General features: G+C 34.6%; 58 protein-coding genes and 1 tRNA gene (2 of these 59 cut by a window edge). 19 read left to right on the top strand and 40 right to left on the bottom strand.

Annotation, left to right across the window (positions count from 1 at the left end; translation table 11 throughout):
- From CLAN_RS02075 to rpmH, 20 genes are all read right to left on the bottom strand, one after another.
- On the bottom strand, positions 1-1,139 hold the 5' portion of the coding sequence (locus CLAN_RS02075; protein ID WP_100590466.1) for an FTR1 family iron permease. It extends 532 nt beyond the left edge of the window; the window shows 1,139 of its 1,671 coding nt (coding positions 1-1,139); the start codon lies at positions 1,137-1,139; its stop codon lies beyond the left edge, outside the window.
- 9 nt (positions 1,140-1,148) lie between these two features.
- Positions 1,149-2,312: a Dyp-type peroxidase gene (locus CLAN_RS02070; protein ID WP_100590465.1), complete on the bottom strand. Its 1,164-nt coding sequence runs from the start codon at positions 2,310-2,312 to the stop codon at positions 1,149-1,151.
- Between the two features lie 9 nt (positions 2,313-2,321).
- Entirely contained in the window at positions 2,322-3,134 is an 813-nt protein-coding gene (gene efeO / locus CLAN_RS02065) for an iron uptake system protein EfeO (RefSeq protein ID WP_096019953.1), read from the bottom strand.
- A 242-nt stretch (positions 3,135-3,376) separates the two neighbouring features.
- Positions 3,377-3,709, bottom strand: a complete 333-nt coding sequence (locus tag CLAN_RS02060; protein ID WP_096013580.1) for a cupin domain-containing protein — start codon at positions 3,707-3,709, stop codon at positions 3,377-3,379.
- 58 nt (positions 3,710-3,767) lie between these two features.
- Complete coding sequence (rplS, locus tag CLAN_RS02055) at positions 3,768-4,124, bottom strand: 50S ribosomal protein L19 (RefSeq protein ID WP_096013581.1); 357 nt, start codon at positions 4,122-4,124, stop codon at positions 3,768-3,770.
- Entirely contained in the window at positions 4,121-4,816 is a 696-nt protein-coding gene (gene trmD, locus CLAN_RS02050) for a tRNA (guanosine(37)-N1)-methyltransferase TrmD (protein WP_100590464.1), read from the bottom strand. The genes rplS and trmD overlap by 4 nt, the downstream gene beginning before the upstream one ends.
- A gap of 8 nt (positions 4,817-4,824) precedes the next feature.
- Positions 4,825-5,355 carry a ribosome maturation factor RimM gene (gene rimM, locus CLAN_RS02045; RefSeq protein WP_096014958.1) on the bottom strand — a complete coding sequence of 177 codons (531 nt, stop codon included), beginning with the start codon at positions 5,353-5,355 and terminating at the stop codon, positions 4,825-4,827.
- Positions 5,345-5,590, bottom strand: a complete 246-nt coding sequence (locus tag CLAN_RS02040) for a KH domain-containing protein (protein WP_096013584.1) — start codon at positions 5,588-5,590, stop codon at positions 5,345-5,347. Before CLAN_RS02040 ends, rimM begins: the two co-directional genes overlap by 11 nt.
- A complete protein-coding gene (gene rpsP / locus CLAN_RS02035; RefSeq protein WP_063998335.1) occupies positions 5,590-5,817 on the bottom strand; it encodes a 30S ribosomal protein S16 in 228 nt (75 codons plus the stop codon). The genes CLAN_RS02040 and rpsP overlap by 1 nt, the downstream gene beginning before the upstream one ends.
- 73 nt (positions 5,818-5,890) lie before the next feature.
- Positions 5,891-7,237: a signal recognition particle protein gene (gene ffh / locus CLAN_RS02030; RefSeq protein WP_096016964.1), complete on the bottom strand. Its 1,347-nt coding sequence runs from the start codon at positions 7,235-7,237 to the stop codon at positions 5,891-5,893.
- A 203-nt stretch (positions 7,238-7,440) separates the two neighbouring features.
- Entirely contained in the window at positions 7,441-7,845 is a 405-nt protein-coding gene (locus tag CLAN_RS02025; RefSeq protein ID WP_096013589.1) for an acyl-CoA thioesterase, read from the bottom strand.
- A 106-nt stretch (positions 7,846-7,951) separates the two neighbouring features.
- The gene (locus CLAN_RS02020) at positions 7,952-9,406 is read right to left on the bottom strand and encodes a methyl-accepting chemotaxis protein (RefSeq protein ID WP_415270426.1); all 1,455 of its coding nucleotides are present in this window, start codon (positions 9,404-9,406) and stop codon (positions 7,952-7,954) included.
- Between the two features lie 222 nt (positions 9,407-9,628).
- Complete coding sequence (gene purH, locus CLAN_RS02015) at positions 9,629-11,161, bottom strand: bifunctional phosphoribosylaminoimidazolecarboxamide formyltransferase/IMP cyclohydrolase (protein ID WP_096014962.1); 1,533 nt, start codon at positions 11,159-11,161, stop codon at positions 9,629-9,631.
- A 75-nt stretch (positions 11,162-11,236) separates the two neighbouring features.
- Entirely contained in the window at positions 11,237-13,432 is a 2,196-nt protein-coding gene (gene purL / locus CLAN_RS02010; protein WP_100590463.1) for a phosphoribosylformylglycinamidine synthase subunit PurL, read from the bottom strand.
- Positions 13,433-13,451: 19 nt separating this feature from the next.
- Positions 13,452-14,762 carry a tRNA uridine-5-carboxymethylaminomethyl(34) synthesis GTPase MnmE gene (gene mnmE, locus CLAN_RS02005; RefSeq protein WP_100590462.1) on the bottom strand — a complete coding sequence of 437 codons (1,311 nt, stop codon included), beginning with the start codon at positions 14,760-14,762 and terminating at the stop codon, positions 13,452-13,454.
- Entirely contained in the window at positions 14,759-15,634 is an 876-nt protein-coding gene (locus CLAN_RS02000; RefSeq protein WP_096013690.1) for a Jag N-terminal domain-containing protein, read from the bottom strand. The genes mnmE and CLAN_RS02000 overlap by 4 nt, the downstream gene beginning before the upstream one ends.
- On the bottom strand, positions 15,630-17,189 hold the full coding sequence (gene yidC / locus CLAN_RS01995) for a membrane protein insertase YidC (protein ID WP_100590461.1): 1,560 nt from the start codon (positions 17,187-17,189) through the stop codon (positions 15,630-15,632). Before yidC ends, CLAN_RS02000 begins: the two co-directional genes overlap by 5 nt.
- Positions 17,183-17,524, bottom strand: coding sequence for a membrane protein insertion efficiency factor YidD (gene yidD / locus CLAN_RS01990; RefSeq protein WP_096013595.1), 342 nt, complete (start codon positions 17,522-17,524; stop codon positions 17,183-17,185). The genes yidC and yidD overlap by 7 nt, the downstream gene beginning before the upstream one ends.
- A gap of 75 nt (positions 17,525-17,599) precedes the next feature.
- Positions 17,600-17,935 (bottom strand): ribonuclease P protein component, encoded by a 336-nt coding sequence (gene rnpA / locus CLAN_RS01985; protein ID WP_172618493.1) that lies wholly within the window; start codon positions 17,933-17,935, stop codon positions 17,600-17,602.
- Positions 17,936-17,943: 8 nt separating this feature from the next.
- Positions 17,944-18,078 carry a 50S ribosomal protein L34 gene (gene rpmH / locus CLAN_RS01980; protein WP_086224853.1) on the bottom strand — a complete coding sequence of 45 codons (135 nt, stop codon included), beginning with the start codon at positions 18,076-18,078 and terminating at the stop codon, positions 17,944-17,946.
- A 152-nt stretch (positions 18,079-18,230) separates the two neighbouring features.
- Here rpmH and CLAN_RS01975 point away from each other — a divergent pair, with 152 nt between their 5' ends.
- The 3 genes from CLAN_RS01975 to CLAN_RS01965 are packed head-to-tail and all read left to right on the top strand — an operon-like array spanning position 18,231 to position 22,074.
- Positions 18,231-18,887: a hypothetical protein gene (locus tag CLAN_RS01975; protein ID WP_100590460.1), complete on the top strand. Its 657-nt coding sequence runs from the start codon at positions 18,231-18,233 to the stop codon at positions 18,885-18,887.
- Positions 18,884-21,703, top strand: a complete 2,820-nt coding sequence (locus CLAN_RS01970) for a hybrid sensor histidine kinase/response regulator (RefSeq protein ID WP_096021734.1) — start codon at positions 18,884-18,886, stop codon at positions 21,701-21,703. Before CLAN_RS01975 ends, CLAN_RS01970 begins: the two co-directional genes overlap by 4 nt.
- Positions 21,700-22,074 carry a response regulator gene (locus CLAN_RS01965; protein WP_096013598.1) on the top strand — a complete coding sequence of 125 codons (375 nt, stop codon included), beginning with the start codon at positions 21,700-21,702 and terminating at the stop codon, positions 22,072-22,074. Before CLAN_RS01970 ends, CLAN_RS01965 begins: the two co-directional genes overlap by 4 nt.
- Positions 22,075-22,093: 19 nt before the next feature.
- On the opposite strand, the gene CLAN_RS01960 is transcribed toward CLAN_RS01965, so the two are convergent.
- Positions 22,094-22,501, bottom strand: a complete 408-nt coding sequence (locus CLAN_RS01960; RefSeq protein ID WP_096013599.1) for a hypothetical protein — start codon at positions 22,499-22,501, stop codon at positions 22,094-22,096.
- Positions 22,502-22,601: 100 nt separating this feature from the next.
- Between CLAN_RS01960 and CLAN_RS01955 the strand changes: the two genes are divergently transcribed.
- From CLAN_RS01955 to CLAN_RS01935, 5 genes are all read left to right on the top strand, one after another.
- A complete protein-coding gene (locus CLAN_RS01955) occupies positions 22,602-23,135 on the top strand; it encodes an ATP/GTP-binding protein (protein ID WP_096019944.1) in 534 nt (177 codons plus the stop codon).
- A gap of 94 nt (positions 23,136-23,229) precedes the next feature.
- A complete protein-coding gene (dut, locus tag CLAN_RS01950; protein WP_096016029.1) occupies positions 23,230-23,925 on the top strand; it encodes a dUTPase in 696 nt (231 codons plus the stop codon).
- Positions 23,922-24,638 (top strand): EI24 domain-containing protein, encoded by a 717-nt coding sequence (locus tag CLAN_RS01945; RefSeq protein WP_096019056.1) that lies wholly within the window; start codon positions 23,922-23,924, stop codon positions 24,636-24,638. Before dut ends, CLAN_RS01945 begins: the two co-directional genes overlap by 4 nt.
- A complete protein-coding gene (locus CLAN_RS01940; protein WP_100590459.1) occupies positions 24,638-26,392 on the top strand; it encodes a Na/Pi cotransporter family protein in 1,755 nt (584 codons plus the stop codon). Before CLAN_RS01945 ends, CLAN_RS01940 begins: the two co-directional genes overlap by 1 nt.
- A gap of 3 nt (positions 26,393-26,395) precedes the next feature.
- Positions 26,396-27,355, top strand: a complete 960-nt coding sequence (locus CLAN_RS01935; protein ID WP_096018156.1) for a cation diffusion facilitator family transporter — start codon at positions 26,396-26,398, stop codon at positions 27,353-27,355.
- Here CLAN_RS01935 and CLAN_RS01930 read toward each other — a convergent pair.
- Genes CLAN_RS01930 through CLAN_RS01920 form a run of 3 tightly spaced genes read right to left on the bottom strand, consistent with a single transcriptional unit; the run spans position 27,352 to position 30,451 of the window.
- A complete protein-coding gene (locus CLAN_RS01930) occupies positions 27,352-27,945 on the bottom strand; it encodes an NUDIX hydrolase (RefSeq protein ID WP_100590458.1) in 594 nt (197 codons plus the stop codon). The genes CLAN_RS01935 and CLAN_RS01930 overlap by 4 nt on opposite strands.
- On the bottom strand, positions 27,930-29,285 hold the full coding sequence (gene mgtE / locus CLAN_RS01925) for a magnesium transporter (RefSeq protein WP_100590457.1): 1,356 nt from the start codon (positions 29,283-29,285) through the stop codon (positions 27,930-27,932). The genes CLAN_RS01930 and mgtE overlap by 16 nt, the downstream gene beginning before the upstream one ends.
- A gap of 2 nt (positions 29,286-29,287) precedes the next feature.
- Complete coding sequence (locus CLAN_RS01920; protein ID WP_232045849.1) at positions 29,288-30,451, bottom strand: peptidoglycan DD-metalloendopeptidase family protein; 1,164 nt, start codon at positions 30,449-30,451, stop codon at positions 29,288-29,290.
- A gap of 122 nt (positions 30,452-30,573) precedes the next feature.
- On the opposite strand from CLAN_RS01920, the gene CLAN_RS01915 reads away from it, so the two are divergent.
- The 3 genes from CLAN_RS01915 to CLAN_RS01905 are packed head-to-tail and all read left to right on the top strand — an operon-like array spanning position 30,574 to position 33,482.
- A complete protein-coding gene (locus CLAN_RS01915) occupies positions 30,574-31,290 on the top strand; it encodes a plasminogen-binding N-terminal domain-containing protein (RefSeq protein ID WP_100590456.1) in 717 nt (238 codons plus the stop codon).
- A 9-nt stretch (positions 31,291-31,299) separates the two neighbouring features.
- Entirely contained in the window at positions 31,300-32,679 is a 1,380-nt protein-coding gene (locus tag CLAN_RS01910; RefSeq protein WP_100590455.1) for an FAD-linked oxidase C-terminal domain-containing protein, read from the top strand.
- A gap of 2 nt (positions 32,680-32,681) precedes the next feature.
- Entirely contained in the window at positions 32,682-33,482 is an 801-nt protein-coding gene (locus CLAN_RS01905) for a YihY family inner membrane protein (protein WP_232045848.1), read from the top strand.
- Here CLAN_RS01905 and flgH read toward each other — a convergent pair.
- Entirely contained in the window at positions 33,479-34,186 is a 708-nt protein-coding gene (gene flgH, locus CLAN_RS01900) for a flagellar basal body L-ring protein FlgH (protein WP_100590454.1), read from the bottom strand. The two genes, CLAN_RS01905 and flgH, sit on opposite strands and share 4 nt — an antisense overlap.
- 71 nt (positions 34,187-34,257) lie before the next feature.
- Here flgH and pta point away from each other — a divergent pair, with 71 nt between their 5' ends.
- Genes pta through CLAN_RS01885 form a run of 3 tightly spaced genes read left to right on the top strand, consistent with a single transcriptional unit; the run spans position 34,258 to position 38,134 of the window.
- A complete protein-coding gene (gene pta / locus CLAN_RS01895; RefSeq protein WP_100590453.1) occupies positions 34,258-35,631 on the top strand; it encodes a phosphate acetyltransferase in 1,374 nt (457 codons plus the stop codon).
- Positions 35,632-36,855, top strand: coding sequence for an acetate kinase (locus tag CLAN_RS01890; RefSeq protein ID WP_100590452.1), 1,224 nt, complete (start codon positions 35,632-35,634; stop codon positions 36,853-36,855).
- Positions 36,842-38,134 carry a DUF2920 family protein gene (locus CLAN_RS01885; RefSeq protein ID WP_100590451.1) on the top strand — a complete coding sequence of 431 codons (1,293 nt, stop codon included), beginning with the start codon at positions 36,842-36,844 and terminating at the stop codon, positions 38,132-38,134. The genes CLAN_RS01890 and CLAN_RS01885 overlap by 14 nt, the downstream gene beginning before the upstream one ends.
- A gap of 42 nt (positions 38,135-38,176) precedes the next feature.
- Here CLAN_RS01885 and uvrB read toward each other — a convergent pair whose 3' ends face one another.
- Complete coding sequence (uvrB, locus tag CLAN_RS01880; protein WP_100590450.1) at positions 38,177-40,153, bottom strand: excinuclease ABC subunit UvrB; 1,977 nt, start codon at positions 40,151-40,153, stop codon at positions 38,177-38,179.
- A gap of 159 nt (positions 40,154-40,312) precedes the next feature.
- Here uvrB and CLAN_RS01875 point away from each other — a divergent pair, with 159 nt between their 5' ends.
- Genes CLAN_RS01875 through CLAN_RS01860 form a run of 4 tightly spaced genes read left to right on the top strand, consistent with a single transcriptional unit; the run spans position 40,313 to position 42,948 of the window.
- The gene (locus CLAN_RS01875) at positions 40,313-40,546 is read left to right on the top strand and encodes a hypothetical protein (protein ID WP_096013615.1); all 234 of its coding nucleotides are present in this window, start codon (positions 40,313-40,315) and stop codon (positions 40,544-40,546) included.
- Positions 40,543-40,782: a hypothetical protein gene (locus CLAN_RS01870; protein WP_096013616.1), complete on the top strand. Its 240-nt coding sequence runs from the start codon at positions 40,543-40,545 to the stop codon at positions 40,780-40,782. Before CLAN_RS01875 ends, CLAN_RS01870 begins: the two co-directional genes overlap by 4 nt.
- Complete coding sequence (locus CLAN_RS01865) at positions 40,766-41,119, top strand: type II secretion system protein (protein WP_096016019.1); 354 nt, start codon at positions 40,766-40,768, stop codon at positions 41,117-41,119. Before CLAN_RS01870 ends, CLAN_RS01865 begins: the two co-directional genes overlap by 17 nt.
- Positions 41,116-42,948 (top strand): primosomal protein N', encoded by a 1,833-nt coding sequence (locus CLAN_RS01860; RefSeq protein ID WP_100590449.1) that lies wholly within the window; start codon positions 41,116-41,118, stop codon positions 42,946-42,948. The genes CLAN_RS01865 and CLAN_RS01860 overlap by 4 nt, the downstream gene beginning before the upstream one ends.
- Positions 42,949-43,158: 210 nt before the next feature.
- Here the strand turns inward: CLAN_RS01860 and CLAN_RS08380 are convergent, their stop codons facing one another.
- The 10 genes from CLAN_RS08380 to gyrA all read right to left on the bottom strand — a co-directional run bounded on the left by CLAN_RS08380 (position 43,159) and on the right by gyrA (position 52,991).
- On the bottom strand, positions 43,159-44,283 hold the full coding sequence (locus CLAN_RS08380) for an acyltransferase (protein WP_100590448.1): 1,125 nt from the start codon (positions 44,281-44,283) through the stop codon (positions 43,159-43,161).
- Positions 44,284-44,504: 221 nt separating this feature from the next.
- Positions 44,505-44,579, bottom strand: a tRNA-Asn gene (locus tag CLAN_RS01850).
- 77 nt (positions 44,580-44,656) lie between these two features.
- The gene (locus CLAN_RS01845; RefSeq protein ID WP_096013624.1) at positions 44,657-45,568 is read right to left on the bottom strand and encodes a radical SAM protein; all 912 of its coding nucleotides are present in this window, start codon (positions 45,566-45,568) and stop codon (positions 44,657-44,659) included.
- Complete coding sequence (gene hemE, locus CLAN_RS01840) at positions 45,568-46,599, bottom strand: uroporphyrinogen decarboxylase (RefSeq protein ID WP_096016935.1); 1,032 nt, start codon at positions 46,597-46,599, stop codon at positions 45,568-45,570. Before hemE ends, CLAN_RS01845 begins: the two co-directional genes overlap by 1 nt.
- Positions 46,600-46,614: 15 nt before the next feature.
- Positions 46,615-47,142, bottom strand: coding sequence for a YqhA family protein (locus tag CLAN_RS01835; RefSeq protein ID WP_096013626.1), 528 nt, complete (start codon positions 47,140-47,142; stop codon positions 46,615-46,617).
- A complete protein-coding gene (locus tag CLAN_RS01830) occupies positions 47,135-48,169 on the bottom strand; it encodes an aspartate-semialdehyde dehydrogenase (RefSeq protein WP_096015667.1) in 1,035 nt (344 codons plus the stop codon). The genes CLAN_RS01835 and CLAN_RS01830 overlap by 8 nt, the downstream gene beginning before the upstream one ends.
- Positions 48,170-48,234: 65 nt before the next feature.
- Entirely contained in the window at positions 48,235-49,383 is a 1,149-nt protein-coding gene (locus tag CLAN_RS01825; protein ID WP_100590447.1) for a sigma-54-dependent transcriptional regulator, read from the bottom strand.
- A gap of 3 nt (positions 49,384-49,386) precedes the next feature.
- Entirely contained in the window at positions 49,387-49,779 is a 393-nt protein-coding gene (locus CLAN_RS01820) for a hypothetical protein (protein ID WP_096016933.1), read from the bottom strand.
- Positions 49,755-50,246: an LPP20 family lipoprotein gene (locus tag CLAN_RS01815; RefSeq protein ID WP_096013630.1), complete on the bottom strand. Its 492-nt coding sequence runs from the start codon at positions 50,244-50,246 to the stop codon at positions 49,755-49,757. Before CLAN_RS01815 ends, CLAN_RS01820 begins: the two co-directional genes overlap by 25 nt.
- Positions 50,247-50,291: 45 nt before the next feature.
- Positions 50,292-52,991, bottom strand: a complete 2,700-nt coding sequence (gene gyrA / locus CLAN_RS01810; RefSeq protein ID WP_100590446.1) for a DNA gyrase subunit A — start codon at positions 52,989-52,991, stop codon at positions 50,292-50,294.
- A gap of 308 nt (positions 52,992-53,299) precedes the next feature.
- Between gyrA and CLAN_RS01805 the strand changes: the two genes are divergently transcribed.
- Entirely contained in the window at positions 53,300-53,497 is a 198-nt protein-coding gene (locus CLAN_RS01805; RefSeq protein WP_096013632.1) for a hypothetical protein, read from the top strand.
- Between the two features lie 167 nt (positions 53,498-53,664).
- Here the strand turns inward: CLAN_RS01805 and pglD are convergent, their stop codons facing one another.
- The 4 genes in view from pglD to CLAN_RS01785 are tightly spaced (at most 4 nt apart) and all read right to left on the bottom strand, a layout consistent with a single transcriptional unit that may run on beyond the window.
- Entirely contained in the window at positions 53,665-54,249 is a 585-nt protein-coding gene (gene pglD, locus CLAN_RS01800; protein ID WP_100590445.1) for a UDP-N-acetylbacillosamine N-acetyltransferase, read from the bottom strand.
- Complete coding sequence (pglC, locus tag CLAN_RS01795) at positions 54,236-54,841, bottom strand: undecaprenyl phosphate N,N'-diacetylbacillosamine 1-phosphate transferase (RefSeq protein ID WP_100590444.1); 606 nt, start codon at positions 54,839-54,841, stop codon at positions 54,236-54,238. The genes pglD and pglC overlap by 14 nt, the downstream gene beginning before the upstream one ends.
- A complete protein-coding gene (gene pglA / locus CLAN_RS01790; RefSeq protein WP_100590443.1) occupies positions 54,834-55,949 on the bottom strand; it encodes a N,N'-diacetylbacillosaminyl-diphospho-undecaprenol alpha-1,3-N-acetylgalactosaminyltransferase in 1,116 nt (371 codons plus the stop codon). The genes pglC and pglA overlap by 8 nt, the downstream gene beginning before the upstream one ends.
- Before the next feature lie 4 nt (positions 55,950-55,953).
- Positions 55,954-57,671, bottom strand: the 3' portion of a protein-coding gene (locus CLAN_RS01785; protein WP_096013636.1) for an STT3 domain-containing protein. 373 nt of this gene lie beyond the right edge of the window; 1,718 of the gene's 2,091 nt are visible here — the last part of the coding sequence; the start codon falls outside the window, past its right edge; its stop codon occupies positions 55,954-55,956.

The raw sequence follows: 57,671 nt of genomic DNA, 5'->3' as shown, positions 1-57,671 counted from the left end.
AATATCCCGACTACACCTTCTAAAATCTCTCTATTTGTCCCAGCAGTCGCTAAAGGAAATAGATAACTCAAAGCCACCGCACCCAATATACTAGCTACGATACCAACGCCAGCACCGCCTAATATATGAGCCTTGGCTCTTTTTAAACTACCGCTTTTAACAACAGCCAAAAGCGCTATTACTATAAGCAAAGCCTCAACGCCTTCTCTAATAAGCACGATAGCAACATCATAAGCATTATAATTAGCATTAAAATCTAATGAATTTATATCATCTATCAGTTTATTAAGCGTATTTATAGAGCTTTTAGAGTCTATATCAGCTGCGATTTGTGGCAATAAACTCTCAATCCTATTATACAAATTCGCATCTCTAGTCCTAATCTCACCTTCAAAAAGCGGCCAATTTGTTATAACGCTTAAAATATTACCCTTTGCCTTAGCATTATCAACACCGATTAACTCCTTTGTACTCTCAAGCAAGGCCAAATTTCTCTTAAGCTCCTCTAATGTATCACCATTAGCTTCTATCTGTTTAGTATTACCAGCTAGAAAATCATCTAAAAACTCCCCTATCTCTACAATTTGTATATCCATAGTGGCCGCATCTCTAGGCTCGCTTACCATCGCCATCCTATATAGTGCCATTGAAGTCTCTATCTTGCCATAATGCCAAGGACTTAAATCCCCCACTACTCGCTCATTTCTCTGCCAAGAATCATAAAATCTTTTAAAAATAGCTGGAATTTGCTCAAAATCTCTATCTTGAGTAACCTTTGTTAGTTGCTTATATAGTGGCATTACCTTCTGTTTGAATTTTACTCTTTTGGCTTCATAATCTATGGGGTTTTGCTCCTTTTCAAGGGCAATCAACGCACTAGATAAGCTCTCTAAATTCTCAACATTAGCTTCATTTAAAACATCTTTTAATCTCTGTTTGACATCATCTGATAAGGCTGTGTTGATATTAAGAGCGTTGAAATCTTTTTCGAATTTAATCATTATATCTTTTGCTAATTTGCTATCACCACTTTTAACCGCACTCAAAGCGTCTGAAATCCCTATAAAAAATGGACTCATACTCGCCTCTAAGCTTAAAGTAAAAAGCAAAGATAAAATCACAAAACAAGCTCTAAACATCAAAAATCCTTACCCCAAAATCGATCTACCAAGATAATCCCCATCGCCACTCACACCACCAAAACAGATAAAAAGCCCTGAACCTATATGCGTGATATACTCATTCATCCTATCTACATTTCCTAAAGCATTTTGTATCTTTATAAACTGCTCTGGAGTTTTTTGAAATGAGATAAACAAAAGCCCCGCATCAAACTGATTAGTCTTAGGCTCTACGCCACTAGCATAAGAGTATGAACGCCTAAGTATCTTAGTATCTGCACTTTTAGATAAAAACACATGAGAATCAGCTGGCAATGGAGTATTTGAGCCTATATCAGCTTCATCAAATTCAGCCTTACCACCATACGGCGCACCGCTATCTCTAAATCTACCAAAGGTATCATTTTGACCTTTTAGATGAGTCCTATCCCAAGTCTCTAAGTGCATTTGTATCTTTCTTACTGCCATATAGGTCCCACCATCAAATGCTCCACCTTTTATCCAAACTACCTTATCAAGCTCATCGCCCTTAGGATTAATTGTACCATCTTTAAAGCCAAAAAGATTGCGTGGGGTGTCGCTATTCATAAATGAGTTAAAGCCCATTTGTGACCACTTCATAGTAACTTGAAGTCTTGCTACACGCACTAGATTACGCACCGCATGAAAGGCCACTTGCGGATCATCGCTACATGCTTGTATGCATATATCTCCACCACTAAACTCAGCCCTAATCTGATCCCTTGGAAAATGCGGCAGATCTTTAAGCTCTTTTGGCTTTAGCTTATCTAAGCCAAGCTTATCAAAAAACGACGCACTCACACCAAAGGTTAAAGTAAGCCCATAACTCCCTAAAGAATCAGCCTCTCCAGTATCTAAAGTAGGGATAAATTTATTGCTACTATATTTGCTGACATTCTCTCCAGCTGTTAATTTCGCTGAATAGATAGTCCAAATTTTAAACATCTCTTTAATCTCTTCAATAGAGTTAGTATGTAAATCCAAAACCATAAAATATATATGCTTTTGAATATTAGTAGCGATACCTTGTTGGTGCTTTCCATAAAATGGATATATATCATTTTCATCTGATTTGATGCGTGGATTTAAGACTTGACTAGCACTAAGCGTGCTAGCTCCAAGTCCAAGCGCTAAAGTTCTCCCGATAAAACTACGGCGATTGAAATTCATATTAAGACCTTAATCTAAGATTACACCCATTTTTGACAATGGCTCACCTAGTTTATTGACCGCTTCTGCTAACTCTTTTATATCAGATTTTGATAATTTATCATAGCCTATGTATTCATATCCATCTTTGCTTTTATTGTGTTTTTCTAATAGATTATTTACATTAGCAAATTGAACTTCGATATCCTTTGCTAATTTAGGATCTTTTTTTACTAGATGAGATTTTAAAATTTCATAGATCTTCTGTGCCCCTTGAATATTGGCTTTAAAATCATAAAGATCGGTTTTAGAAAAGATATCTTCTTCGCCTGTTATCTTGCTAGTTGATACCTCATTTAGTAGATCCACTGCGCCAGTTAGCATTAACTCTGCATCCACTTTGACAGTTGGCACCTTAGCTCTTAGCTCTTTGATATCTGCTAGCAACTTATCTGCTGTTGCTTCGCTACCTTTTGTAGTGTTATCTACCCATAAAATTTTCTCAATTTTATGAAACCCAGTCCAATCACTCTCATTTTTGCCATCTTCTTCTAAATCAGCTAAACGAGCATCTATCTTAGGATCAAGCTCCCCGAAACTCTCTGCTATCGGCTCTGAACGCTCATAATACATTCTAGCTAATGGATAGAGTTTTTTGGCATTTTGAGTATCGCCAGATTTTAGATATCCTACAAATTGCTCAGTGCTATCTAAGAGTTTGTCTATTTGATCGATAACATAAGATCTATACTCATTTGCCTCTTTTGATAGATCAACTGCGCCATATAGACTACTTCCTAGCATCAAAGCTGATAAGCCAAGAGTGATTTTTTTAAATTGCATTTAAGCTCCTTTAATAAATATTTTATAAATATAAAGATTTTGATAAACATTTTCACAATCAATATTTTAATAAATAATATCTTAAATTTATCTTATAAGATAGATGAAAATTTAAAAAATATTTTAAAAGATTAATTGAGTTAAATTTAAAAAATTAGCACTATATTTATGAAATTTAAAAAGATATAATAAGATTAAAGTAGATTAAACTACTTTAGAAATGGATGAATTTAAAATATTTATTAATTATTGATAGCTCTAAATACTCTTGTGTGGCTATCAGATTTAGATAGACTAAGCCTGATTATAGAGTCTTTTAAGGCTTTTAGAGAGTGTGGCTTCAAAGCCGGTAAAGTCACCATGTCCAATTCACCCATTACCAAAATCTCCCCACTCATCTCAAATTCTATCTCTCCACGCAGGACTTGAACGATTATAGCACTTGGTGCTTTATGTTCTTTCATAATGGAGTCTTTAGACATTGTAATGCGAATCTCTTTGCTAAATTCAGTTTCACAAAGCATAGCACTTTTCACACCATCAAATATATCAAAGTTAAAGATAATTTTTTCCATAGTAATTCAATGTAATAAAAAGAATAACCCCCAAATAGGGGCTAAGTAGTATAAATAACTATTTTTTAAGCTCTTTAATTCTAGCAGCTTTACCGCGTCTATCTCGTAGATAAAATAGTTTAGAGCGTCTTACACGACCTTTGCGTAAAACTGTGATACTCTCTAAGCTATCACTATAAATAGGGAAAATTCTCTCTACACCTACGCTATTAGCACCGATTTTGCGAATTATAAAAGTCTCACCAGTACCGCTACCACGGCGAGCTATACAAACGCCTTCAAAATTTTGAATTCTGCTTTTGTCGCCTTCCTTGATGTGAATAGCAATTCTCAAAGTATCACCAGCACGAAAGTCAGGCACAGACTTAGTCGCAATTTGAGCATTTTCAAATGCTTCAATATATTTATTTCTCATCTTTTTTCCTTAAAGTTTTGGCGATTTAAGAGTTGATACAAATCAGGGCGAAAAAACCGAGTTTTGCAAAGCGCCATATGATTTTTTAGAGCGATGATTATACTATGATTACCCTTTAAAAAAGCTGAAGGGACAGACAAACCATCAAAAATATTTGGCTTTGTAAAGCTAGGAGCTTCTAAAATTCCACTCTCAAAACTCTCAATATCCAAAGAGTTAATATTACCCAAAACACCAGGAATATTGCGACTAATAGCATCACAAAGGCTCATAGCAGCCAACTCTCCACCGGTTAAAACAAAATCCCCAATACTAAAAACCTCATTTACCTTATTTTCAATCACACGCTCATCAATACCCTCATATCTACCACAAATAAATGTAATATTACTCAAATTCGCTAATCTTTTTGCATCATTTTGATTGAATTTTTTACCAACGGGCGTCAGATAGATGATATGCGTATCTCCAAGCTCATCAATAGCATCACAAAGCGGCTGCGCACTCATCAAAAGTCCAGCACCACCACCAATCATATAATCATCAACTTTTTTGTGTTTTTGCTTTGTGTAATTGCGAGGATTGATATAATTAATCTCTATAATACCTTTTTGAGTTGCTCTGCCAAGTATAGAATCACTAAAGTATGGTGATACTAAATTTGGAAATAGAGTTATAAAATTAAATTTCATATCTAAATTTAAGAATTAAGCAGTATATCCATAGAGTTTTTAACATCGATTTTTTTACTATTGGTATCAACTTTGATGATAAAATTATCTTGATAAGGGATATAAAACTGCTTTGCTAATTTTTGTGAAAGTATGCTTTTATCAGTTTTCACGCTCAATAAATATCCAGCACCAACCTCTAAAATATCATCTATTTTACCAAGCAAAACCCCACTCTCATAAATATCAGAATCTATAATATCAAAGTAAAAATACTCATCTTTTTTAAGCTTACAACTCTTTTTGGTATCTTCAATTGTCCGATATAAAGTTCTATTTACAAGCTCTTTTGCCTTTTCAATACTATCAAATCCGTCAAATATCACAAGAGAATTTGATGGCTCATAACTTTTAATAGAAAATATATTGCCAAATTTATCATAAAATTTAGCACCTTTTTTGTATTGTTCTATAAAATCGCTACGATTATGAAGTCTCAAAGAGCCCTTTAAACCCACAGTTTTGCCAAGCAAGCAAACCTCTACCAAATCACTCTTCAATAGCTTTTACCGTAATTCTATATGAAGTTGGATCTTTGGCTTTATAGCCTATAACTATAGTTTTGATAGCGTTTATCATTTTACCATCTTTGCCGATTAATTTGCCAGTATCAGCTTTGCTAGCATAAATGATAATCTCATCAAAATTTTCACCAAGATTTATCCGCTCAGTGCGAATAATCTCAGGCGAATCACTTATAAGCTTAGCATACTCTTTTAAAAATTCTTCTACCATTATTTTGTAATTTGAGCGACTCTATCGCTTAGTTTGGCACCTACGCTTTTCCAATATGCAAGTCTTTGGGCATCAAATTTAATCACTTCTGGTTCTACCATCGGATTATAATACCCAATGCTCTCAATCCAGCCACTATCTCTTCTTTTTCTGCTATCAGTTACCACAATGCGATAAAATGGTCTTTTTTTGCGTCCCATTCTTGTTAGTCTAACTACTGTTGCCATTATTTTCTCCTAATTATTTTTTTGATTAAGGCTTAATTATAGCTAAAATTTATAGCCATAAGTAAGCCCTAAATTATCTAGGGCGATTTGCGTTTGCCATCATAGATGCAAAACCTTTCATACTATCTTTATTAGAGAATTTCTTAGCTAGCTTGGCTGCACTACTAAATTGCTTTAAAAATCTATTAACAGTTATCTGATCCAATCCCGCACCAGCGGCTATTCTGCGTTTTCTAGCATTATTTAAAAGATCTGGATTTTCTCTCTCTTTTGGAGTCATTGAGCTAATCATAGCTTTGATATGTTTGATCTGATCAGAATTATCTAAATCTATATCTTTTAATTGATTAGCCATATTTCCAAGCCCCGGTATCATGCCTATTAGACTCTTCATACTTCCAAGCTTTTTAACACTCTCAAGTTGAGTGATAAAGTCATTGAAGTTAAATTCACCTTTTTTGATCTTTTTATTTAGCTTTTTAGCCTCTTTTTCATCAATTATTGTTGATGCTTTTTCAGCTAAGGTAGCAAGGTCGCCCTCGCCTAAAATTCTACCCACAATTCTATCAGGGATAAAACTCTCAAGATCGGCTACTTTCTCACCAACACCTACAAATCTAAGCGGAATTCCAACCTGATGAGCTATGCCTATCGCCACTCCGCCTTTTGTATCAGCATCAAATTTACTTAAAATTACTCCAGTGATTCCCAACGCTTCATTAAAGCTAGCAGCCGTGCGAACACCATCTTGACCACTCATCGCATCAGCTACATAGAATATTTCGTGCGGATTTAAGGCCGATTTAATCTCTTTTAACTCATTCATCAAAGCCTCATCAATCGCTAGTCGCCCAGCAGTATCGACTAAAAGCACATCATAAAGACCATCTTTGGCTTTTTTGAGTGCTTCTTTAGCTACATTTATAGGGTTGTTCTCTCCATCAATGCTAAATAGCTCAATATCATTAGCGCTACAAAGCTGTCTAAGCTGCTCAACCGCTGCTAATCGCTGTAAGTCAGCAGCAGCAACTAATACACGCTTTTTCCTTGATTTTAGATAATTTGCAAGTTTAATAGTAGTTGTGGTTTTACCGCCACCTTGCAAGCCGGCCATTAATACAATAGTTGGAGGATTAGAGGCAAAAACAAAGCCACTGCCTTTGTTTCCATCATTTGGAGCGGTTAATATATTGGTTAAATTTGATTTTATACTATCTAAAAATTGCTTTTGACCTATAGTGCCACTTCTCATATCTGATTCTACAAGAGATACTAACTCCTTAGTAACCTTATGATAGACATCGGCTTTTAATAGTGACTTTTTAAGCGTATCTAGCGCATTTTTCAAAGCCTTTTCATCATCAACAAATTTCAGTTTATTTACAGCCGATTTTAGCGATTCGCCTATAAGTTCAAACACTATACACCTTTTGAAGTTTTATTAAAAGGTGATAATTATACCTTTAAATTACTTTAAAATTCTTTAATCTCAAGCAAAGTCTATATTTGTTATCTAATTTCAAATCTTAATTTAAGTAAAAAAATTAAATTTAATATATCAATTTATAATATAAATTATAGCTATAAGCTAAATTTAGCCACTTAAAAAGAGTGGCTAAATTATCAAAATCCATGAAGTCTTTTCCAATCGCTATCTATAGGCTTTTTCTCGCCTTTTTCATCTACACTTACATAGGTGACCTCAGCAGTAGTTACTGGGACGCACTCGCAAAAGCCTTGAGCGTTTAATCTTTGGACTACTACCTTTACCTTTGTTGTAATAGAGGTGCTACCTACATGCGTGATTTTGGCATAGCAACTGACAATATCACCTATAAAAACTGGCTCTTTAAAGATAACTTCTTTCATTGAAATTGTAACAACCCTAATCTGCGCCAACTCCCTAGCTGCTATAGCTCCAGCTAAATCTATTTGAGATAAAATCCACCCGCCGAAAATATTTCCCGCAGGATTTGTATCGCTTGGCATAGCGACAATTTTGATTCTTGGTTCGCCCATATCTTTCATAAAATATCCTTAGTAAATCTTAAAACTAAATTTTAACTATAAAATATTAATTATAATTAAATTAAAAGAAAGTTATAGGTAAAAGCCGCCAAAAGACGGCTTAAAATTAGGTTTTGAATTTATTAAGATCGACTTCTAGCTTGATGGCTACATCTTTTAAGTTAGTTGATACATCTAAGAATTGATTAACTATCTTAGCATTATTATTGAAAGCCTCCATAGACTCTTGAGATTGGTTTAATAGAGTTTTGATTTTGTTATTAATATCAATTGCCATAGCAGAGACTTCCTGGACTATTTGCATAGATTCGCTTGTGGCCTCTTGAGTGGATTTAGCTCTATCCATTAATTCATTGGCACTTGTACTAATAGAAGCGATATTTTTGGCATTTTTATTGAGAGCTTCGCCTAATTCTCTTGTGGATTCTATCATATTTTGAGCATTTGAATTTATACCGTCTAAAGATTCATTTGTCTTTTCAGCTAGTATTCTAACCTCTTCGGCCACTACGGCAAATCCCCTTCCCATCTCTCCAGCGCGCGCTGCCTCTATAGCCGCATTTAACGCAAGTAAATTAGTTTGATCAGCTATATCGCCTATGATATCTAATACCTTTTTCATATCTTCGGTTTGGCTAACTACGCTTATTGTTTTTTGTGCTATCTCTTGCTCTTTAGCATTTGCTTCATTTAGATGAGTTACAACTTCACTAAGAGAGTGTATCATCTCTTCTAACTCATCATAAGATTGTTTATTAGCGCCGGCTGCTTTACTTGATTTGTCAGTTGAAATCTCTAACTCATCGGATATGCTTTTACTAATTGCGTATGACTCTTTGGCTTGAGCTTTTCCTGCTTCTGTGCTATTTAGGAGGATTGAGGCGTTGTCATTTAATGTCATTGTCTCACTCTCTACACTCTTAGCACTATTTTGAGCTTTTTTGACTATATCTTGAATTTTTTCTATAAAAACATTGATATGTTTGCAAGTCTGACCTATCTCATCACTACTTTTAACTGAAATTCTAGCACTTAAATCGCCATCGCCACTACTTAGATCCTTAGCACGATTGAGTAGTTCTAAAACTGGGGTTATAACAACTTTTTTTAACACCACCAAAACTATAACTACAGTTACAATGAGCGATATAGCAAATATCAGCAAAAACATAACACTCTTATCTCTTAGATCTTTATCCATAGCATTTAAAGAATACGATAGATCCATTACACCCAAAACATCATTTTCTTTAGCTAAGGCATGGCAAGCTAAGCACTCGCTTTTAGCTATAATTGGCGTAACTAATCTTAATTGATGGTCATTATCAGTTTTGATAGTTTCGGTATAGTTTTTTGGATTTATAAACTGATTTTTAATGATGCTATCCTTAGGCACCACCTTCTCAAGCCCAAAGCCCTCAGATACAGCATCTGAACGATATATTTGCAAAGACGCCACCCCATCGATCAAGCTCGCATCATGGACAGACTTTTCTATTATTTGTGGATCGCCGGTATTCATAGCAGTTTGAACGGTTTGAAATATCGACGAACTAAGCATATTTAAACTATCTTTAGTAATCTGTGTAGATGAGTTATTAAATTGGGCAATAATAATAAATTGCATAGCTATAAAACTCACAAATAGCACAACCACTATACTAAGCACTATTTTTTTACCTATGGTATTTATCATCTTCTCTCTCTTTTAGATCAAATATAATGAAATTATACTTATTAAACTCTTATTTAAAGTTTAATAAGATAAATTTAACCTTTAAAATTAGTGTAAAAAGTGCCTAATACCGGTAAAATACATACTCATCCCAGCTTTATTAGCTGCTTCTATCACATCATCATCACGGATTGAGCCACCCGGTTGGATCACATTAGCTACGCCAACACTAGAAGCAATCTCTATACTATCAGGAAATGGAAAAAACGCTTCACTAGCCAACGCACAACCCTTTAAATCTATACCCATATCATTAGCTTTCGCTACTGCGGCACGAGCTGCATCGACTCTGCTAGTCATCCCCATACCTATTGCTAAAAGTGTGCTATCTTTGACATATACAACGCAGTTTGACTTAGTTAAAGCGGCTATTTTCCATGCTATTTTTAGATCTTTTATCTCGCTAGGATTGGCGGCTTTTATCGTAACTTGTTTAGCATTATCTACTTCAGCATCGCTTATACTATCTTTTTCTTGGAATACAAAACCACCATCAATATGTTTAAAATCCCATTTATTGCCAGAAGTTACTAGAAATTTATTGTTTTGTGTAAAGATTTTGGTGCGTTTTTTATCGCTATAAATCTCTAAAACTCCATCTTCTATATTAGCAGCGATTATAACTTCTATAAATATCTCTTTGGTTTTTAGAGCTAACTCTTTTGTGAGTGTACCATTTATAGCCACTACGCCACCAAAAGCACTAACCGGATCGCACTTTAAAGCCTTAATATAGCTATCTAACTCATTATCTCCAATAGCAAAGCCACACGGATTGGCATGCTTGCATATAGCAACAGCTGGCGCATCACCAAATGCTGAAGCTATCGCTACAGCAGAGTTGATATCGGTCATATTATTAAAACTTGCTTCACCTTTTAATTGAGTGAAATTCAGACTCAAAAAGCTATCAAATTCATACGCAGCGCCCTTTTGGTGCGGATTTTCTCCATATCTTGTATCAAATACTTTTGAGCCGGCTATAAATCTCTTAGCACCAAATCCACTATTAAATCTATCATTCATATAGTTTGCTATCATTGAGTCGTATGACGCTGTATGCTCATATGCTTTTATCATTAAATCTCGTCTAAATTCATAGCTATCAGCGCCCTCTTTAAGGGCTTTTAAGACGATATTATAATCATTAATATCAGTAACTATCAAAACATCTTTAAAATTCTTAGCAGCGCTTCGCACCATTGTAGGCCCACCGATATCGATATTTTCGATAATCTCTTCAAAATCATCTGTGCGAATTGTAGTCTCTTTAAAAGGATATAAATTCACACAAACTAGATCAATGTTTTTTATATCATGCTTTTGAGCTTGTTCCATGTGAGTTAGATTATCTCTTTTATACAAAATTCCGCCGTGAATTTTAGGGTGAAGAGTCTTTATCCTACCTTCAAACATCTCTGGACTAGCAGTAAATTCGCTAACTTCTATAACTTTCACTCCACTATCTTTTAAAGTTTTATATGTCCCGCCTGTGCTTAAAATCTCAAAGCCCAAATCCTCAAGTCCTAAGGCAAACTCCACTACACCACTCTTATCACTAACGCTAATTAACGCTCTCATAAAACCCCCTTATCTATTGAATTCCATAATCTAATATAATTTTATTTAATTAATACTACTTAGCCTAGTAACCTATCAATCTTCACTTTTAATAATAGTCGCAAACTCGCTAAAATAGATATCTTGCAGATCTTTTAAGCTAATTTTAATATCATTTAAAACAAACTCATCGCCACCGCTTAAGCCAATTTTGATAAGCTCAACTCCATATTTTTTAGCCAAATCTTTAAATTTAAGCTCATCTTTAACCCCTACAATAGCCCTAGAAAAGCTCTCATCAAAGATAAAGCGATCATCGCTAAATTTAATCTCACCACTAAAACCAATAGAGCTAACAGCCGCCATCTTAGCCAAAGTAATAGCTATACCGCCAACTCCAACGCTATTAGCAAATTCCAAAATTCCATCTTTATTAGCTTCAATCACCAAATCCCAAAGCGCTCTTTCAGCTCTATAATCTATCTCTTTTAACTCTCCTGCGCATAAATTTGCCACCGCTTTCATATATAGCGATCCGGCGAATTCGCCTGTGGTTTTGCCTAAAAGATAGATACCCACACCATCACGGCTAAACTCACTAATCAAATTTCTATCAGCTCTATCGCCAACGCCTACTGATACTATACTTGGCGTAGGCTGGATGCTAACTCCATCTGTTTCATTATACAAACTTACATTTCCACTAACTACCGGGGTATTAAGCGCTGCGCATGCCTCTTTGATCCCTTCACAACCTTGTGCGAACTGCCACATAACTTCTGGATTTTGTGGATTGCCGTAGTTTAGACAATCAGTAATAGCTAGTGGAGTTGCCCCACTCATAGCAACCTTTCTACCGCTAGCTGCCACGGCGGCCGCCGCACCGATTTTAGGATCGACATAATTATGCCTTGTATTACACTCCATACCCATAGCAATGGATCTATTATTCTCTTTGATTCTCATCACAGCAGCGCCTAATTTACCAGCTTTTTTAATCACATTTGTGCCTACTGTTGAGTCGTATTGATCATAGATCAAGCTCTTATTTGATACATTTAAATCTCTAATTAGTAGATTAAAGGCATCTTGATTACTGATTTTTGGTAGGTTATTTATAGTGATTTTTGAAATTTCATCAAGGTATTTTGGTCTGCTAGTTGGGCGATTTAGTATAGGTGCAGCCTCGCTAAGTGGAGCGATCGGCACACTACCAGCTAGCTCTCCATGCCAATAAAGCTCCATTATACCACTATCAGTTACCTCACCTATAATCTCAGCATCCAAATCCCATTTATCAAATATTTCTTTAATCTTATCTTCATAGCCCTTTTTAGCACAAATCAACATTCTCTCTTGAGATTCGCTAAGCATTAGCTCATATGGAGTCATTCCGCTCTCACGCATAGGAACTCTATCTAGATACATCTTCATACCACTACCACTTCTGCCTGCCATCTCGAAGCTACTTGATGTAAGTCCGGCTGCGCCCATATCTTGAATTCCAACAATATAATCGCACTTAAATAGCTCCAAACAAGCCTCCATTAATAGCTTTTCAGCAAATGGATCGCCTACTTGAACGGTTGGCCTTAAAGATTTATTCTCTTCATTAAAGCTATCACTTGACATCACAGCCCCGCCTAAGCCATCTCTACCAGTCTTTGAACCGACATAGATAACAGGATTTCCTACACCTTCAGCCTTAGCATAAAATATCTCATCGCTTTTACAAATTCCAAGTCCAAAAGCATTAACCAAGATATTGCCATTAAAACTCTCATCAAATGTAGTCTCACCACCTACTGTTGGCACACCCATACAATTGCCATAGTGACTGATACCAGATACTACGCCCTTTACTAAATAGCGTTGATGGCGACTAGTCTTTGTATCGCCACGCACTTGACCAAATCTAAGTGAGTTCATGCTCGCTTCAACTCTCGCACCCATCGTAAAAATATCTCTAAAAATACCACCAACTCCAGTAGCAGCGCCAGCAAATGGCTCTATAAAGCTTGGATGATTATGGCTCTCCATCTTAAATACAGCTGCAATACCATCACCGCAATCTATCACCCCAGCATTTTCGCCTGGACCTTGAAGTACCCAAGGGGCTTTGGTAGGAAAGCCATTTAGATATTTTTTGCTAGATTTATAGCTACAATGCTCACTCCACATCGCAGAAAATATACCAAGCTCAAGCAAATTTGGCTCACGGCCTAAAATCTCTAATATCTTTTCATACTCATCATCGCTAATTTTGTGTGCTTGTATTGTCTTTTTATCCATATATTTCTCCTTTTTAAATTTATTTTCCTAGGCAAAAATTGCTAAACATTTTATCTAAAATTTCAGAATTTTGTAGCGGTTTTGTGATACTGCCTATCTCTTTTATAGCTATATTTATCTCATAAGCAAATAGCTCAAGCACGGATTCATCTAATAACTCAAGTGCCCTATCTATCGCACTTTTAGCATCTTCGCACGCCTTTATCTGTCTATTTGAGCTTAGCATTATCTCATTTGTATCTTGTGAGTTTAGATACTCTTGGATTGATGATTTTAGAGCGTTAGAATTATCTTTAGCACTAAGCAAAATCGCATCAAGTTTAAGATCGAATTTAAATTCCAAATCAGATTTATTTAAAACAAAAATCACCTTTTTATTTAGACTATTTACGAAATTTAAAATCTCCATATCTTCGCTATTAGCCACCCTTGAGCTATCAAATACACAGATGATTATATCGGCGTTATTTGCTGCTCTTTTGGAATATTCGATGCCGATATTTTCTATATCGTGATCGCTATGCCTAATCCCTGCTGTGTCGATTATACGCACTAAATGGGTGCCGATTTTGATCTGTTCTTCGATGGTGTCCCTTGTCGTTCCTGGGGTATCACTGATTATGGCTCGTTCATAGTTTAAAAGTGAATTTAAAATAGAGCTTTTGCCTACATTAGGTGTGCCGATTATTGCTACTTTGTAGCCATCGATTAACCCTTTTTTGGAATTTGAAATAGATACTATATTATCTAATTTTGATGAAATTTGCTCTAATTTTTGTTTGATTTGATTCATTATATCAGCTGGTAAATCATCATCAGCATAGTCAATACAAGTCTCGCTATAAGCCAAAGCCGATATCAATTCATCTCGCAAATTATCGCAAAACAGAGCCAACTCGCCACTCATAACTCTAGCTAAAATTTTAGCCGCACCCTCGCTTCTAGCATTTATCAATCCTTGGATACTCTCGGCTTTAGCTAGATCAATTTTGCCATTTAATAGTGCTCTTTTGCTAAACTCACCCGGATTAGCAATTCTAGCCCCATGTGATAAAATCTCATCAATAATCAAATTCGCCACAACCACTCCGCCGTGAGTCTGAAACTCCACCACATCCTCACCAGTAAAGCTAAATGGTGCCTTAAAATATATCACAATTGCTTCATCTAAGATATTGCCAAATTTATCCTTTAAATCCCTTAAATGTGCGATTCTAGGGGTTAAATCACCACAAATTTTTTTCGCAATACTCAAAGCATCTGTGCCGCTAAGCCTAATGATAGATATGGCACCAACGCCATACGGAGTTGCGAGTGCTACTATATTCATTTTTTATGAAAATCATTTATAACGATAAATTTGCCTTCATCGCTATTTTTGATCCCAACATATTTATCTGGAAATCTCTGCCTTAACTGCTCTAATGCGATCTTGACTAAAACTCCATCAAGTGGCTTGGTTTGCGCCTTGCCTATTAATTCTACTCTTTCTATAATTGTGCTTAGATACAGACTCATACCATTCTCTTGGTTTTTTAAAAATTCAGCTATCTCTAGGCGAATTCCTTTATTATATCTAGCATTTATCCAATTAAACAATAGATATGAAAGTGCTTTATATCTATAACCCTCTTTACCAATCATTAGTGCTGCGTCACCGCCATCAAGTTTGATATATATGGTATCTGAGTCATAAATCGATAGCTCTACAATCTCAATATCAAATGAACTAGCCTTAAGCAATCTATCAAGCCCAGCTCTAATCTCTAATAAGATATTATCCAAAGATACGCTAGATTGATTATCATCAAATTTATGAAATGAGTCAAAAATAGATTGATCTATATTTAAAGTGGATTTTTTGGGTGCTGGCTTTATAGGCTCAGCTTTAATATCAATACTAGGAGTATCAAATTTATCATCGTTACTATTGGATTCGAATTTATGGTGTTTAGGCTTATCTAATCTATGCGATTTTTCGCTCTTTTCTACTCTTTCTACTCTGTCATTTTTAGGCTTTTTGACTCTTTTTTCATCATCTTTTTTTATAACTACTTCAAAAAGCCCATCTTTTTGAAAAAAGCCTAAAAAGCCCTTTCTAGGCGCTCTTATCTCTGTAACTTCTAAATTCATAGCAGAGCAGCCAAGCTCGTTAGCTGCTTTTATATATGCATTTTGTAAATCTTTAGCTTCAATTTTAATGCCCATGACGCTTCTCCGCTATCTCTTGAGATTTATGTCGCTCAAATATTCTATTTACAACCATTTGTTGTGCTATTGAGCATAGATTATTGATAAACCAATAAAGTGTAAGCCCCGCTGGGAAAGTGATAAAGAAAAATGTAAATATCAAAGGTAGAAATTTCATAATCTTAGCTTGCATAGGATCGGTAAAATTCGTTGGCGTAATGTGCTGCTGGATATACATAGTAACACCCATAAGTATCGGTAATATAAAGTATGGATCTAGCTCCGCAAGATCATTAATCCATAAAATCCACTCAGCACCCTTTAACTCAATAGCATTTAGTAAAACCCTATAAATTGCAAAGAAAATTGGAATTTGGATTAAAATTGGCAAACATCCACCCATAGGATTAGCGCCATGTTTTCTATATAGCTCCATTACATGGGCGTTGATCTTTTGTGGATCGCCTTTATATTTGGTTTGGATCTCTTTCATTTTAGGGGCTAGATCTTTTAATTTATTCATAGATACCATCCCTTTATATGTAAGCGGGAATAAAACTATTCGTATAATAATAGTCAAAGCCACAATAGCAAAGCCCCAATTGCCTATAAATGAGTATAGCCAATCAAGCAACAAAAACGCCGGTTTAGCAATAAAAGTAAACCAACCATACTCAATTGTATCAACCAAGCTTGGATTGATCGATTTTAAAATTTTATAATCTTTTGGCCCGATATAACCCTTAGCAGTGAAATTTCCAATATTTCTAACAAAGCTTAGAGTATTATCTTCATTATCATTTTGGATAAAGACCTCCATAGATCTCTTATCATCATAAAATAGCGTAGTATAGTATCTATCGCTATTTGCTAGCAAATCCACACTTCTAAAGATCTCATTGCCCTTTGCATCACCATCTTCGATTATCTCTAAGCTATCATCATCTTTTCTAAGCAAAACCCCATGAACAGTATATCCATCTACTGCTACAACTGGGCGAAATCCTGCGCTAATGAAGTATTCATCATTTGAGCTTACTTTAAGATCAAGATCGTATGAGCCATCTGGATAAAAAGTTATATTTTTAATCACCTCTAGTGATTGTAATTTTTGGCTAAGAGTGATGGTAGCTGGGGCTGTGCTAGCGTCTATTTTATCACTATTTGTGCTATATGCTACTTTGAAAGACTCCTTATTTATAGCACTATTTGAAAAGCGAATTTCTAATGGAAGTGGTGAGCTAGGCTTTAAAAGAGATATCTGTTCGCCATTTTCGTTTTTAAATTTAGAATCTTTTAAAGTAAAAGTGCTAATTCTACCTAATTCATCAATTGTAGCTGTATAGGTAGCGCCATCTATTGTAGCGATAGTTTTGCTTGTCTGTTTTGGTGCTGGGGATTGATTTGCCTCTGTTTTGGTGGCTGGAGCGCTCTGATTTTGCTCTATGGTTTTATTGATATCTAGTGGTCGTTTTGGTGCTAAGAATGCATCATAAACGATAAAAAATAACACAGATATAACCGTAGCTATAATCAATCTTTTTTGGGTTGAAAGTTTATCTAACACTTTTTATCCTTTGATAAGTCAAATGCTTTTATTAAATAAAATTTATCTTTTTTTTGTTTAATGAGCCAAAATTTCGGCTCTACACAACTATGTTTGAAAAATATATAAGATGAGGCGAATTTCCTTTTAATAATAGGATAATCTATACCGCCTTTAAAGAGCTGATTGCATCGCAGAATTCTAAGAGTAATAGCAAATATAGAGCTTATGGTGCCACTATGGCTTAAATGCCAAAGAGCATACTCTGAACAGCTAGGATAGTATCTACACGACCTTGGTAATAGTGGTGAAATATATTTTTTATAAAAAACAACCAAACTAGTAGCAATTTTCATCGAATTTGCACCTATAATTTTGCAAACAGAATGAACACAAGAGCACTAAATCCGCTACTTAAAGGATAAAAGCGCTCACTGCTTTATAGAGTCCATCCTTTTTAACGCCCATTTAAAATTCTTACAAATTTTATCAAAAGGCACCTTATCAGCTCCGCTTTTTGCTATAAAGATATAAATACCATTTTTTAGCTCACTGCTAAGAGTAGAAAACGCAGCACGAAAAACTCTCTTAACTCTATTTCTCACAACTGCTTTTCCTATCTTTTTACTTGCGACTGCGGCAAATCTACTCGTATCTGACTCCAAAAAATAGACAATCGCTAAATCGCAATGCCACTTCTTGGCATTTTGATATACTCTGCTAAACTCCTTAGCATCGCTAATAGAGTCAAATTTATTAATTTTCAATTTAGCTCTTAAGCAGCTAGTCTTGCTCTACCTTTTGCTCTTCTAGCGCTTATTACTTTACGGCCGTTTTTTGTTTTCATTCTGACACGGAAGCCGTGAGTGCGTTTTTTAGGTGTTTTATGTGGTTGATAAGTTCTTTTCATAAACTTTTCCTTTGGGTAAAATTAAGTTTTGGATTGTATCTAAATATTACTTAAACTGCTTTGAATTTTATAAATTTACCTTAGTTATATCTATTTAAATTCTATCTAAACCAAATTACGCTAAAATCACGAAATTTATTTTGGAATTTAATATGATACTTTATAATCAACACTATGAAATGATCGGTATTAGTAGCGAAGGCTTATCATTATTTGGATTTTTAACTCCTGAGGATTTTTTTAGAAGTTGTAATGATGTTAGTGAGTATTTTTTAGAAACTAGCCCATTATACAACGCTAAAAAACACTATATAGACCTCATCATCTCTGAATCACAATCAAATATTCAAGATATGCAAATTAAGCTTGATAATGGCGATATAATAAGTGCTAAAATCGCCGTTGAAGTTGTGAATTTAAAAAATAGAAATGAGCATTATTATAGCGTTAAATTGCTCTATGATGGCAATAGATTATCATTTTTTAACGATCAAACTAGGTGGCTTTGGGATATTTTGTATATTAGTCGCTTAGATGCTGCTGAGTTTAAGCATAGAGTTTTAGAATTCACTAAAATAGCTAAGGAGAAATATGAATCTTTATATGAAGCAAAGCTTTTATTAATAGACGCTAATCAAGATATAAAAGATTTAGCCAAGATGGCAACGGATCTTAAATTAACTGAATTTTGTCAAATTCTAATTAATATTCAATCTACAAATGATGAAAATCTATTAAATGAAGAGTTTTTAAAATATATACAACTTATAAACAATATAGAAAATATAATCAAAAGCGAGATAGAATGAAAATAACAAAATTTGGCCTACTTGGAATTTTGCGTTTGATTGCTACTATACCTCTGTTTATTATATTTTTGATATCTAGTTGGTATTTAATCTCTCAATATAATATAAATGTGAATTTAAAAGATTTAAAATACAAATTTAGCATAGCATTAGATCTAGTCAATCTCTCAAAAGAGCTAGATAAAGAGATGATAATAAGCGACCCTACAAGCAAACAGCTAAATCGCCAAATTACAGATCGCACAATTGAACATATCAATATGCTTCATCACAATAGAATGGATTTATCCAATATCTTAAATAAACTTAACTCTCTAACTCAAATTCGCCACACCTTAGATGATCCAAACTTCAATAAAACTGAAATTTCAAGCTATTTTAGAGATATCAACTCACTTATTAAAGATGAGATTTTAAAGCTTAGAGATTACGATATATCTCATAGATTAAATTTATTTATATTTACCTTTGTTTCATCATACTCAAATACCATAGCTATAAGTGCTAAAAGGGATTTAGTAGCAAATATCATAAATCACAGAGCCTTAGATTCTGAAGAGTTACTATTATGGCTTGATCTGATACGAAATAATAAATTAGATTATGGGCACTTACCAGATAGCTTAGCTAAAAGCACGATAGAATCGATATTTAATAGCAATGAGTATAAACAGACGATTAACAATCTTAGCACCTTTACGATTGAACTTATCAAAAACGACTCTCCAAGCCAATATCTAGCGCAAAAATATTATGATCTAATCAGTCAAGAGTTGGGATTTGCTTATCAAATTCAAGAGTCCATAAGCTCACAAATAGAGTCTGAATTAGATAAATTCACTCAATGGCTTTTATATGATTCTATTATCGCTTTTATAGTTTGGATTCTTAGTATTACTTTGATTTTGATATCATATTATACGAAAAATTATATCAAAGCCAATATCTATAATCTATCAAAAATTATTGATAAGATAAAATCAGTCTCATCAGCTAATCTACCAGAAGGCACCACAGAAGCATCCTTAGAAAATGGCCACAAAATCATCAATGACGCCCTAGATAAAATCATCGCTCAAAAAGATATAGCCCAAAGCGATAGCAGATCTAAAACCGTATTTTTAACAAATATATCACACGAGATAAAGGCTCCATTAAATGGCATAATGGGCTTTATAGAGCTTTTAAAAAGCCACTCATTAGGCAAAGATGAAAAAGAGCTAATTGATATAATAGAACAAAGCAGCCAAACTCTATTAAAAGCGATAAACAATATCATAAATATGGCCAAAATAGAAGGCGGAAATAGTGAAATTTATGAGAGTGAGTTTTTGCTTTATAATCTATTTGATAATATTATAAGCTCATATTTTAATAGATTAATGGCTAAGAATTTAAATCTGACTTATTATATAGATCCAGAGCTTATGGTAACTGTTTTTAGTGATGAAGAGAAGATAAGACAAATTGCGATAAATTTGATTGACAACGCTATCAAATTTACCCCAAATGGCGGTCAAATCACTATCTATATAAAGAAAATTTCATCTACAAATGATAATATCAGCTTTAATCTAAGCGTTAAAGATAATGGAATAGGAATTTCTCAAAGCTCTATTGATAAGATATTTGAAAACTTCTACACAGATGAAAATCTCTCAAGAACTTATGGCGGAACAGGCCTTGGATTAAGTATAATCAGCCACTACGCTAAGATGTTAGGAAGCAAGATAGAAGTCCAAAGCCAGCTTAAAAAAGGTAGCAAATTTAATCTAAATTTAACCCTAAAACTCCATCCGCATAAAGATAAAAATTATGCCAATATCTTTAAAGGCTCTAAGGTATCGATCAATAAAAATGATATTGATGAAGAGAATTTAGAGATTATAAATCTATATTTAAAATATCTTGGCGTATCAGTAGAGTCAAATATAACGCCAGTTATAGGCAAATTCAAAGATGAGAAAAATTCGAAAAATATAGATTATCAAGAGTTAAATCACGGATTTAGCCCTAGCTTGATCTCTTTGATAAATGCCCTTTTAAATAGCTTAAAATCTACGCAAAAATACGATCTCAAAATCCTAGTTGCCACTAATGACACCAGCAAAAAAACAAAAGATATGTTTGAAGAGATCTGTAGTAATGTAGATGTGGTTTATGATGGCAAAAGCCTATATGAGCTTACTTTGATTAATAATTATGATGCGATTTTTACAGATATTGCGCTAGATAGACAAAACGCTATAATCGCCACAACAAATATCATCAACACCCAAGATGAAAAAGATATAGAAAGAACACCTATTATAGCGATTCTTACAAATCCTAAAGATAAGATCAATAAGACAAATTTGCTATTTGATTACTACTTACAAAAACCGCTTTTAAAATCGCAAATTATAGAGATCTTATCTAGCATTGATAATAAAGATCCGATAAATGCCCTTGATGATACAAGAGATATCTTGCTATTTAAAAAAAGCAAAATGGAGACTAGAATTTACCACGCAGTCTTATCTAAAGTCTGCCATATGATAGATACAATAGAATCCATAGATGAGCTAGAAGAGATTACACAAAGTAGAGCTTATAAGTTGATTTTGATAGATTATAATGATCAATTTGATGATAAAAGGATATTAAATATCTTAGAAGCTAGCTATGATTTACATAAATTTAAGAGCAAAGTTGCGCTATTTGTAGAGCCAAATATCAAAATTCCAACACATATAAAAGCACATTTTGCTCAAATAATCAGCACAAATATCAGCAAATCCGAGCTAGAAAAAGAGATAAAAGAGCTATTACAATGACAAAATTAAATATTCTTGCGATTGATGATGATGAAATAACCTTAAAGCTCTTAGAGTTAATTTTGGCTGAAAATATCTATATTGATGATTTCATCACAGCCAAAGATGGGCTAGAGGCGATGGAGATTTTGGAGCATAGATTTGATATAAATTTAATACTTCTAGATATCTATATGCCTCGCCTTGATGGGTTTGAGTTTTTAAATAACTTCAAACAAAGGCAATATCTACAAGATATCCCTATAATAGCAATTAGCACCGATATATCTCAAAAGCAAAAGGCGTTGGAATTTGGAGTTTATGACTTTTTAGTAAAGCCAATTATCAAAAAACCACTAAATAAACTAATCAAAAAGATCGCCAATGGGTGAGCTAAATTTAATTATAAATTTAATCCAAATTTAGCTCAATTTTCTTGCCAAACCCTAAGCTATTGTCTGTAAATTTAAGCCATTTTAACTCAATCTTATATAAATTTAGCTTCACAAATCCAGCATATGCAAAGCGTGATATATAGGCTTTTTTATGCTCTTTTAGATCGCTTTTAGATATTATCCCCTTGGCTTGGATGCCTTGAATTTTGCCTATTGTATTAGTTTTTAGAGCGATATTTACAAAAACCCTATTATCATTTTGTATCGCTCTATAGTGATAGCTATCCCCACCAAAAGCCACAATAATCAAATTTGGCTCTAAAAATGTATAAAAACAGCTACAAAGATAAGCCCCATCTTCTCCATTAACCCCTAAGGTTAATATATGCTCACTTTTGATAAATTTGATTATATTCTCATTCATATTTACTTCTTGGCACTATTTTTGCTTGATTTTAGCCAAATTTGGCTTAAACAAATAATTTTTTAGCCGATTTAAAGGCAAATATTTAAAAGGAAAAATCATGGTAAATAGCAACTACGCAAATGCATCTTACAATGCTTTTAACTACTCTTTTAAAACCAGCTCAGGCGATACGATAAACCTATCAATGTATGATAATAAAGAGCTTAACTACTCTAATAAAAGCTCGAAAAATTCCCAAGAGCAAACTCTTAGCTTAAAACACTCTTATGGATATAAATTTGAACTAAGTAGCGACAATGGTCTAAGCGAACAAGATAGAGTCGAAATCGCAAAAGCGATGGAAGAGCTACGCCCAAAAATTGATGATTTTATGAAACAGATCAAAGATAATGAGCCATTTAGCGATGAAACCATATCAAATATCGCAAATTCGCTTAAAAAATCCTTGCCAAATTTAAATAGCGATGAGAGTAAAATAGAGCTAAAAAGATCGCTTTTAGATATGTTTGATGAGATGTTAAAAGAGAATAAAACTACAAATAATAATATCAATAAAACCCTATTAGAACAGACCAATAAGCTATTTGAAAATATGATAAAACCGCAAAATAGCCTAAACTACTACGCATAAGCTTGCTGATTTGGCAAGCTTAAATTGATTGCTAATTTCAGATATTAACTAAATTATTGTATAATCCTTAATTTTAAAAATTCAAGGCAAAAATATGATATATAGAAATTTAATCAAAGAGATGCTATATCTACAACAACAACTAAATGATGATACCAACGGCATTGGCTGGGAAAAAGGCACAACCAAAGATGGCAAATTAATCAACTGGAAGCGTTGTATTTATATGGAGTGTGCTGAGCTTATAGATAGCTTTGCTTGGAAGCACTGGAAGGCGATAAATGCACCATTAGATGTAGATAATATCGCTATTGAGATTGTGGATATTTGGCATTTTATTATGAGTTTGGGATTAGAAAATTATAAGATAAATGCTATTGGCAATATAGATAATTTAAGCGATGATATAGTAGCAACTAGCGGATTTAATGAATTTTGCAAAGAGCCTTATAATATTAAAGAGTATAGTATATATGAGATTATACACGATACAGAGCTTATAATCCATCGTTGTAGCGGGTTTAATCTAAATTTCTTTGATCTTTTAAGAGATTATTTTAGAGTGGCGTTAAAATGCGGTGTGAATTTACAAAAATTATTTGATATTTATATAGGCAAAAATGTCTTAAACAAATTCCGCCAAGACCACGGCTACAAAGATGGTACATACAAAAAAATTTGGAACGGCGTAGAAGATAATGTCGTGATGAATGAGATATTACAAAGTGGCGTAAATAGCGTAGATGAAATTTACTCTAAACTTGAAATTTGCTATAAAAATATAAAATGAATAGTATAATCAAACGCTCATTTAGGGATTTTTTCACAATTAGATTTATCTTACTTGCCTTTTTGCCTCTTAGTATCTCTTTGATTAGCTTGGTGGGGCTTACACTATATTTTGGGGATGATATCTTTAATATATTAGCCAAATCCCATTTAGATGCCTACGCTAACGGCGATGGATTCATCGCTTGGCTATTATCGCTTAGCTTAATTCAATTTATGCTAACTTCATCATTTTATCTAATCAGCATATTTTTAGCTATTATTTTTAGTGTGATAATCGCTGCTATTATAACAGGATTTTTGACTCCATATATAGTTAAATTTATCAATCAAAAATATTATAATTACAACACAACTCCATCACCTAGCAACGCTAGAGTTTTTGGCTTAATCTGCGTAACTTTTATTAAATTTATACTCATTTTTTTAATCACAATTCCACTTTTATTTATCCCTATTATTAATTTATTTATCTTAAATTTACCATTTTTTTATCTATTTTATCGCCTTATGTTAATTGATGTAGCTAGCAATACATCTGATAGCTTGATTTTTGAAATAGACCTACAAAAGGGCGGTGGAGTTAAATTTTTTAGCGCTTCTGTTGTATTTTATATTCTTACTTTAATGCCGTTTTTGGGGATATTTTTACAGATATTTTTTGTAATATTTTTAGCTCATATATTATTAGAGAAAAATTCAAGAGGATTTTGATGAAAAATATTCTATTTTTTAGCTTTATAATTTTAATATCTATCTTAATGTATATTAGTCAGAGCTTTTTGACTATTATTTTTGGAGTTTGTATATTTTTATATGCGATGAGTGTTTTAGAAAAGAGCTTTTCTATGATGGCAAGTTTGGAGAGCTTTTTAAAAAAAATGACTAAAAGCAATTTCCAAAGCTTTATTTTTGGCTCTGTTACCACCACTATAATGCAATCAAGCGGCCTTGTTAGCGTGCTTGCGATATCATTTTTGAGTGCTGGATTGATCTCACTTGCTTCTGGTCTTGCTATTATCTATGGGATAAATTTAGCCACTATCACCACTGGTTGGTTTTTAGCTGGTTTTGGATTAAAGGTTGATATAGGCGCATATGCAATGCCACTTATCGTAATTGGTATGCTATGTATGATTAACAAAACTCAAAAGATCAAAGGCTTTGGATATTTTTTGTTTAGTATCGGGCTTTTGTTTTTGGGAATTTCATATATGAAAGGCGGTTTTGATAATATTAAAGAGAGCATTGATCTATCGCAATTTGCGATGTCTGGCGTTATAGGATTGCTAGTTTATACTTTTGTTGGGATTGTCATTACTGTATTGATCCAAAGCTCTCACGCATCTTTGACTCTAGCTATAGCCGCCCTAAGCGTAGGTCAGATAACCTATGAAAACGCTGTTGGGATAGCAATCGGCTCAAATGTCGGCTCAACTGTGATGGCAGTTATCGGCTCTATAAATGCCAATATAGAAGGTAAAAAGCTCACCGTAGCTCATGTGCTATTTAATGTTTCATGTGCGGTTATTAGTATTATTTTTATAGTTCCATTTATGTATATCACAGATACAACTAGCGATTATTTTAATATTGCTAAGGATGATTATACGCTTAGACTTGCTGTATTTTTATCATATTTTAATGCTATTGGGGTAATTATATTTTATCCTTTGATTCCATTTATTGAAAAAATGCTAAATAAATTTATGAAAGATACTCATAAAAGAAGTAAAGTCCATAGCGCTAAATACCTTGATGAGCACGCATTACAATTCCAAGATAGCGCCTTAGAAGTCTTAAATAAAGAGCTTTTACATCTATACTCTAACGCAAATTCAATAATAGCAAAATCAATTAGCATTAGCAGCGGTGATATCCAACATAGCGATATTCCCGCCAAAGATATAATCAAAGCAAGACAGATACCTATAAATTTAGATTACGATGAGCTATATAATAATAGATTTAAAGAAATTTATAGCCAAATTATAGATTACGCTGTATTAGCCGGAAGCAACGCTAAGCCCGAGCAACTAAGCAAAATTATGGATATTAGAAGGGCAGCTCTTATCATGGCTGAAGCCTTAAAAGATATGAAAAACACTCAACCAAATATCTATAAATACATCACCAGCTCAAACCAATACGCCAAAGAAGAGTATGATAAATTAAGAATTGAGATATTAGAAAGTCTTCGCATAATGTATAAGATCGCAACTATCAAAGATCCAGATGAGCTAGAAAATCAGATTAAGAATTTGCGTAAAATTTATCATGAGTATGATAGCGAATTTAACTTCGATGTCCTAATCATCAACAAAAAAATCACAAACAAAATGGCAACATCACTGATGAATGACACAGCACTTATGAAAAATATCACCAAAGGTATGCTAAAAGCAGCTGAGATGATATTTGCTCATCATCATAGTGATGAAAAGTTAAATGAGATGACAAGCGTATAAAAAATGATAAGCCAACCACAAAAATATAAGAAAATTAGAAACAATATAGAACAACCCCAAATTCAAAGCCAAAAAGAGCAATTTGTTCTAAAAATATCGCTATGTTGTGCTGTTATTTTGGCTATTTTTGGGATTACTTATGGGATATATATTGGCTCAAAAGCTATTATTTTTGATGGTTTGGTGGCGTTTTTATCTACTATCTTGATCTTGCTTAGTGTTATGACTTCTAAATTTATCTATAAAGAAGATGATGATATCTTTCAATATGGATATATGAGATTTGAGCCGATGGTAAATCTTTTTAAAAGTTTAATTTTGTTAATTTTATGTGCTTATGCTTTGATTAATGGTATTCAAGAGATATTAGATGGTGGATATGAGATTAAATTTGATAAAGCTATGTTGTATTCGTTTTTTTCGATGCTTTTATCTATTGGAATTTGGCTTTATACGGCATATCAAGCCAAGATTTTAGGCTCTCCATTGATATCGGTTGATAGTTTAGAGTGGTTTATCGATAGTGTGCTTTATATGGGTGGATTTTTGGTATTTGGGGCGGTTTGGTTATTTGATAAAGAGAGTCAAACTATCTGGGCTAGATATCTAGATCCTGCGCTTTTGGTTGTTTTGTCTATGATTTTGGCCGTAATGCCACTTAAAGTATTTATAAAAAATTTAGCCGATTTGGTAATGGTCGCACCAAAAGATATGGATGATAAGATAGATACCCTACTTCAAAATATATCCAAAAAATATAATTTTAGCGACTATGATACGCATGTAGCAAAAAGCGGAAGATTTTTTATGATTGAGGTAAATATCTTAATGGGAGAGTCATTTAAAATTCAAAATATAGATGAGATGGATCTAATCAGAGATGAGATAGAACAGGGATTAGATATCCCAAGTTATAAAATTTGGCTAAGTGTGAGCTTCACTAAAAACCCAAAATGGCTTTAATCAAATTTAGCCTTTTTATTTATCAACCACCAAAGAATCGAAAATTGTAAATTTGGCGCTTTAACCTTACTCTCATCATATATAAAGCTTAGAATCTCATCACGCTTTATAAAGATTAGTTCTATCTTCTCATCATCAACGCCGCCACCACTTGAAACCTTCATACTCTCATCAATCTCACCATAAAATAGCGTTTGAGCATTCGCCCCAAATCCAAGAGCAGTAAAGCTACTAGTCACTCTCTCAACGCCACCAACTCTATATCCAGTCTCTTCTAGAATCTCTTCAATTATCGTAGCTTTAGTATCTAACCCCTTATCCATAATCCCCGCACAAAGCTCATAAGTAAGGCCATTTTTGATTGGAGTTTGATTTTTTTCTTGATAGTACCATACAGATGGGCGAAACTGCCTAACAAACAAAAACGACTCAAATTCCCTATGATAGAGCAAGCAACTCACGCTATCATGCGCTTCCACGCAATCCCAACGCTTATTTTTGCCATCTTGATTATATAAAATACTAAATGGCTTAACAAATTTAGACTCTTTTAATGCTACAACTCTTAAATCGCTTATAGTAAAATCCATGTCGCTAATCCTAAAAATACAAAAAATCCTATAATATCTGTCGCTGTAGTTAAAAACACAGTGCTACCGACAGCGGGATCAAGCCCTATTCTCTTTAAACTAAGCGGGATAAATGTTCCTAAAAATGCCGCCATAATGATATTAGCCACAAGCGCTATTGCTATGACCACTCCAAGCATCGGCTTATCAAACCAAAGCCCCACCAAAATACCTAAAAACAGAGCAAAGATAAAAGAGTTAAAAATAGCCATTATAATCTCTTTTTTCAGCACCACCCAAAAATCCCCAATCCCTATCTCACCAAGGGCCAATCTCCTTACCGTAACAGCTAGTGTTTGATTACCAGCGTTGCCACCCATACTAGCAACTATTGGCATCAAAACAGCTAAAGCAACCAAGCTCTCAATAGACTTTTCAAAAAATCCAATCACAATAACACCCAAAATCGCCGTGATTAAATTCACAAACAGCCAAGCAGCCCTAGCACGTCCAGTTTTTACAAGTCCCTCTTCTTCAGCATCATCATCAACACCTGCTAGATTATAGATTTGCTCAGTTGCACTCTCTTCTAAAAAATCGTGAATATCATCTGTTGTGATACGACCAAGTAGCACACCAGCTCTATTAGTCACAGCAATAGCGCTCAAATCATAATCCATAATAATATCCACAGCTACTTTAATATCATCACTATCAATAGCAAAATGTGGTTTAAATCTCTCCTCATCTTGATTTACTATCTGGCTTAAATTTAAATCAAAATCATATGTTATAAGATCCTCAAGAGCAATTGTGTGCCTTAATACCCCTTCATTATCCACAACAAACAAAGAAAATACATTTTCTATCTTATCTTCTTGTTTCATTATGCGAAATCTAGCTATAGCGCTACTTAAACTCTCATCTAATCTAGCACTAAATAGCTCTGTTTGCATATATGCGCCAGCTTCGTTATCCTCATAATTTATAAGCTTGCTAATCTCTTTTTGGCTATCTATTTCAAGTGAGCTAAAAAGCTCTTTGGCCTTCTCTTCATCTATCTCTTCTATCGTTTGTATAAGGTCAGTTGCGTCATCACTTTCTAGCTCATCGATCGCTTCGGCTATCTTGTCATTTGGAAGATTTTCTATCACATCTCGCAGCATGTGATCAGGCATCTCCATAGCTGCTTCACCAAGTGTGTGAGCATCAAGCTTCTCTAAATATTTAGCATACTCATCTTCATCGTGAGTTTTTAATATCTTTAGGTGGCTTGCGATATCAGCAGCACTTAGCTCATTTTCTTCTATAATGTGTTTTTGGAGTTGCTCTTTGGCCTCTTCTAAATTTTTATTTGGCATTTTTATATCTCGGTTATATTTGCTATATCTTCAAGCGGGGCTTTGTTTATATGATCTTTGAAACTAGCTTGAATTTGGTTATTTAGGCTATCTTTTAGCTTGTTAAATTCAATTTTTTGGTTTTTATTAAGTTCAGATTTTGTGATTTTGACTACAGATTCTGGATTTATAGCGTTGCCATTTTTGTATAATCCCAAGTGTAGATGCGGTCCAGTGCTTAAACCAGTGCTTCCTACATAGGCTATTAACTGACCTTTTTTTACTTTTTTACCCTTTTTAATACCTTTAGCATAACCATTTAAATGCGCATAAAGTGTCATATATCCACTTGAGTGCTGAATGGTTACAGTTTTACCATATCCGCCTTTATTGCCTACAAAGCTCACCACACCATCACCAGCAGCATAAATTTTTGTCCCTTTTGGCGCAGCATAATCAGTACCTAAATGCGCTCTATATCTTTTTAATACTGGATGAAATCTTTTAGGATTAAATCTTGAGCTAATTCTAGCATTTGGCACAGGCTTAATCAATAAGAAATTTTCAAGCTCTCTTCCATTAGGATCATAAAACGCATCATTAAATTTATATATATAATTTGGCTTTCCCCTAGTCTCTATCATAGCAACTTTGATATTTGGCTCGCCGATATATTTGCCTAAGCGCTTTTTACGTTCATAAACAATAGCTAATCTATCACCCTTTTGTAAGGTTTTGAAATTCACACTACCATTAAATGATTTATTAAAAGCATTAGCTAATATCTCATCATTTGTGGCGTTTTTGATATCCTTATATGGTGAGTCTTGGATTTGGATATTTAAGACCATCTCTTCGACTTCATAGACAATTGGGATAAAATCCATAGAATAGTGGTTATTTATATCTTTAAAGATATGAATTTGAATCTCATTGCTTATAGGCAATAGAATTTGACTAATATCATCATTAACATCTCTTAAAATTTGAAATTTTGTCCCAGCACTTAACTCACTAGCCAACTCTTTATCCTCGCCTGAGAGATTATAATATATCGATAATGGTATATTGTGCCTTTCTAAAAAGGTCAAAAATGTATCTCCTTGCGGCCAGATTAGCTCTTCAACACTCGTTGTAGCTGCGTTTAAATTCATAAAAGCTAAAATAGATAATATAATTTTTTTCATCAAAGATCCTAATATAAGCAGATTGATTCTATAATTATAACTTAAAATTATTTATACTTTTCAAACATTTACCTAAACTAAGATATAATTATGCGAAATTTTAAATCAAAAAGGGGATATAGTTGAAAAAAATCGCATTTTTACTACTAGCAATCTGCTCTTTGAGCTTTGCGGCTAAATTCGATCTAAAACCAAGTTATAATCTCATATTAAACACCAATAATGGTAACGCTACAATCTTAGATAATGATAGCTTCATAGTTGGTTCAAGCGGCGTTGTGATGCATAAATTAAACGATGGTAGCAAAACCATAATAGCCCGTGCTGTAGTCACACAAAAAAAGGACGGATACGCAAATTTGAGATTTGAAGTATTTAATGAGCTAAAACAATCAGCGCTCCCATTGCCTACTATCTTGCCACAAGCTGGCGATGAAGTGATACTAAATTACATGTATAATAGATCTTTGATAATCACTCCAAATAAAGAAATTTATGATCAAGTTACTAAGAGTTTTAGCCATATCACCTTTATTCATCCTGATATCGTAGCGGCCTATCTAAGCTATGAGTATAAGCCAAACCCAAGCAAGGCAGATTTTCGCAAAATGTGTGCGCAAAATGCAGCTGGGCTGATATTTATCGCACTTGATGGGGAAGCTGTATTTGCTGATTGTGGTAGCTTTGAAGTTTTACAAAGCTTTAAGACCGGTGAGATTAGCTATTATGAGGTGCCATTTTATACAAGAATCAAAGATATAGATACGGTATTTTGGAAGCTTGATGGGGCTAAGATTACAAATTATAATAGATATTATAATAGACTTTTAGGTAGATAAGGGGATAAAATGGATACAAAACATATAAAATATTTTGAAAATTTAATTGGTCAAGATAATGCCAAATTTGACAAAGCCCATCAGATAGCCTACTGTTATGACGCAACAAAAAAGCGATATGAACCAGATGGTGTTCTATTCCCAAGAGATGAAAATGATGTAAGTGAAATTTTAAAATATTGTAACGAAAATAAGATAATAATCGTTCCAAGGGGTGCTGGGAGTGGCTTTACTGGTGGCGCATTGGCTAGTGGTGGCGGAGTGGTGCTAAGCTTTGAGAAGCATATGAATAAAATTTTAGAGATAGATATGCAAAATATGGTAGCCGTAGTCCAACCTGGTGTGATAAATATGGATTTACAAAAGGCTGCATTAGAAGTGGGGCTATTTTATCCACCTGATCCTGCTAGTGAAAATTATAGTAGCATAGGTGGCAATGTAAGTGAAAATGCCGGCGGAATGCGTGCTGCGAAATATGGAATTACCAAAGATTATGTGATGGCTTTGCGTGCTGTGTTGCCTAATGGGGAGATTATAAGAGCTGGTAAAAAAACGATAAAAGATGTCGCCGGATACAATATCGCTGGGATTTTGATAGCTAGTGAAGGTAGCTTAGCAGTAATTACTGAAATAACTCTAAAATTAATCGCCAAACCTAAATTCAAAAAGACCGCTATGGGGGTATTTCCTAGTGTGAATTCAGCTATGAATGCCGTATATAAGACAATGGCCGCTGGTGTAACCCCTGTGGCGATGGAGTTTTTAGACTCTTTAAGCATCAAAGCTGTTGAGCAAAAATTTAATAAAGGCTTACCAGTCGATGCGGGTGCGATATTGATTAGCGATGTGGATGGGCCAAATTTAGATGTAATCAATAAAGATTTAGAGATCATTAAAAACTGTTTTATCCAAAATGGCGCTATAGATTTTAAAGTAGCAAAAGATGATCAAGAGAGCGCTGATATATGGTTTGCTAGACGCAACTGCTCTCAAGCTATCACAATGTATGGTAGCTTGAAATTAAACGAAGATATCACCGTCCCACGCTCTAAGCTACCAGAGCTTTTAGATAAGATATCTCAAATTTCAGCTAAATATAATGTTACTACACCTTGCTTTGGCCACACTGGCGATGGCAATGTCCATACAAATGTTATGGTAGATAAATCAGACCCGCAAGCCATCGAGCGTGGCCATCAAGCAATCACAGAAATTTTCAAAGCCACAATCGAGCTTGGCGGAACGCTAAGTGGCGAACACGGCATTGGGATATCTAAAGCACCATTTATGAGCTTAGCTTTTAGCGATGGCGAGATGGAGCTATTTAGATCTATTAAAAGAGCATTTGACCCAAATAATATCTTAAATCCATTTAAAATGGGGCTTTAATCTTGGATATCAAAAATATCATTAGAGTTATCTCAAAAGAGCTAAGCGACAAGCAGCTATTTCACTTTGCGGCTTCGCTTAGCTTTCATACGCTTTTATCAATAATTCCTATAATTTTTGTATCGCTTAGTATATTTACTACTATGCCTAGCTTCAAAGAGTATTATACTAAGATTAAAGAATTTATCTACTCAAATTTACTTCCTAGCCAAAATATAACTCAATATTTAGATCAATTCTTAAATAACTCTAGCTCACTTGGTATTATGGGTGTTGTGGCGATACTCTTTACTAGTTTGCTATTTTTCATTGAGTATGAATATGCGATATCTACAATCTGTAATATCCAAAAGCGTAAATTTTGGCAAGGGCTTAGTAATTACTGGACGCTAATCACCCTTATGCCACTTGGCTTGGGGCTATCATTTTGGCTATCTAGCTCTATTCAAGGCTTACTTAAAAGTAATGACTATACAAGTTGGATAAATTTCTTAGCTATATTTCCATATATTATTATATGGCTAATATTTGCTATCACATATCTAATTAGCATAAACAAAAACTTCTCAATCACTAGCATAGCTATAGGCTCATTTATCAGCTCTCTTGCTTGGTCTATATCTAAATGGCTATTTATAGAGTACTCATTTTACAATAAAACTTATGCTAGTATATATGGCTCATTTTCTATAGTTTTGTTTTTTATCTTGTGGATATATATATCATGGATAATATTTCTTCATGGTATCAAGCTATGCCACGCCATAGAAAATAGCAAACTCAAAAAACAATCAATAGATTAAAACGGCCATATAGTCTCTAAAACCCTAGTCCCCCACGGCTTATCCATAGCTCGTTGTAAATCCCCTTCGGTGCGATATAGTATCTTGGCATCTGATATATATCTTGATTCTATCTCATTATTTTGACTAATGTCATAAGGTCTTATCACGCCGCTAATTTGCATTATCTGCTTTTCGTTATTTAATAATATCTCTTTGCTACCTTCAATAAAGTAATTACCATTAGTCAAAACCTTGATAATCCTAGCTGAAACAGTAGTAGTAAAGGTCTCTACCCTACTAGCCGTGCCACTTCCGCTATAGCTATTAGCTCCACCAGCACTAAATCCAATTCCAGCAATTTTATTAACATCATTAAGTGGCCCTTGTAGCGGTGATCCAGCCGGTGTGGTAAATGATCCACCATTTAATGCTGTTGTGCTATCTTTAGTTGTTGAGCGGTTAGATTGTGAGCTTTGATTGGCGTTTTCTGATATGATTACTGTGACAATATCATTTACATTCATAGCTTTTCTATCTGAAAATAGAGGATTATCCCCTTTACCAAACAAACTACCAGGATTACCCACGCCACCACCTTGAACACGGCTCGGCATCTCTTCTACATATGCAGGTGGCTCCATTGATATATGCGGATTAGCTCCAGTTCCACAACCACTAAAACCAACCAAACAAAATAAGACAAAAAAAGAACTTCTTTTCATAAATAACTCTCAATTTTATGATACAATATAGCATTAACTACACAAAATAATACCAAATATAGGATAAAACAATGCTAAAAGCTATTTATATACTAAAAAGTGACTATGAAAATAGCGAATTTAAAGCTAAATTAAATTCCAAATTACCCCAAAGTGTTACTTTTTTACCCATTAGTTTTGATAATCAAGATAGTTTTAGAGTTTTTAGTTTAGATGAAGCGATAAATCTCTTAAAAAACCAAAAAGAAAATGAGCTTATAAAAGCGATAATAGCGAAATTTGATAGCATAAAAGATAATTTTATAATAGTCGTTGGCTCTGACGATGAATTACTAGATACTTTGATAGCTAAGAATTTAAATGCTCCATTTTTGCTAAGTGATAAAACCGCTTATAAAGCCGGATTTTTAGGCTTTAAGTCATTTACAAATATAGATGATATAGCCACATTAGAGAGCAATTATATAACTCCATTGAAATTTGAAACCATTCTATACCAAAAAGCCGCCCAAAAACCAAAAATAGTAGTCTTGCCTGAAAGCGATGATGATAGAGTGCTTAAAGCGTGCGATATCTTACTAGCTAGCAAGGCAGTATCTATAACCTTGCTTGGTGATAGAGATAAAATAGACAAAAGAGCCAAAGATTTGGGATTAAATTTAACAAAAGCAAATATCATAAATCCAGATAAAAGCGAATTGATAGATGAATTTGCCACCACACTTTATGAACTTCGCAAAAACAAAGGCTTAGAGCTAGATCAAGCCAAAGAGCTAATCAAAGATAGAACATATTTTGGCACTATGCTTGTCTATAAAGGCTTAGCAAATGCGATGGTAAGCGGAGCCAATACGACCACAGCCCAAACCATCCGCCCAGCCTTACAATTTATCAAAACCAAACCCGGAGTCTCTAGCGTAAGTGGTAGCTTCATAATGTGCGTAAATGGTCAAATTCACTTCTACGCAGATTGCGCTATAATCCCAAATCCAACCCCAAAAGATCTAGCCACAACAGCTATATCCACAGCCCAAATCGCTCGTGAGTTTGGCTTTGAGCCTAAAATCGCAATGCTAAGCTACTCAACAGGCGATAGTGGTAGCGGAGCTAGCGTAGATAGCGTGATAGAGGCTACTAAAATCTTAAAAGAGTTAGACCCAAGCCTTGATGTAGAAGGGCCGATTCAGTTTGATGCAGCAGTTGATAGCGTAGTAGCAGCCAAAAAACTACCAAATTCAAAAGTCGCTGGCAATGCCAATGTATTTATCTTCCCAGATTTAAACTCTGGTAATATCTGCTACAAAGCTGTCCAAAGAAGCTCAAACGCCCTAGCCATCGGCCCGATTCTACAAGGATTAAATAAGCCAATTAATGATTTAAGCCGTGGTTGCTTAGTAGATGATATCATAAATACAATTTTAATTAGCGCAATTCAAGGAGAGTAGATGAAAATTTTGGTTATAAACTCAGGTAGTAGCTCTATTAAATTCAAACTATATGATATGGATAATGAAAGTGTGATGTGTAAGGGTTTAATAGAGCAAATCGGCTCTGAAAACTCATACGCCAAGATAGTCACCGCCTGTGGAAAGACAAAAGATAGAGCCACTCATATCATAGACCACGCCCAAGGCATTGATATAATGAATGAGCTTTTATTTAACTCAGGCATAATTAAGAGCCTAGATGATATAGATGGCGTGGGTCACAGAGTAGTCCAAGGCGCCGATATATTCACAGATGCTATACTAATTGATGAGAGCGTAATGAAAAAGATAGAAGAGCTAATCCCACTCGCCCCACTACATAATCCAGCGCACCTAGCAGGAATGAAAGAGACACTAAAATTAAGACCCGATATCCCAAATGTAGCTGTGTTTGATACGGTATTTCACCAAACCATGCCAAAAGTCTCATATATGTATGCCTTGCCACTTGAATTTTATGAAAAATATAAGATACGAAAATATGGCTTCCATGGCACTTCTCATCAGTTTGTCTCAAAGGCCGGAGCCGAAATTTTAGGTATTGAGTATAGTAAATTTAACTGTATCACCTTACATCTTGGTAATGGTGCTAGTATCGCAGCTATAAAAAATGGCAAATGTATCGATACCACAATGGGGCTTACGCCACTTGAGGGGCTAATGATGGGAACTCGCTGTGGTAGCATAGATCCAGCGATTATGCCATTTTTGATGAGAAATGCGAATTTAAGCGGTGAAGAAGTTGATAATATAATGAATAAAAAATCCGGCCTCTTAGCTATAGGCGGCACAAATGATATGCGTGAGATAGAAAAACGCATGGACGCAGGAGATGAGAATGCTAAACTCGCTTTTGATATGTTTGTTTTAAGAGTGAAAAAATATATCGGCTCATATATTGCGATTTTAGGCCAGATTGATGCGATTATATTTACTGCTGGAATCGGTGAAAACGATGCTAGAGTAAGAGAAGCCGTGTGTAATGGATTAGAGATTTTTGGTATAAAAATTGACAAAGATAAAAATATGGAGCCAAAAGATGAACCACGCAGAATAGGACACGCAGACACAAAGATTAAAATCATAATTGTCCCTACAGATGAAGAGTTAGCAATCGCTCAAGATACAATAAGGGTAATCAACAATCTAAAATACAAAAAGGCGATAGATGATACGGACTAAAAGCTATAAAATAGATGGCGTAAATGATGCTGAATTAGATATAAAACGCAAATCAAAGCTTGAGTTTAAACTCACTTATGATAATAATAAAGAGATTAGATCTTTAATCACCATTATACCAGGATTAGGCGAAGATGGGGATTCGTATTATAGAGACAAACTCGCTCATAGTATCGCTAGAGATATGGACGCAGCGGTTATAACGGCTAACTATTTTGCTATAAAGAGCAATCCCCCAGGGGCTAAATTTAGCATTGATAAGATAGATGAATTGATCCTAAAAACAGTAGCTTCAAGTATTAATCGCCCAATCCCAGATGATGTAGAATTAACCAAGATGAAATCAGATGAAATTTGGGAATACCTAAATAGCTATTTATACAATTTCATCGGCATGCAAAAGGTAGCTGGCAAATTAAATTTAACCTTCAAACTCCCATTTCATCTTACACTCACTCCGCCAAATGATGAGTATCAAAACTTTGGTTTAATGGCTGCTTTAGATGTGATAAATGCCACCTTACATGTGCAAAGTAACCCACCATTTAAAGTAGCGAATTCAAATGGGTGGGGGTTAGCCAAAATTTATGTAGGCTCTAGCCACGGCGGATATATAGCCAATCTTTGTGCTAAATACGCCCCATGGGCTGTAGATGGAATTTTGGATAATTGTGGATGGAATTTAAGCACTAATATATTTGATAAACAAGATTATCAGCGTGGGGCATTTCGCACTATTGGCTTTGGTAAAGAGATTGATTTTATGAAATATAGGCGTGATAGCAGAGATAATGAAAACTTCCATCTATGCGTCTCGGATAAGACTCATTGGACCTCAAATTCACAAAGCCCAAACTACTTTAGTCGCTCCAGATATGAGATTAGAGATACAAATGAGCCTAATCACCTTTTAATACAAGCTAAATATCCAAAACCGATTTTTAAATCCTACCATGTCCAAAATGACAAAGTCGCTCCAATAGGCGAAAAAATCGAATTTTATAAACAGCTTAAAAATTTAGGTTTTGATGCTACCTTAGATATAGTAAGCGATAAAAGCAGAGTTGATGGCAAATTTATCAAAAATTTAGATCACGGGATGGGTATGAGTATGAAGTTATTAGTGGCTAATAATTATGAGTGGATGCTAGATAAAATCGCCAAAAACAAAAGGCCAAAATATGAGCCAAATATCGAATTTCAAACCAGCCAATACATATATAAATTCACCCAACAAGATAACCAAATAAGCCTAAAATGCACTAAAATAGCAGATTAATCAGTGGCAACCAAATCGCCACTAAATTTAAATATAATTTAGCTAAATTTCTCTTAATTTAGCTATCTCATCACGCAATGCAGCGGCCTTTTCGAATTCTAAATTCTTAGCCGCTTCAAGCATCTGTTTTCTTAGCTCTTTTACTATTTTAGCTCGCTCACTTGAAGGCATTTTGGCTAATTTTTTGGCTTTGGTATAAAGCATTTGCGTATCATCTTCTTTTAAGCTATCTTCGATATTTCTACTAGCTGATTGCGGTGTTATATTGTGCGATTTATTATAATCATCTTGATACTTGCGTCTTGCCTCGGTGATCTCTATAGCTTCACGCATTGAGTTTGTTATCTTATTAGCAAACAAAATAACCGCTCCATTTACATTTCTAGCAGCTCTACCCATCGTCTGTATAAGGCTAGTTTTAGAGCGTAAAAACCCTTCCTTATCCGCATCCATCACAGCTACCAAACTCACTTCAGGCAGATCTAGCCCCTCTCTTAATAAATTTATCCCAACTAATATATCATAATCCCCACGCCTAAGCCCTCTTATAAGCTCATTTCTCTCAACAGCATCTATATCAGAGTGCATATATTTGATCTTTAATCCTAATTCTAAATAATACTTCGTTAGCTCTTCAGCCATCTTTTTAGTCAGAGTTGTGACCAATACACGCTCATTTCTCTCTATCACAGCCTTAGCCCTATCATATAAAATTTCAACTTGATTATCGCTACTTATTATCTCAATTTTAGGATCTAATAGGCCTGTTGGCCTTAGAATTTGCTCATAAATATGCCCTTTGGATAGATCTAGCTCATACTCATTTGGCGTAGCCGAAACAAAGAGAAATCTAGCTTTTTTAGCGATAAACTCATCAAATTTAAGTGGCCTATTATCCAAAGCACTAGGCAGCCTAAATCCATACTCCACCAAAACCTCTTTTCTACTCCTATCTCCAGCATACATTCCACGAAATTGCGGCAAACTCACATGACTCTCATCAACTATAACCAAATAATCTTGCCCCTTAATCTCAAAATAATCAAACAAAGAATATGGCGTCTCACCTGGCTTTTGCCCTGTTAAATACCTAGCATAATTCTCCACACCCTTGGTGCTACCAGTAGTTGAGAGCATCTCTAAATCAAATTCCACCCTTTGTTTGAGCCTTTGATACTCAACAAGCCTCCCCTCGCTCTCATAAAATTTCAATCTCTCATCTAGTTCAGCTTCAATCCCCTTAATCGCCTCTTTTAAGCGATTTTCACCCACAACAAATTGACTTGTAGCATACAATATAAATCTATTTAAATCTTTTGTTTTTTTATTATCCAAAGCATTAAAATGATAAATCTCCTCTATCTCATCACCAAAAAACTCAAGCCTAATCGCCTCATCGTTAAAATAGGCCGGATAGATATCTATCACATCGCCATTTACACGAAAATTCCCACGCTCAAAAAAGCTATCATCTCTTTTATACCCCATATCTACAAGCTTTAAAAGTAGCTCTTTTTGCCCTATTTGCATGCCTCTCTCTAGCGTTATAACCATCCCTTTATACTCAGCAGGATTACCTAAGCCATAATTTGCCGAGACACTAGCTATAACTATAGTATCATCATACTCAAGCAAATTTGCCGTAGCCGATAGCCTTAAACGCTCTAATTCGTCATTAATTGAGCTATCTTTTTCTATAAATAGATCTTGCCTTGGGATATAAGCCTCAGGCTGATAATAGTCATAATAGCTAATGAAATACTCCACATGATTATGCGGGAAAAAGCCCTTAAATTCGCTATATAATTGAGCGGCTAGGGATTTATTGTGAGTCATAATCAAAGTAGGAATATTTAATTTTTTAATTATATTTGCCATAGTAAAGGTCTTGCCACTACCAGTTACACCAAGAAGCGTGCTATATTTGGCTCCACTCTTAAAAGCCTTGCTAATGCCATCAATTGCGTTTTGTTGATCTTGATTTGGTGAAAATTTGCTATTTAAATCGAATTTATCCATATTTTTACCTTAAATTTTAGCGATTTTATCATCTTTTTATTAATCAAAATTTTAATTTTTAGTAGCTAATAAATTCAAAAATAGCCAAAATTTATACCATATTTATAAAAGGTATGATAAAATTACGCAAAATTATCACTATAAAATAAGGACTATGTAATGTATGAAAATGAAAAGGTATTAAATACTCTAGCTTCAAAAGTTACTGAATTAATGCTAAAATACGAAGAAGTATGCGAAGCAAACGAAGCTTTAAGAAACGAATTAATAAGCGTAAAAGCCCAAAATGAAGCCAAAACAAACCAAATAATGAGACTAGAAGAAGAGCTTAAAAATCAAGATTTAGCAAGCGATGATCTATTAAAACAAGTTGAGGCTGTACTTGGTAGATGAGACAAATCACACTAACAGTAGCCTCCAAAGATTATAATATCACCCTTGATGATGATTTTGCTGATTATTTCGAAGCTGATATCAAAAAACTTTTAGATGATAAGCATCAGCTAGCTATCAAGGATCTACTTACTGCTTTTGTCAAAAAATGCCACGAAAACTACGAGCAAAAGAGCGAATTAAACTCTATTCTTGGCAATATTGACAAAGCCCTTACACATGATAAAAGCATTTAGCCTAATTGAGTTAGTGTTTGTAATTATTATTCTTGGTGTTTTATTAGCTATCGCAGCACCAAGAGTGTTTTTAAGCAAAAATGACGCAAATTTGCTTAAAATTAAAACCGATATAGCCACAATCCAAGCCAATATTCTCCACCAAAAAACCGCTCTTTTACTAACCGCTAAAGTTCAAGACCCACTCCTAAATACAGAGATTCTACACTCAATCAATTTAAATAACTGGCGAGTTGAAGATAATAAATTAATATTTGATGATGAGACCGAGTTTAGCTACGATAGCAACGGCACTATCAAATGCCTATCTCCCAAAGATATCTGCGATAAACTATGAACTACTACGAAATCGCTATAATAGGCCTAAATTTACAGCCATTAACCTATGAAAGTGAATTTCAATTAAGCGAATTTGAGATTGTGAGCGTTGTATTAAGAGGCAAAGAGCAGAGCGGCTGCGTTATAAAAAGTGTATCTAAACCAAATTTCAAAACCACCAAAATATCTAAGAGATTAAATTTAAATTTCACAACCTTTCAAGCTACCTTAGCCAAATTCATCAGCCACTACTATACTTGCGAAATCGGCGTTGCTTTGGGCTTATTTGAGCCTTTTAGTGGCTATGAACCAGAGCGATATAGCTTTATCAAATCACCAAATTTAAGCCCACTCCAACAACAAGCCACGCAATTTGCCAAGCAAAATCAAATTTCCCTAATCTTTGGTGATACTGGAAGTGGCAAGAGCGAAATATATATAAGCCTTATAAGAGAGTGCTTAAATAGTGGCAAACAAGCTCTATTTTTGATGCCTGAAATCTCACTAACCCCACAAATGCAAGGGCGTTTAGAGGCGTATTTTGGTGATAATGTTGGTATATGGCACTCCAAAATTTCAACCAAAAATAAAAAATCCCTACTATCAAATTTCAGCTCTGGCAAGATAAATTTAATAGCTGGAGCTCGCTCATCGCTATTTTTGCCTTTTAGCAATTTAGGATTAATCGTAGTCGATGAAGAGCACGATGATAGCTACAAAAGTAGTAGCGACCCATACTACAACGCCAAAGATCTAGCCATATATATCGCTAATAAATTTGGGATAAAATGTATCTTAGGAAGCGCCACCCCAAGCCTAAATAGCTATGCGAAATTCCCACATTTTCGCTTAAAAGGGCAATTTTATAACTCACAAAAAGAGTATATCTATGACCATAGCCCAACTGGGCTTAATGAGCTTATACTAAATAGCATAGCCAAAGAGCTAGCTAGCCACAAACAGATTATAATATTTTTGCCTACTAGAGCGAATTTCAAATTTCTCACTTGCCAAAAATGCGCCCAAAGCATACAATGCCCATACTGCTCAATATCTCTAAGCCTACACAAAAAACAAAAAGCCCTTAAATGCCACTACTGCGGTTTTACCTGTGCGATACCAAATCTATGCCCAAGCTGTAATAGCGATATGCTAGAATCTCACAAAATCGGCACTAGTGAGCTTCTCTTAGAGCTCAAAAGCCACTTCCCATCAGCTAATATAGCCAAATTTGACAAAGATGAGATCACCACACAAAAAAAGCTCACGACCTTGCTTAAAAATTTCAACGAAAACAAAATAGATATAATTGTCGGCACTCAAATGCTAAGCAAAGGCCACGACTATCACAATGTCTCTTTAGCGATTATAATGGGCCTTGATGAGCATTTGGATTATAGCGATTATCAAGCTAGAAGCAAGAGCCTAGCCCTAGCTATGCAAGTAGCTGGTAGAGCCGGTAGAGCAGACCACGGCAAGGTGATAATACAGGGATTGAAGTGCGAATTTTTCGCTAAATATATGGATAAATTCGATCAATTTATAGATGATGAGATGAGCATAAGAGAGGGATTATACCCACCATTTATGAGACTACTTCGCATAAAAATAGAAGACAAAGATGAAAATAGAGCTATAATAAAGATGGAAAAAACCTTAAAAGAGCTTGAAAATATACCAAATTTAGAGATTATCGGTAGTGGGAAATGTGTAATCGAGATGATAGCATCCAAATATCGCTATCAGATACTGCTAAGATCGCAATCTCATATTCCACTACTCAAAGCTAGTCAAGTCGCTAGATTTTATGGTGCTTTGCCTGATATTGATCCTGTGAATTTCAACTAAATTTAAGTGTTGAATTTAACTATTTGTTAGATTTCTCTACTTTGCAGGGGATTTTTATTTTGTGGAATTTTATCTTGCGAAGTTTGGCTATCATCTCAAATTCTCCACACTCAATCAGCGATATCATATTTATGCGAATTTATAGTATTTTAGCTAAGTTTATATCAACTTATTTAAGCTTGATTTTATCTAGCCTAACTGCTTTTTAAGCTATATTTTAGTTTTATTATGCTCATTTTTGATTTTTATGGCTTCAAATATAAATTTAATATATCCGCCTTTATACCATTGTTTGTGCGCTTGTATTAGAGCATTTCCTAGTTTGTAGCTCAGATGATTTTTGATATTTTGGGCTTTTTGGTTAGTTATTTTTAAATTTTTAATCTCTATATCTTTTTTATTTATCTCTTTTTTGAGTGAGTTTATCTGCTCTTGTGGGGTTGGTTGTGGTGGTATGGTTGGCTTTGGTGGGGTGGGTTCTATCTCTTCAAATTTTAAAAGTTTAAATTTGCTTTCGTATTTTGGCAAAGGGATATCGTAAGGCATATCTTTGAAATAAGCAAAGCGATTTTTGTTTTTATTCATATAGATTGCATCATATACAAACTCCAACTTCTCTTGTGCTGTGTTTAGGGAGTCTAATTTTTCTTCAATGGCTTTTGGTGATAGAAATTCGTTTTGGTTGTAGGTGTATTTGAAATTTTCATTTGGGATATTTGAGTGTTTTAGGGTTTGTTCTTTTGTCCATTGACCAACGGTCGGATCATCTCTCAACCAAAATAGATCTCTTTTTAGCTCTATGATAGGATTGCCCGCATTGACAGTATTTGAATAACAATTTTTAGATACTACGCTTTTAGCACCTATTACCGCACCTGAAGCTACAAAAATCCCTTTTAAAATGGCAGTTTCTTGTCCGCACCACACATGATCACCTATATAAATGCTTTTAGAAAAGTTAATCCTATCATTAGTTTGACTATCCATAATCAAATGGTGATCGCAAGTCGAGAGCCAAATGCCCCAAGAAAACATACAATCTCTACCAAATATTATATTTTTTGCTTCAAATATTCTAGGATTTGTTCCATTATAAGTTGAATTATCATCTATGTAGCATAGTCCAAATCTAAGAATATCAATTAGTCCATTAGCCCTAACCCTATCTCCTATAAATATTAAAGCGTTATCACCTCTACACGATATATTCACATTCCTGCTTCCGCCAGCAAAGAATACAATATTATTTTTGCCTTTAAAATCTAATTTCAAATTTACTTGTTTAGATAGGTCTCCATAAATCACATTTCCATTTTCTCTTATATGTTTTTGCATCATCTCTCCTGCGAAACTTTGGCGGCAGTTTATCAAAAAAAAAAAAAAAATGAAATTAGAAATTCAAACTAATAGAAATATTTAATCATAAATTAATATTATCTTGATTAGAGAGCTAAATTTATGCTATTTTGGTTAAAAAAATAGTAAAATCCGAAAATTAAATTTAAGATTTTTATAGAGATTTTAAAAATAAAAAGATTTGAAATAAAATAAAAGAGTGGCTCCGGATGCTGGATTCGAACCAGCGACCAATCGGTTAACAGCCGACTACTCTACCGCTGAGCTAATCCGGAATATCGTATAAATGAGCCGAAATTATATCTAATAAATAGATATTTGTCAATTAAATTTAGCTTAAATTTATAAAAATTTATAAAATTCTATAAAATTTCATCCCGCCTAAATCGCACTCTGTAATCTTGCCTTGATTGATTAAATTTTCTAAATTTGATTTTGCGTTTTGAGTGTAGTTATTTTCGATATCATACAAGCTTTGTGGGCGAAGCTTTAAGAGCTTTTCTAACTCACTTTGAGTGTAATCAAATTTATATTTCAAGGGCGCTTTAGAAGCGATAGCCACCGGCGCTGAGTCTATAAAAGTAGATAGATAGTATAGTCTTTCGATGCTTACGCCACTAGCATTGTGAGCAGGTGGGCGATCAATTGTGCTTATATCCACCCTATGCGGTGAAATCTTTTTAAAAGCCCTATTTAAGGCTATAAACTCATCATCACTATCATTATAACCCGCCACGACCAAAACCTCCATAACCAACTCACCTTTAAATTTCGCTCTAAATTCGCTCATCAGCTCTATTAAATTATCTGTATCGATCCTATCTATGCTTCTATCTATCTTGCGAAATGTCTTGGGATCGGCACTATCAAGGCTGAATTTGACAATATCAAGCTTTAAGAGAGCCTTGGATATTTCAGGGTTTAAAACAGCACTTCCATTGCTTAAAATCAGTGATTTTTGCGTTGTTTTAAGGGAATTTATCTGAGTGATTAAATTTGATAGATCGCTATATAAGCTCGGCTCACCATTAGCTGTAATAGTGATAACATCGATATCTTTAAACTCATTAAGAGCGAATTTTAACTCATCTATTATAGCTTTAGTTGTTGGCTCATTGTTTATAGTACGGACGGCTTTGGCCTTGGTTAATTCGCAATACAAACAATCAAAATTACAACTCTTTTGCACCGGGCTTAAATCAATTCCAAGAGAGCTGCCAAATCTACGGCTACTCACTGGGCCAAAAATAAATTTATAACTCATTATTTCATATATTTTGCTGATTTTTCTTGGACGGATTTGATGAAATATTTCGCATTTTCAACCGGAATATCTGGCAAAATGCCATGGCCTAGATTAAAAATATGTCTTTTGCCACACATAATGGATAAAATCTCATCCACACCATCATCAATTGCGTCTTTGCTATATAATCTCGCTGGTTCCATATTGCCTTGTAAGACATATTTAGCGCCTAAGGATTTTTTAACCTTTTGAAGTGGTGTGCTCCAATCCACGCCCAAAACATCAAATTGCCCATTAATATCTTCTAAAAATCCACTAATTCCCTTAGGAAATACGATAACTGCGATCTCAGGATAATCGCTCTTTATGAAATCTACAATCTCATTGATATAGCTAAAGCCAAATTCCATATAAGCACTCTTTTCTAATGCTCCAGCCCAGCTATCAAATATCTGTATGGCATTGACTCCAGCCTTGATCTGTTCGGCTAAATATAGTTTGAGTGCGTTAGTTACCTTACGCAAAATCGCATGTAGAAATTGTGGATTATTATAAACCATCTTTTTACAGATATTATAGGTTTTAGTACTACCACCTTCAATCATATATGTAGCAATAGTCCATGGCGCACCGCAAAAGCCTATAAGAGCTCTGTCTTGTGGCAATTTATCTCTAGTTAATTTAATGGTATCATATACATAGCTTAAATTTTTCACAGCCTTATCGCTACTTAATCTATCTAAATCATCCATTGAGATAATCGGTTTAGGAAATACAGGCCCTTCGCCCTTTACAAATTTAAGCTCCATTCCCATCTCCATAGGCACAACCAAGATATCACTAAATAAAATAGCCGCATCCACGCCCAAAATATCCACCGGTTGAAGTGTAACTTCACTAGCTTTTTTATAATCCTTACAAAGTGAGAGAAAATCTCCCGCCTGGGCTCTCACTCTCATATATTCAGGTAGATACCTACCTGCTTGACGCATCATCCAAACTGGAGTATAAGGTGTCGGCTTACCAAAACAAGCATCTATAAAAATCATAAATATCCTTTAATCCTAATGATTTGAGCTTTTATGTAAAAAATATAAGCCCAAGCAAAGAGCCAAAATCGATAAGGCCAAATATACCATTTCAAGTGGTGTAGTGAATTTAGCATGTAAAACACGCTGAAAGAAATTCACCACCAAAACCATCACAATAACCTTGCCTATCTTATCTTTGAGTTGGTCTAGACTATGGACTTCTAAGACTTTAGCCTGTCTAGAGTTCTTGATGGTGTCGATTTCACTAATAAAAAGCTCATAAATTCCAAAACTAAATATAAAAAACACAAGCGCCATCAAATATAGATCGATCGCACCGATGATAAGTCCCACGCCATCACTGTGTAGATCAATGCTATGATCGCTTAAAACAAGATAATTCCAAGCATATATTATAACTTTTATAATATCATAACTAGCTACTATAAACATAACAAAAGCCCCAAGCAATCCAAAAATCACCGGAAGCAATGTCACCATCCTAGACTTCCATAAAAGTCCTTCAAATAGCCTTTCTATACTATTTTTTATCTCATCCATTTTGTTCTTGTAACTCTATCCATTTTTGTGCGATTCTAACCGCATTTGTAGCCGCTCCAACACGAATTTGATCGGCTACGCACCATAAATGAAGTATGCTCTCATCGTAGTTATCACGCCTAATTCTACCTACATAAGTCTCATTGGTATCGCTAGCATGGATTGGCATTGGATATAGATTATCTTTTGGGCTATCTTGAAGCACCACGCTTGGGGCGGATTTTAGAATTTGAGCCGCTTTTTGTGCGTCGATTGGGGATTTGAATTTGATAGTGATACTCTCACTATGACTTCTAAGGACTGGCACACGCACGCAAGTGGCGCTAACTTGGATATTTTTGTGAAGAATTTTTTGGGTTTCATTTACCATTTTCATCTCTTCTTTTGTATAGTCATTATCCAAAAATACATCAATATGCGGGATTACATTTAATGCGATTTGGTGCTTAAAGGCACTTGGCTCGCACTCATCAAGTTTAAATTCAAAAAACTTTTGCATCTGTAAAACTAGCTCTTCCATACCCTTTTTACCAGCTCCGCTAGTGGCTTGATATGTGCTTACATCCACTCTTTGGATACCAAATGCATCATCAAGAGGCTTTAATACATGAACCATTTGAATTGTTGAGCAGTTTGGATTGGCTATTATGCCTTTATTTTGCCACTGAGCTATATCACCTGGGTTACACTCTGGCACCACTAAAGGTACATCTGGATCCATTCTAAAATGACTAGTATTATCTATAACTACAGCACCACTAGCAGCAGCTAATGGAGCAAAGTGAGCAGATATGCTACCACCAGCACTAAAAAACGCTATATCAATCTCATACTCATCAAATACAGTATCGCTAAGCTCTACAATAGGATAGCTCTTGCCTTTAAATTCGATCTCTTTTCCGACACTTCTAGCACTAGCAAGTGGCAAAACACTACCAACAGGAAAATCCATCTCCTCTAAAACACGAAAAATCTCTTCGCCTACAGCCCCAGTAGCACCAACTACCGCTATACTATACTTTCTCATACTACGCCTTAGATTTAAATTTAAGATGGCATTCTATCCAAATTTAGCTTAATACAAGGCAAATTTTATTTTTTAGAATAGATAAATAGATCTTCTTTGCTAATACTCTTTCCATCACTTAGGATCGCAGCACGCTCAACAATGCTGATAAGCTCTCTAATATTACCAGGATAATCGTACTCTAAAAGCTCTTTAATAGCCTCTTTGCTAAACTCTTTTTGACCAAGCTCATACTCATCACAAACTCTTTTTAGAGTTGCGGCCGCTATCCCCTCTATCTCATCTTTACGCTCTCTAAGCGGTGGAATTTTAAGCGGGACAGTATTTAGCCTATAAAATAGATCTTCTCTAAATTCGCCATTAGCGACCTTTTGTTCTAAATTCGCATTAGTAGCACTAATTATCCTTACATCAATCTTAATAGGTTTACTAGCCCCTACTCTGACTATCTCACGCTCTTGGATAGCTCGTAAAAGTTTCGGCTGTAAGCTCAAAGGCATCTCGCCTATCTCATCTAAAAATAGAGTTCCGCCATCTGCTAACTCAAATAGACCTTTTTTAGTAGTTGTGGCATCAGTAAAAGCACCCTTTTCATATCCATATAGCTCACTCTCAAGCAAATTTTCAGGAATGGCCGCCATATTTATCGCCATTAATGGTTTATCTTTTCGCTTTGAATTCTCATGGATATATCTACTAAAAAGCTCTTTACCCACGCCACTTTCACCCATTATCATCACGCTAACATCTGTTTGAGCTGCCTTTTTAGCGATATTTAAGGTCTTATCTAAATTTGCTGATGATGCTAAGAAATTGCTATTATTGGTTTGGCTGATATTGCTAGGCTTTTTGGCTTTGCTTTTTTTAGTTAATATATTAGTTCTCTTAATCGCTGTAGCTAAGGTATCGATATCAAATGGCTTAGTCAAAAAATCCTTAACCCCTAATCTAACACTCTCAATAGCCCGATTCAAAGTGGCGTTGCCTGTCATTATGATAACATCATATTTTCCATCAAGCTCTTTGATAAACTCTAGCCCATCCATACCTGGCATATTGATATCAGTTACTATAACATCTGTGTCGATACTTAGCTTTTTAAGGGCTTCTGTGGCACTTTTATATGATTTTACATTGAATTCTTCATAATCCCCAAGAGCTATTTCAAGGGATTTGCGCATATTTATATCATCTTCTACAATTACAACATTCATAATCTACCTCGTGATTTTGCTTATTGTAGCACCATTTGACTTAAATTCAACTATAAAGCGGATTGGAATTATAGTCAATTCTGTGGTGATATCGGTTGAATTTAAATTTGTTAATGAGTTTTCTAAAATTTTAACTTGCTCTTTTATAAAGCATTCAAATAGCTCATCTTTGTGTGAATTTAGATACTCTAATGAAGTTGAATTTGATGGTTTATCATCTGGGATTATACAGAGCAATTCTTTGCTATCATAGCCCCTTACCATAGAGCTAGAAATAGCGATATTATCACTGCTAATTACTCCATTTGAGACGATGAGCTTAGCCCAAAAAATAAATTCATCACTCCCAAATAGAGTATTTAGAGCAAATATTAATAAGCAAAAAGCTCTTGCCACTTTTCTTGATCTATTTTTAGCTCCATCTCAACTCTATATAGACCATCTTTGAAATCTTGGTTGATTACTGAAGCATTTTTGATAAGACCTAAAACCCTAGATTCTATTACTGAGCTTTGTAACATTGCGTCTTTTACAGTCTCTTTGGCGTTGATTTTGACACCATATAATTTTGATGCTAGTTGTCTATAGCCATCTGTGATAGCTGAACGCTTCGCTAAGGCTCTAGCTTGAGCTGGACTAACTGTATCCAAAGGCGGAATTCCCTCACCAACAGCTGTAAATACCGCTTCACTCTCTAAATCCATAGTAGGGATCATCTTGTCATTTTTAATGATATCTCTAATATCATCTTTATCTACTTTTTGTACCACTACCTCTGTTGGTTGCTGATTTAAACTAGCGATAGTATTCGCACAACCACCAAGCACCAATCCTACAGCCAATGCTGATAAAACTCTTTTCATACCTTACAACCTTTTTAACTAAAATCTAAATTTACAAAGCAAATCTTATTCCACTTCATCTATTTTGGCAATCTGCTCAGCGATGAAATCATCATCAAGCATATCAAATTCATCATTATCGCTATCTTCTTTTGGGCATCTCGCTATGCTTACGACATCATCCCCGGCTACATTTACAACGATCACACCACTTGTATTGCGACCTGCTTTTCTGATGGTTTGCATATCCACTCTTATCATCTTGCCACTTGAAGTTAATGCCATCAAATCCATACTCTCATCCACCATTACAACACCAACTAGATCTTTGGTTTTTGATGTTAGCTTCATACAGATAACGCCCTTACCACCACGACTTTGAAGTCTGTATTCATCTGCGGTTGTGCGTTTGCCTATACCTTTTTGGCTTACGCTTAATATCTCTTGAGTATCATTTTCTATAACGACAGCACCTACAACCTCATCGCCATCTTCTTTAAATCTAATAGCAGTTACGCCACGAGCCACACGGCCGATTTGTCTTACTTTGTTTAGTGGGAATTTGATACACATACCCTTTTTAGTAACGACAAATAGCATTTTGCTATCGCTTGATTCAGGTAACTCATCGATACTATCTAAGATATTTTCTATCTCACTCTCTTTAAGCTCAGATATAGCTTCAATATCGCTATCAATTACCTCTTCAAGTGCGTCATATCCGCTCTCTTCAAGCTCATTTTCTACTACTATATCTGGATCATTGATTGAATTTAGGCTTTCGTATCCGTCGCTTGTGGCGATAACAGCAGTTACTAGCTCATCATTTTCATCTAAATTTATAGCTCTTACACCGATACTTCGTATATTTTGGTATTCACTTAAATTTGTTCTTTTGACTAAGCCATTTTTGGTGAAAAATGCCAAAGATTTATTGCGAGAAAAATCCGTAGTAGGGATAATAGCTTTAATCTTTTCATCCGGTTGGAGATTTATCAGATTTACTACGGCTTTGCCCTTAGCAGTGCGGCTACCTTCTGGAATTTTATAGACTTTTAACCAGTATAATTGGCCACGATCTGTAACAAACATTAAAGTATCATGACTCATACAAGTAAAGAAACTCTCGATAAAATCATCATCATATGTAGTTACAGCTACTTTGCCTTTGCCACCTCTCTTTTGCTTTTCATAGCTTTTACTAGGGACTCGCTTGATATAGCCACGATGAGTTATGGTAACTACCATATTTTCATTTGGGATTAGATCTTCGATATCGATATCATCATAATCATCGACTATTTCAGTGATTCTAGGGCATTTAAATTTAGATTTAATCTCTAAAAGCTCTTCTTTTATGATATTTTCTATTAACTCTTCGCTTTTTAAGATTGCTTCAAGTCTATCTATAAGCTCTAAAATTTCTTTTAATTCAGCTTCTAATTTCTCACGCTCTAGGCCTGTGAGCTTGCTTAATCTCATATCTAAAATTGCGTTACTTTGCAGCTCGCTTAGGCCAAATTTAGCCATCAATCCATCTCTAGCGATATTTGTATCAGCACTGGTCTTAATCAAAGCTATCACATCATCTATATTATCTAAAGCGATTTTTAGCCCTTCTAAAATGTGCGCTCTAGCTCTAGCTTTTTGTAAATCAAAGATAGTTCTTCTGATTATTACCGTTTTTCTATGATTTAAAAATAGTTTTAATAGCTCAATTAATGAAAAAATCTTTGGTTCTTTGTTGTTTATAGCAAGCATAATCACGCCAAAGGTTACTTCCATTTGGGTAGATTTAAATAGATTATTTAGCACTATTTCACTCATCGCATCACGCTTAAGCTCGATAACAAGGCGAATTCCATCTCTATCGCTCTCATCACGCACCTCGCTAATGCCTTCTATCTGCTTTTCTTTGACTAATTCTGCTATATCTGAGTGAAGTTTGGCTTTATTTACTTGATATGGAAGTTCATCTACGACTATTACATCTTTATTTGGCTTTTTTTCTATATGAGTTTTGGCTCTTAATTTTATCCTACCTCTACCGGTGCGGTAAGCCTCCATTATGCCCTTTTTACCAAAGATTATACCACCGGTTGGGAAGTCTGGGCCTTTGATATGTGTCATTATATCTTCTAGTGTGGCGCTTTTGTTTTCTAGCAAGACCAAAAGACCATCTACTAGCTCATCTAGACTATGTGGTGGGATATTTGTCGCCATACCAACGGCGATACCGCTACTACCATTTAGTAATAAATTTGGCACCCGTGCGGGCAAAACATCTGGCTCGCTCAAACTATCATCATAATTAGGGATAAAATCAACCGTATCTTTATCTAAATCTTTTAGTAGCTCTTCAGCTAAGATTGTCATTCTAGCCTCAGTATAACGCATCGCAGCAGCATTATCACCATCTACAGAGCCGAAGTTTCCTTGTCCATCTACTGCTGGAACTCTCATAGAGAAGCTCTGAGCCATTCTAACAAGTGCGTCATACACAGCTGTATCGCCGTGTGGGTGGTATTTACCGATTACATCACCTACTATACGGGCTGACTTTTTATATGGGCTACGACTTCCTACGCCTAAATCATTCATAGCATATAAAATTCTTCTATGGACTGGCTTTAATCCATCTCTAGCATCTGGTAATGCACGACCTATGATAACGCTCATAGAGTAGTCTAGATAACTAGCCTTTATGGAGTCTTCTACATCTATAGCCGTAACATCTTGATTTGAGTTAAAAATATTATCTTCCATTGTTTTCCTTAGAAAGTCTGGGCATTATTCTAGCTTAAATTTAATAAATATTAGCTAAAAAGGAGATTTGAAACTTAAATTTAATCTCTTAATAGATAAAATTTGATAATTATTAAATTTATTTATAATTTGATAGTAATAATAAATTATCCTTTCTTAATTCTTCAATATATTTTTATAATTTATATATTTTAAGTATAATTTAATATACATATAGATAAGATTGGGTGACACAATATTTTTTAAGAAGTTTTTATGAAAAAATTATATTTTGCAATAGATATGGTTACTGCTTTTAAGGATATAAAATGGTAAGAATGACAATGTTTCAACACGCTTGCATACCAAAAGAGCTTCATCAAACTTATGATCTATTAAAAATATTAGAAAAACAAGAAGAGGCAAAAAGAGATAATAAAGATGATAAAACCAAAGTTGAACTTAGCAGTGATACTATAAATCAAACTACTATTAATAGCGATAATAAGCTAGATATTATGGCTTAGTATTTATAATATAATTTTATAACATTTAAGTTAGCAGTATTATAAATTTTATTTATAAATATATCTAATAAACCTTTAAGACGCAAAATATAGACTAGGAGTTAAGTTATTAAGCAGATCTAGCCCAATATATTTAAATAATATAATATAGATAAACTCAAGTAAATTTAGCTTTTTACTACTTTACATGGGTTTCCATACGCCAAAGCACCTTCTAAGATATCGCTGACTACGACACTTCCGGCACCTATGGTGATATCTTGTTTTATCTTTATTTGCTGGATTATATTTGAGCCGATTCCTATCCATGATCGCTTGCCTATGCTAACTCCACCGGCTATAGCCACGCCTGGACAGATATGAGCAAAATCATCTATAAAGCAATCATGCTCTACTATAGCGCCACTATTTATGATAACGCCACATCCGATCACGCTATTAGCGTTGATTATCGCTCCTGGCATTATCACGCTTCCGGCGCCGATTTGGACGCTATTAGAGATGATGGCTGTAGGGTGAATTAAGGTAGCTAGCTCAAAGCCATTAGTTAAAACTAAGCTTTGTAATTTTTGCCTAATTAATGCATTGCCAATAGCTATTATAATGGGGTGTTTTGGTAAATTTGGGCTAAATTTAGTTTGGCTATTATCATCTAAAAATATCAAATTTTCATATCCATTAGCCCTAGCGATATCAGCTACTACCTTAGCGTGGCCGCCGTTGCCATAGATATAAAGGCTAGTTGTGGCCATTAAATTTCTCCGTAGTTGCCATGCCATCTTTATTTACTCCATCTTTTTTAATTACTTTTTGGATAGTTTTTAAGGCGATTTTAATATCTAAAATTAGGCTTAAATTATCAGCGTAATATCTATCAAATTCGAATTTCTCCCTCCAGCTAATAGCATTTCTGCCATTTACTTGAGCTAGCCCTGTGATACCGGGGCGGACATTGTGGCGGCGTTTTTGCTCTTTAGAATATAGCGGTAGATACTCTATCAAGAGTGGTCTAGGCCCTATAAAACTCATATCCCCTTTTAATATATTAAAAAGCTGTGGAAGCTCATCTATGCTAAGCGCTCGAAGCTTTTTGCCAAAGTTGCCAAGTCGGATCTCATCGCTTAGTAGATTGCCGTTTTGGTCTGTGGCGTTAGACATTGAGCGGAATTTGTAAATTTGAAATATCTTTTCATCTTTGCCGGGGCGGGATTGAGTAAATATCACAGGTGAGCCAAGATGTTTTTTGATAGCAAAATAGGCCCAAATCATAATAGGCAAAGTCAAAATAATCAAAATCAAAGCACCCAAAATATCAAATAATCTTTTAAAAAAATTTCTATACACCAGCTAATTCCTTATAAAATTTAATATATTTTGCCGTGATAATAGGCTGATTGTAGTTGGCCTTAGTTATTTGGTGGGCGTTTTGACCCATTTTGGTAGCTAGTGAGCCATCATCTAAGAGTGTTGATATTTTACTTGCTAGATCGTTTGGATCTTTTACCTTAGCAATTAAGCCGCTAACGCCATCTTCTATAGCCTCCACACATCCATCGCAGTCACTCACAACCGATGGTTTAGCCATACTCATAGCTTCTAAAATTGTGCGTGGAAATCCCTCTTTATAACTTGGTAAAACAAACATATAGCAACTTGCTAACATATTAGCTATCTTATCACTCCAATCAATATGGATAACATAAGGCGAGGCCAAAAAGCTCTCATCTAAACTAGAGTGATTGCTAGAATCGCTTGAACCTACAAATACAAATTGACAATCATTGCGATCTTTTAGGATTTTAGCAGCTTGATAAAACTCCATCACGCCTTTATCCCTTAAAGCCCTAGCGATCATCAAAACTATCTTTTTATCACTATTAAAACTGTATTTTGGTGTGGTTTGTGGATTGAATTTATCCATATCTATGCCTACGCTTTTTATGCGAATAATTTTATTTTTATTAATTAAATGCCTTCTAAGCATATAATTCGGGTCTGAATCATTAACAAAAATTGTAGCATTTGAGAGTCTAAAAGTGATAAAATATAGCATTTCTATAATATATCTAACAGCTATATTTTTAACTGAATTTGAGATATAAAAACTACCTAATCCCTCAACTAAATTCACTATATATCTTATGCCGGCTCTTTTGGCGGCTAGGGTGCCAAAGATATTTGATTTGTGAGCTGAAGTTTGAATGAGATCTAAATTTAATGAATTTAATAATTTGGCTAGATTTTTGGTATCTTTTAGCACTCTAAATGGATTTAAACTAGCCTTATGGATATCATAATTTACAAGCTCAAACTCAGCTTTAATAAGCTCATTATAGCTTCCACTTGGCGAAATAGCTATAACCTCATGACCTAGCTCCTTCAAAGCCCGCATAATAGGCAATCTAAAGTGATATATACTCATATCTGAGTGGGATAAAAATCCTATTTTCATCTAACTACCTTTTTAGTTTATAGACCTTAGCAGTAGGGTCTAATATCACAGGTTCAAATGGCGTTTTATCATAATTTTCAAGCACATAAAGCTGGATAAATGTGCTATTAAACATCTCTTTATCAAGCAAGATAAATCGCCCATAATCTACCATATAAATTAGATAGATATCGGCTAGATTATCGATATTATGGATTGTTTTCTTGAGTTTCATATTCTCATCATATTTGGTTTCTATATAGCTATTTACTCTGAATTTTTGTCCATTTAGCTCTATATAGGTGGCGTCATTTGAGATTATCACACCATTATTTAAAGCGATTCCATTTTCTACTTGGGTAAAATTTGTAGCGATGACAAAAAACGGATCTCCCCACTCTTTGCCATTTAATATATCTAACCTTGAAAATTTACTAACTATAGGGAAGATTGATAACATTCTATCAGGCAAAAAGTAGTATATATCACGGCTTTTTGATGGTAGATTAAATTTATCACTCTTAATATCGCTTAGAAATTTATCAAGCTCATTATAGTTATAATCTTTTAAAATTTGCTCTAAATTTTTGCCACCATAGTTTTGTTTGTAGCCTTTTTCGGTATATTCTACTTCAAGTCTAGCCATATTAGCTGAGCTATTTGGTGGCATGGTTAGAGCGTAGCTAACTGCGTAGTTTTCTCTACCTAAGTGTTTTCCGCCATCAATTAGAGTTTTTGTATCACTATAATACCTAATAGCATATCCATAGTCCCACCAAGCTAGGGTATAATCCTCTCTATCGGCCACCTTGCCTAATCTATCCAAAACGCTCACTTCATTTTTAAATAGCACACTTGATGGTTTGTAATAATATATATGTATAAGCGATGGGGTCAAGGCTAGAATTGTGATAAAAGCGGCAATTGAGTTTAATCTTTTAACTCTTAATTTATCAAGTAGATAAAAGAGTAAAAATCCAAACCCCATAGCGATAATAGGCACAGCATAAATAGTAAATCTCAATCCACCTTTAAGTGCTAAAAATCCAAGCCCTAGCATAGGAATAGTGATTAAAAATATTCTAAATTTCTTACAAAGCAGTATATATCCTATAAATCCAAAGATAAATACTATCCAATGTCCGCTAATCCTTTGTGTAAATAATTCTAGATCTATTCTACCTGATTCCATGATAGTTTGATTGACATTATAAAAGCGAAAACTTTGTGATATGCTATCATCTAAATCTCTAAATAGATAGAATTTAGCCTGAAACCATATAGGATTTAATCCACCAAATATAGCAAAAAGCGATAAAACCGCCACAAAAAGCAGACTCATAACCTTGAAATTTAAAAGGCTTGACCTAAAATATATAAGCCCAAATAAGCCGAAAATCAAAGCAATTCTAAGGCTATACCAAGCCGAAGTAATAGCTAAAATCATAAATAAAATAGCCTGGTAATTAGCTATATTTTTACGCTCAAAAACAAAGGTATAAATAGCATAAAATATGGCAATACCAACACATAAAGTATAGCTAGATGGATACCACCAATTATATGCTAACATCGATAAAGCAATGATCAAAAATGATATCAAATCACCCCTAAAATGTAGCCTAATAAGCCCCCAAAGAGTAAAAAGCGGTAAAACTATAACTAGCATATCAGTATCATAGTATCCAGCCATCGTGCGATTATAGTAGCTATTTGCTATAGATGCAAGCAAGCTAGCGATGA

Origin of the sequence: Campylobacter lanienae NCTC 13004 (genome assembly GCF_002139935.1) — a bacterium.
Lineage (GTDB): Bacteria > Campylobacterota > Campylobacteria > Campylobacterales > Campylobacteraceae > Campylobacter > Campylobacter lanienae.
Note: the sequence above shows the minus strand (reverse complement) of the source record. Positions and strands in the feature narration are given on the sequence as shown.

What these genes read in the sequence shown, in the direction of transcription:
- CLAN_RS01825 (WP_100590447.1), bottom strand. Translation starts at nt 49,383, where the DNA reads ATGAATGTTGTAATTGTAGAAGATGATATAAATATGCGCAAATCCCTT.
- dut (WP_096016029.1), top strand. Translation starts at nt 23,230, where the DNA reads ATGATATATAGAAATTTAATCAAAGAGATGCTATATCTACAACAACAA.
- CLAN_RS01865 (WP_096016019.1), top strand. Translation starts at nt 40,766, where the DNA reads ATGATAAAAGCATTTAGCCTAATTGAGTTAGTGTTTGTAATTATTATT.
- CLAN_RS01875 (WP_096013615.1), top strand. Translation starts at nt 40,313, where the DNA reads ATGTATGAAAATGAAAAGGTATTAAATACTCTAGCTTCAAAAGTTACT.
- CLAN_RS01845 (WP_096013624.1), bottom strand. Translation starts at nt 45,568, where the DNA reads ATGAGTTATAAATTTATTTTTGGCCCAGTGAGTAGCCGTAGATTTGGC.
- CLAN_RS01860 (WP_100590449.1), top strand. Translation starts at nt 41,116, where the DNA reads ATGAACTACTACGAAATCGCTATAATAGGCCTAAATTTACAGCCATTA.
- CLAN_RS01940 (WP_100590459.1), top strand. Translation starts at nt 24,638, where the DNA reads ATGAAAAATATTCTATTTTTTAGCTTTATAATTTTAATATCTATCTTA.
- CLAN_RS02060 (WP_096013580.1), bottom strand. Translation starts at nt 3,709, where the DNA reads ATGGAAAAAATTATCTTTAACTTTGATATATTTGATGGTGTGAAAAGT.
- pglD (WP_100590445.1), bottom strand. Translation starts at nt 54,249, where the DNA reads ATGGCCACAACTAGCCTTTATATCTATGGCAACGGCGGCCACGCTAAG.
- rplS (WP_096013581.1), bottom strand. Translation starts at nt 4,124, where the DNA reads ATGAGAAATAAATATATTGAAGCATTTGAAAATGCTCAAATTGCGACT.
- CLAN_RS01815 (WP_096013630.1), bottom strand. Translation starts at nt 50,246, where the DNA reads ATGAAAAGAGTTTTATCAGCATTGGCTGTAGGATTGGTGCTTGGTGGT.
- CLAN_RS01890 (WP_100590452.1), top strand. Translation starts at nt 35,632, where the DNA reads ATGAAAATTTTGGTTATAAACTCAGGTAGTAGCTCTATTAAATTCAAA.
- purH (WP_096014962.1), bottom strand. Translation starts at nt 11,161, where the DNA reads ATGAGAGCGTTAATTAGCGTTAGTGATAAGAGTGGTGTAGTGGAGTTT.
- CLAN_RS01835 (WP_096013626.1), bottom strand. Translation starts at nt 47,142, where the DNA reads ATGGATGAGATAAAAAATAGTATAGAAAGGCTATTTGAAGGACTTTTA.
- CLAN_RS01920 (WP_232045849.1), bottom strand. Translation starts at nt 30,451, where the DNA reads ATGAAAAAAATTATATTATCTATTTTAGCTTTTATGAATTTAAACGCA.
- CLAN_RS01935 (WP_096018156.1), top strand. Translation starts at nt 26,396, where the DNA reads ATGATAAGCCAACCACAAAAATATAAGAAAATTAGAAACAATATAGAA.
- uvrB (WP_100590450.1), bottom strand. Translation starts at nt 40,153, where the DNA reads ATGGATAAATTCGATTTAAATAGCAAATTTTCACCAAATCAAGATCAA.
- CLAN_RS01975 (WP_100590460.1), top strand. Translation starts at nt 18,231, where the DNA reads ATGATACTTTATAATCAACACTATGAAATGATCGGTATTAGTAGCGAA.
- gyrA (WP_100590446.1), bottom strand. Translation starts at nt 52,991, where the DNA reads ATGGAAGATAATATTTTTAACTCAAATCAAGATGTTACGGCTATAGAT.
- CLAN_RS02020 (WP_415270426.1), bottom strand. Translation starts at nt 9,406, where the DNA reads ATGCTTAGTTCGTCGATATTTCAAACCGTTCAAACTGCTATGAATACC.
- rpmH (WP_086224853.1), bottom strand. Translation starts at nt 18,078, where the DNA reads ATGAAAAGAACTTATCAACCACATAAAACACCTAAAAAACGCACTCAC.
- yidD (WP_096013595.1), bottom strand. Translation starts at nt 17,524, where the DNA reads ATGAAAATTGCTACTAGTTTGGTTGTTTTTTATAAAAAATATATTTCA.
- mgtE (WP_100590457.1), bottom strand. Translation starts at nt 29,285, where the DNA reads ATGCCAAATAAAAATTTAGAAGAGGCCAAAGAGCAACTCCAAAAACAC.
- efeO (WP_096019953.1), bottom strand. Translation starts at nt 3,134, where the DNA reads ATGCAATTTAAAAAAATCACTCTTGGCTTATCAGCTTTGATGCTAGGA.
- trmD (WP_100590464.1), bottom strand. Translation starts at nt 4,816, where the DNA reads ATGAAATTTAATTTTATAACTCTATTTCCAAATTTAGTATCACCATAC.
- CLAN_RS01955 (WP_096019944.1), top strand. Translation starts at nt 22,602, where the DNA reads ATGGTAAATAGCAACTACGCAAATGCATCTTACAATGCTTTTAACTAC.
- CLAN_RS01930 (WP_100590458.1), bottom strand. Translation starts at nt 27,945, where the DNA reads ATGGATTTTACTATAAGCGATTTAAGAGTTGTAGCATTAAAAGAGTCT.
- CLAN_RS01960 (WP_096013599.1), bottom strand. Translation starts at nt 22,501, where the DNA reads ATGAATGAGAATATAATCAAATTTATCAAAAGTGAGCATATATTAACC.
- purL (WP_100590463.1), bottom strand. Translation starts at nt 13,432, where the DNA reads ATGGATAAAAAGACAATACAAGCACACAAAATTAGCGATGATGAGTAT.
- flgH (WP_100590454.1), bottom strand. Translation starts at nt 34,186, where the DNA reads ATGAAAAGAAGTTCTTTTTTTGTCTTATTTTGTTTGGTTGGTTTTAGT.
- rpsP (WP_063998335.1), bottom strand. Translation starts at nt 5,817, where the DNA reads ATGGCAACAGTAGTTAGACTAACAAGAATGGGACGCAAAAAAAGACCA.
- CLAN_RS01885 (WP_100590451.1), top strand. Translation starts at nt 36,842, where the DNA reads ATGATACGGACTAAAAGCTATAAAATAGATGGCGTAAATGATGCTGAA.
- CLAN_RS01910 (WP_100590455.1), top strand. Translation starts at nt 31,300, where the DNA reads ATGGATACAAAACATATAAAATATTTTGAAAATTTAATTGGTCAAGAT.
- CLAN_RS01830 (WP_096015667.1), bottom strand. Translation starts at nt 48,169, where the DNA reads ATGAGAAAGTATAGTATAGCGGTAGTTGGTGCTACTGGGGCTGTAGGC.
- CLAN_RS02025 (WP_096013589.1), bottom strand. Translation starts at nt 7,845, where the DNA reads ATGAAAGATATGGGCGAACCAAGAATCAAAATTGTCGCTATGCCAAGC.
- CLAN_RS08380 (WP_100590448.1), bottom strand. Translation starts at nt 44,283, where the DNA reads ATGCAAAAACATATAAGAGAAAATGGAAATGTGATTTATGGAGACCTA.
- hemE (WP_096016935.1), bottom strand. Translation starts at nt 46,599, where the DNA reads ATGATTTTTATAGATGCTTGTTTTGGTAAGCCGACACCTTATACTCCA.
- mnmE (WP_100590462.1), bottom strand. Translation starts at nt 14,762, where the DNA reads ATGAATATAGTAGCACTCGCAACTCCGTATGGCGTTGGTGCCATATCT.
- CLAN_RS01945 (WP_096019056.1), top strand. Translation starts at nt 23,922, where the DNA reads ATGAATAGTATAATCAAACGCTCATTTAGGGATTTTTTCACAATTAGA.
- CLAN_RS01965 (WP_096013598.1), top strand. Translation starts at nt 21,700, where the DNA reads ATGACAAAATTAAATATTCTTGCGATTGATGATGATGAAATAACCTTA.
- CLAN_RS01970 (WP_096021734.1), top strand. Translation starts at nt 18,884, where the DNA reads ATGAAAATAACAAAATTTGGCCTACTTGGAATTTTGCGTTTGATTGCT.
- CLAN_RS01870 (WP_096013616.1), top strand. Translation starts at nt 40,543, where the DNA reads ATGAGACAAATCACACTAACAGTAGCCTCCAAAGATTATAATATCACC.
- pta (WP_100590453.1), top strand. Translation starts at nt 34,258, where the DNA reads ATGCTAAAAGCTATTTATATACTAAAAAGTGACTATGAAAATAGCGAA.
- CLAN_RS02070 (WP_100590465.1), bottom strand. Translation starts at nt 2,312, where the DNA reads ATGAATTTCAATCGCCGTAGTTTTATCGGGAGAACTTTAGCGCTTGGA.
- CLAN_RS02040 (WP_096013584.1), bottom strand. Translation starts at nt 5,590, where the DNA reads ATGGTAGAAGAATTTTTAAAAGAGTATGCTAAGCTTATAAGTGATTCG.
- pglA (WP_100590443.1), bottom strand. Translation starts at nt 55,949, where the DNA reads ATGAAAATAGGATTTTTATCCCACTCAGATATGAGTATATATCACTTT.
- CLAN_RS01805 (WP_096013632.1), top strand. Translation starts at nt 53,300, where the DNA reads ATGGTAAGAATGACAATGTTTCAACACGCTTGCATACCAAAAGAGCTT.